This is a genomic window from Tenacibaculum sp. FZY0031 (genome assembly GCF_036350695.1).
Classification (GTDB): domain Bacteria; phylum Bacteroidota; class Bacteroidia; order Flavobacteriales; family Flavobacteriaceae; genus Polaribacter.
Window position 1 is genome coordinate 132,094 of the sequence record NZ_JAZDVY010000006.1, and the last position, 49,760, is coordinate 181,853.

Annotated in this window: 37 protein-coding genes (1 of these 37 running past the window's edge); 19 read left to right on the top strand and 18 right to left on the bottom strand. The window is 34.0% G+C overall.

Features of this window, described 5'->3' with window-relative positions:
* The 7 genes from murD to mraZ all read right to left on the bottom strand — a co-directional run.
* A protein-coding gene (gene murD, locus V1T75_RS10130; protein ID WP_443082047.1) for a UDP-N-acetylmuramoyl-L-alanine--D-glutamate ligase crosses the window boundary here: on the bottom strand, window positions 1–117 show its 5' end (the start). Its footprint begins 1,269 nt before the window's first position; 117 of the gene's 1,386 nt are visible here — the first part of the coding sequence; it begins with the start codon at window positions 115–117; its stop codon lies beyond the left edge, outside the window.
* 70 nt (window positions 118–187) lie between these two features.
* Window positions 188–1,414, bottom strand: coding sequence for a phospho-N-acetylmuramoyl-pentapeptide-transferase (gene mraY / locus V1T75_RS10135; protein WP_330488429.1), 1,227 nt, complete (start codon window positions 1,412–1,414; stop codon window positions 188–190).
* 3 nt (window positions 1,415–1,417) lie between these two features.
* Window positions 1,418–2,884 (bottom strand): UDP-N-acetylmuramoyl-L-alanyl-D-glutamate--2,6-diaminopimelate ligase, encoded by a 1,467-nt coding sequence (locus V1T75_RS10140; protein ID WP_330488430.1) that lies wholly within the window; start codon window positions 2,882–2,884, stop codon window positions 1,418–1,420.
* Entirely contained in the window at window positions 2,885–4,897 is a 2,013-nt protein-coding gene (locus V1T75_RS10145; RefSeq protein ID WP_330488431.1) for a penicillin-binding protein, read from the bottom strand.
* Between the two features lie 6 nt (window positions 4,898–4,903).
* A complete protein-coding gene (locus V1T75_RS10150; RefSeq protein ID WP_330488432.1) occupies window positions 4,904–5,233 on the bottom strand; it encodes an FtsL-like putative cell division protein in 330 nt (109 codons plus the stop codon).
* The gene (rsmH, locus tag V1T75_RS10155; protein WP_330488433.1) at window positions 5,233–6,129 is read right to left on the bottom strand and encodes a 16S rRNA (cytosine(1402)-N(4))-methyltransferase RsmH; all 897 of its coding nucleotides are present in this window, start codon (window positions 6,127–6,129) and stop codon (window positions 5,233–5,235) included. The genes V1T75_RS10150 and rsmH overlap by 1 nt, the downstream gene beginning before the upstream one ends.
* Entirely contained in the window at window positions 6,116–6,583 is a 468-nt protein-coding gene (gene mraZ, locus V1T75_RS10160) for a division/cell wall cluster transcriptional repressor MraZ (RefSeq protein WP_330488434.1), read from the bottom strand. Before mraZ ends, rsmH begins: the two co-directional genes overlap by 14 nt.
* 202 nt (window positions 6,584–6,785) lie before the next feature.
* Here mraZ and V1T75_RS10165 point away from each other — a divergent pair, with 202 nt between their 5' ends.
* From V1T75_RS10165 to V1T75_RS10195, 7 genes are read left to right on the top strand one after another with little or no spacing between them, the layout of a single operon-like run.
* The gene (locus V1T75_RS10165) at window positions 6,786–7,550 is read left to right on the top strand and encodes an alpha/beta fold hydrolase (protein WP_330488435.1); all 765 of its coding nucleotides are present in this window, start codon (window positions 6,786–6,788) and stop codon (window positions 7,548–7,550) included.
* A gap of 24 nt (window positions 7,551–7,574) precedes the next feature.
* Entirely contained in the window at window positions 7,575–8,186 is a 612-nt protein-coding gene (gene yihA / locus V1T75_RS10170; protein WP_330488436.1) for a ribosome biogenesis GTP-binding protein YihA/YsxC, read from the top strand.
* A 31-nt stretch (window positions 8,187–8,217) separates the two neighbouring features.
* Window positions 8,218–8,904 (top strand): RluA family pseudouridine synthase, encoded by a 687-nt coding sequence (locus tag V1T75_RS10175; RefSeq protein ID WP_330488437.1) that lies wholly within the window; start codon window positions 8,218–8,220, stop codon window positions 8,902–8,904.
* Between the two features lie 29 nt (window positions 8,905–8,933).
* Window positions 8,934–9,965: an alkane 1-monooxygenase gene (locus V1T75_RS10180; protein WP_330488438.1), complete on the top strand. Its 1,032-nt coding sequence runs from the start codon at window positions 8,934–8,936 to the stop codon at window positions 9,963–9,965.
* A 3-nt stretch (window positions 9,966–9,968) separates the two neighbouring features.
* On the top strand, window positions 9,969–11,342 hold the full coding sequence (locus V1T75_RS10185) for an aldehyde dehydrogenase (protein WP_330488439.1): 1,374 nt from the start codon (window positions 9,969–9,971) through the stop codon (window positions 11,340–11,342).
* A gap of 48 nt (window positions 11,343–11,390) precedes the next feature.
* Window positions 11,391–12,125: a nitroreductase family protein gene (locus V1T75_RS10190; RefSeq protein ID WP_330488440.1), complete on the top strand. Its 735-nt coding sequence runs from the start codon at window positions 11,391–11,393 to the stop codon at window positions 12,123–12,125.
* Window positions 12,126–12,128: 3 nt separating this feature from the next.
* Entirely contained in the window at window positions 12,129–12,455 is a 327-nt protein-coding gene (locus V1T75_RS10195; protein WP_330488441.1) for a hypothetical protein, read from the top strand.
* A gap of 64 nt (window positions 12,456–12,519) precedes the next feature.
* Here V1T75_RS10195 and V1T75_RS10200 read toward each other — a convergent pair whose 3' ends face one another.
* A complete protein-coding gene (locus V1T75_RS10200) occupies window positions 12,520–14,907 on the bottom strand; it encodes a penicillin acylase family protein (RefSeq protein ID WP_330488442.1) in 2,388 nt (795 codons plus the stop codon).
* A 259-nt stretch (window positions 14,908–15,166) separates the two neighbouring features.
* On the opposite strand from V1T75_RS10200, the gene V1T75_RS10205 reads away from it, so the two are divergent.
* The 3 genes from V1T75_RS10205 (at window position 15,167) to V1T75_RS10215 (ending at window position 17,310) form a co-directional block, all read left to right on the top strand.
* Window positions 15,167–15,475 (top strand): hypothetical protein, encoded by a 309-nt coding sequence (locus V1T75_RS10205; protein ID WP_330488443.1) that lies wholly within the window; start codon window positions 15,167–15,169, stop codon window positions 15,473–15,475.
* A 63-nt stretch (window positions 15,476–15,538) separates the two neighbouring features.
* Window positions 15,539–15,859, top strand: a complete 321-nt coding sequence (locus tag V1T75_RS10210; protein WP_330488444.1) for a hypothetical protein — start codon at window positions 15,539–15,541, stop codon at window positions 15,857–15,859.
* A gap of 113 nt (window positions 15,860–15,972) precedes the next feature.
* Window positions 15,973–17,310, top strand: a complete 1,338-nt coding sequence (locus V1T75_RS10215) for a sigma-54-dependent transcriptional regulator (RefSeq protein ID WP_330488445.1) — start codon at window positions 15,973–15,975, stop codon at window positions 17,308–17,310.
* Here the strand turns inward: V1T75_RS10215 and V1T75_RS10220 are convergent.
* Window positions 17,303–19,726: a hybrid sensor histidine kinase/response regulator gene (locus V1T75_RS10220; protein WP_330488446.1), complete on the bottom strand. Its 2,424-nt coding sequence runs from the start codon at window positions 19,724–19,726 to the stop codon at window positions 17,303–17,305. The two genes, V1T75_RS10215 and V1T75_RS10220, sit on opposite strands and share 8 nt — an antisense overlap.
* Before the next feature lie 195 nt (window positions 19,727–19,921).
* On the opposite strand from V1T75_RS10220, the gene V1T75_RS10225 reads away from it, so the two are divergent.
* From V1T75_RS10225 to V1T75_RS10235, 3 genes are all read left to right on the top strand, one after another.
* On the top strand, window positions 19,922–21,049 hold the full coding sequence (locus V1T75_RS10225) for a DegT/DnrJ/EryC1/StrS family aminotransferase (RefSeq protein WP_330488447.1): 1,128 nt from the start codon (window positions 19,922–19,924) through the stop codon (window positions 21,047–21,049).
* A 16-nt stretch (window positions 21,050–21,065) separates the two neighbouring features.
* A complete protein-coding gene (locus tag V1T75_RS10230; RefSeq protein WP_330488448.1) occupies window positions 21,066–21,467 on the top strand; it encodes an MFS transporter in 402 nt (133 codons plus the stop codon).
* Window positions 21,468–21,738: 271 nt separating this feature from the next.
* Window positions 21,739–21,933 (top strand): hypothetical protein, encoded by a 195-nt coding sequence (locus V1T75_RS10235; RefSeq protein WP_330488449.1) that lies wholly within the window; start codon window positions 21,739–21,741, stop codon window positions 21,931–21,933.
* 76 nt (window positions 21,934–22,009) lie between these two features.
* Here the strand turns inward: V1T75_RS10235 and fabD are convergent, their stop codons facing one another.
* A complete protein-coding gene (gene fabD / locus V1T75_RS10240; protein ID WP_330488450.1) occupies window positions 22,010–22,894 on the bottom strand; it encodes an ACP S-malonyltransferase in 885 nt (294 codons plus the stop codon).
* Between the two features lie 65 nt (window positions 22,895–22,959).
* Here fabD and V1T75_RS10245 point away from each other — a divergent pair, with 65 nt between their 5' ends.
* The 5 genes from V1T75_RS10245 to V1T75_RS10265 are packed head-to-tail and all read left to right on the top strand — an operon-like array spanning window position 22,960 to window position 27,275.
* Window positions 22,960–23,649: a queuosine precursor transporter gene (locus V1T75_RS10245; protein WP_330488451.1), complete on the top strand. Its 690-nt coding sequence runs from the start codon at window positions 22,960–22,962 to the stop codon at window positions 23,647–23,649.
* A gap of 12 nt (window positions 23,650–23,661) precedes the next feature.
* Window positions 23,662–24,927, top strand: a complete 1,266-nt coding sequence (locus V1T75_RS10250; protein WP_330488452.1) for a mechanosensitive ion channel family protein — start codon at window positions 23,662–23,664, stop codon at window positions 24,925–24,927.
* Entirely contained in the window at window positions 24,920–25,987 is a 1,068-nt protein-coding gene (locus V1T75_RS10255) for an ABC transporter permease (protein ID WP_330488453.1), read from the top strand. Before V1T75_RS10250 ends, V1T75_RS10255 begins: the two co-directional genes overlap by 8 nt.
* Before the next feature lie 34 nt (window positions 25,988–26,021).
* The gene (locus V1T75_RS10260) at window positions 26,022–26,465 is read left to right on the top strand and encodes an acyl-CoA thioesterase (protein ID WP_330488454.1); all 444 of its coding nucleotides are present in this window, start codon (window positions 26,022–26,024) and stop codon (window positions 26,463–26,465) included.
* Window positions 26,466–27,275: a DNA/RNA non-specific endonuclease gene (locus tag V1T75_RS10265; RefSeq protein WP_330488455.1), complete on the top strand. Its 810-nt coding sequence runs from the start codon at window positions 26,466–26,468 to the stop codon at window positions 27,273–27,275.
* A 17-nt stretch (window positions 27,276–27,292) separates the two neighbouring features.
* On the opposite strand, the gene V1T75_RS10270 is transcribed toward V1T75_RS10265, so the two are convergent.
* From V1T75_RS10270 to V1T75_RS10305, 8 genes are all read right to left on the bottom strand, one after another.
* Complete coding sequence (locus V1T75_RS10270) at window positions 27,293–28,210, bottom strand: PorP/SprF family type IX secretion system membrane protein (protein ID WP_330488456.1); 918 nt, start codon at window positions 28,208–28,210, stop codon at window positions 27,293–27,295.
* Between the two features lies 1 nt (window position 28,211).
* A complete protein-coding gene (locus V1T75_RS10275; protein WP_330488457.1) occupies window positions 28,212–35,315 on the bottom strand; it encodes a BspA family leucine-rich repeat surface protein in 7,104 nt (2,367 codons plus the stop codon).
* Window positions 35,316–35,508: 193 nt separating this feature from the next.
* Window positions 35,509–37,059 carry an AraC family transcriptional regulator gene (locus V1T75_RS10280; protein WP_330488458.1) on the bottom strand — a complete coding sequence of 517 codons (1,551 nt, stop codon included), beginning with the start codon at window positions 37,057–37,059 and terminating at the stop codon, window positions 35,509–35,511.
* 149 nt (window positions 37,060–37,208) lie between these two features.
* Window positions 37,209–37,778, bottom strand: a complete 570-nt coding sequence (locus V1T75_RS10285; protein ID WP_330488459.1) for a TetR/AcrR family transcriptional regulator — start codon at window positions 37,776–37,778, stop codon at window positions 37,209–37,211.
* A gap of 10 nt (window positions 37,779–37,788) precedes the next feature.
* Window positions 37,789–39,189 (bottom strand): efflux transporter outer membrane subunit, encoded by a 1,401-nt coding sequence (locus V1T75_RS10290; protein WP_330488460.1) that lies wholly within the window; start codon window positions 39,187–39,189, stop codon window positions 37,789–37,791.
* Between the two features lie 2 nt (window positions 39,190–39,191).
* Window positions 39,192–42,329, bottom strand: a complete 3,138-nt coding sequence (locus V1T75_RS10295; RefSeq protein WP_330488461.1) for an efflux RND transporter permease subunit — start codon at window positions 42,327–42,329, stop codon at window positions 39,192–39,194.
* 11 nt (window positions 42,330–42,340) lie between these two features.
* Window positions 42,341–43,465, bottom strand: coding sequence for an efflux RND transporter periplasmic adaptor subunit (locus V1T75_RS10300; protein ID WP_330488462.1), 1,125 nt, complete (start codon window positions 43,463–43,465; stop codon window positions 42,341–42,343).
* 23 nt (window positions 43,466–43,488) lie between these two features.
* Window positions 43,489–43,971: a GbsR/MarR family transcriptional regulator gene (locus V1T75_RS10305; protein ID WP_330488463.1), complete on the bottom strand. Its 483-nt coding sequence runs from the start codon at window positions 43,969–43,971 to the stop codon at window positions 43,489–43,491.
* A gap of 809 nt (window positions 43,972–44,780) precedes the next feature.
* On the opposite strand from V1T75_RS10305, the gene V1T75_RS10310 reads away from it, so the two are divergent.
* The coding region (locus V1T75_RS10310; protein WP_443082046.1) for a beta strand repeat-containing protein at window positions 44,781–49,760 on the top strand (4,980 nt) is incomplete at its 3' end.

Here is a 49,760-nt window from a genome sequence, read left to right on the forward strand (position 1 = left end):
TTGTTTTCCTAAAAGCGCTGTTCCTACACCACTTTCTCCTCCACCAAGCACAACCAAAAGCCCCTTAGTCCCCAAAGGGAAAACATCCTCATCACCTCTTTTTTCTTGCTTACTCACTTTCTGTTCTCTTTTAATCTCTTTATCTTTATTTTTCACTCCCTCCCTTTGGGAGGGTTAGGGTGGGCTTTTATCTTAACTTCAATGTTACTATGGTAAATACCGCTAATAAAATTCCTACAATCCAAAAGCGTACTACAATTTTACTTTCGTGATAATTTAATTTTTGATAATGATGATGTAGCGGAGACATTTTAAAAATTCGCCGTCCCTCTCCAAACTTCTTCTTTGTATACTTAAACCAAGAAACTTGTAGTATTACCGACAAATTCTCAATCACAAATATTCCTGCTAAAACTGGCAGCAACAATTCTTTTCTTATAGTAATTGCTATTACCGCTATAATTCCACCAATAGTTAAACTTCCTGTATCTCCCATAAACACTTGAGCCGGATAGGTATTGTACCACAAAAACCCTATCAATGCTCCTGCAAACGCTAAGATGAATACGGTCATTTCTCCAGATTTTGGGATGTACATTACATCTAAATAATCCGCAAAAATGATGTTACCAGATACCCACGCAAAAATTGCCAGCGTTATCACCATAATTGCTGATGATCCTGCTGCTAACCCATCAATACCATCTGTTAAATTCGCACCATTAGAAACTCCAGTAACGATAAAAACGGTAACAAAAATGAAAACTATCCATCCGTATTTTTCATAACCATCTCCCAAGAAGCTTAATGCTTTTGCATAATCTAACTCGTTATTTTTTAAAAAAGGAACTGTTGTTTTTGTCGATTTATGTGCATCTCCAAACACCTTCTTTTTACCATCTGCCTGTACAACTTGCTCTGAGACTGGCAACTGTTCTTTAATAGTTACATCTTGATGAAAATACAGCATAGAACCTACGATTATCCCTAATCCTACTTGCCCTAAAACTTTGAATTTTCCTTTTAACCCCGCTTTATCTTTTTTAAATACTTTAATGTAATCATCGGTAAAACCAATAAATCCCATCCAAACAGTGGTTATTAATAAAATGATAATGTATATATTTTCTAGCTTCGCTAAGAGCAACACTGGAATTAGTGTTGCGAGGATTATAATTACCCCTCCCATTGTAGGGGTTCCTGCTTTTTGAACCTGTCCATCTAAACCTAAATCTCTTACGGTTTCTCCTACTTGTTGTCTTCTTAAGTAATTGATGATTTTTTTACCAAAAATGGTTGAAATCAACAGAGACAGTATGAACGCCATTGCAGATCGAAATGTAATGAATTGAAACACACTTGCACCTGTTAAGCTAAATTCACTTTCTAAATATTGAAATAAATAATACAGCATTCGTTAGTCTTTTTTTAGTTGATTAAAATAGTTGGTTACTTCTTCTAAATCATCAAAATGATGCCTAACACCATTTATTTCCTGGTAGCTTTCATGTCCTTTTCCTGCAATGAGTACAATATCTCCTGAAACTGCTAACTTACAGGCTGTTTTTATGGCCTGTCTTCTATCTACTATTGATAGTGTTTTTTTATAATTTTCTGCCGCAACTCCTGTTTCCATTTCATCAATTATCGATTGCGGATCTTCTGTTCTAGGATTATCGGAAGTAAAAATAACTTGGTTACTCAACTGAGAAGCAATGAATGCCATTTTTGGACGCTTTGTTGTATCTCTATCTCCACCGCAACCTACAACTGTAATCACTGTTTCATTTCCTGTTCGGATGTCATTAATAGTTTGTAATACATTTTTTAGTGCATCTGGTGTATGTGCGTAATCTACGATTGCAGTAACTCCCTCGTCAGAAACTGTGTATTGAAATCTTCCACTCACACTTTCTAACTCACTTACGATACGTAAAATTTCTATTTTTTCAAGTCCTAACAACTCTGCTACTCCATAAATAGCCAACAAATTATACGCATTAAACTCCCCTATTAACTTCGTCCAAACCTCCACTCCATTGATTATCAATAAGGTTCCCGAAAGGCGTTTTTCTAACACTTTTGCCTTAAAGTCTCCAATTGTTTTAAGCGCATAGGTTTGTTTATTCGCCTTGGTGTTTTGCAACATTATTTGTCCGTTCTTATCATCAATATTTACTAAAGCAAATGCTGACTTTGGCAGTGCATCAAAAAACGATTTTTTAACATCACGATACTCTGCAAATGTTTCATGATAATCTAAATGATCATGCGATAAGTTTGTAAACACTCCTCCTGCAAACTCCAATCCTTCCGTACGTTTTTGATGAATTCCATGAGAGCTCACCTCCATAAAACAATAATCAACTCCAGCCTCTACCATTTTTGATAAATAGCTATTTATCGCTACTGAGTTTGGCGTTGTATGTGTTGCATTATATTCTTCTTCATCAACCATTATTCGCACAGTTGACAACAACCCTACTTTATATCCTGCTTTTTTAAACAGTTGATACAATAAGCTTGCAATTGTAGTCTTACCATTTGTTCCTGTTACTCCTACTAACTGCAAGCTTTTTGATGGGTTGTTATAATAATTTGCTGCTATTATTGCTAATGCAGCATTAGAATCTTCTACTTTAATATAGGTAACCTCTTCATTTTTACCTTCTGGTAAAGACTCACAAATAACGGTCTTTGCACCTAATGATATAGCTTTCGCTATAAACTGATGCCCATCTACTGTCACTCCTTTTTGAGCAACAAAAACATCACCTTTCTGCACCTGTCTACTATCAAACTGAATACTGTTTATATCAATATCTGTATTTCCGTAAACTTCTTTTACAGCTACCTTATATAATATGTCTTTTAATTTCTTCAACTATGATAATTTTAAATATATCGTTGTACTTTTTGAGACTTTCTCTCCTCTTTCTACAGATTGTTCTGTTACTTTTCCTACTCCTGAAAATTTAACTTTCAATCCCATATTCTCTAACAACGCAACTGCATCCATTCCACTCATACCAATCACTTTGGGCATAATCGTTTTATACTTCCTTAATTTTTGATAGTACTCTTGATATTCATTATCTAGAGCTTCCTCTGAAATTTCATCAGAAACAAATTGATTATTAATTGCTGTTGAAGTATATATTTTTTGAGCTATTTCTTTAAATATGGGTGCTGCAACCGTAGCTCCGTAATATCCTTTTTCTTTATTAGGGCTATGAACCACCACAATACAAGAATACTTAGGTTCATCAGCAGGAAAAAATCCTGCAAAAGAAGCTACATATTTTTGGTTTGAGTAATACCCTCCTTCATACTCTCCTTTAGCATTCTTAGTTCTTGGAATGTATTTTTTTGCCGTCCCTGTTTTTCCTGCCATAGAAAAGTTTGGTGAATAAATCCCTTTACCTGTTCCGTATTTGATAGTATTCTCCATCACTTTTCGAACCTTATTTAAAGTTTCTTGTGATGCTATTTTTTCTTTCACCACCTCTGTTCCAAAACTTTGCTCCACCTTTCCTCCAACTCTCAACTCTTTAACAAAGTAGGGTTTTACCAACTTTCCATTATTTGCTACTGCATTATAAAATGCCAATGTTTGCAATGGCGTAAGAGAAACTCCATACCCCCAAGCCATCCATTCTAATGAAATTGGACTCCAACTTTTCTCAGACGGTTGTGGTATGTATGGCTTTCCTTCTCCTTTTATCTTTACCCCTGTTAATTGATCTAATCCAAAAGATTTGATTCTATCTGTGAATTTTTTAGGATTCTTATCGTAATGTTTTTGTATGGTCTTTACTATTCCAACGTTTGAAGAAACTTCAAACACTCTTCCCAAAGAAATTTTACCGTACCCTCCTCTTTTACTATCTTCTACTTTACGGTTATTTATGTAAATTCTTCCTTTTTCACAATCTACCACAGTTGAAGTATCTGCAACCTTATCTTCTAAAGCCACCATTAAGCTGGCCAACTTAAAAGTAGACCCTGGCTCGTGACTTTCCCAAACCGCATAATTTCTTTTTTCGTAATACCTTCCCTTAGAGGTTCTTCCTAAATTAGAAATCGCTTTAATTTCTCCTGTTTCCACCTCCATCACTACAGCACAACCATGATCTGCTTCAAAATATTCCATCTGTCTCAACAGGGCATGGTGTGTAATATCCTGAATATTTACATCTATTGTAGTAATTATATCACTACCATCTATCGGCTCTTTTTCATTTACATCATTAATGGGCTTCCATTGTCCTTTCGCTATTTTTTGCTTTAAACGCCACCCATTTTCTCCATCCATATAATCTGCAAAAGCTCCTTCAATTCCTGCTCCCCCTCTATAATCATCATATCCAATAGTACGTTCTGCTATTTTCCCTATAGGATGCACTCGCACTGTTTTTTGTTCCGCTATAAAACCACCTCTATACACCCCTCTATTAAAAATAGGAAAGCCCTTCATTTTCACATAATCATTATACCCCACATTACGCGCAATTAACAAATAACGGTTTTTACGTTTTTTAGCATCCCGCAATTTCTTTTGATAGTACCCCGCTGGTTTTCCTAACAATCCAGAAAGTGCTTCTGAAAGTCCACGAATATTCTTTTCAAAAACTTCTGAATCTACCGCTACCACATCCATACGGATGGTAAATTTTGACATTGATGTTGCCAACAAATTCCCATCTGCAGCATACACATTACCCCTATTTGCAAAAATAGTATCGTTTTTAACTGTTTTTTCTTCGGAAAGCTTTCTATACCTGTCTCCTTCTGCATACTGAAGTTTAAAAAGTCTAAAAATGATAACTACAAAGAAAAGCGTCATTAAAACAACAACCACGTAGAGCTTGTTTAATATGCCTTTTTTTACTACCATTTTATATTACTCTTTATTATATGTTACTTTTATTTTTTGGGGTGGTTTTTTTGCAGGGTACAACCCTTTATTTTTTACTTTATCTCGAATACTGCTTTCTAATTTCATTCGCATGAGTTCAGTACTCGTGTCCACATCTTCAGCCCGCAACTCTCTTTTCTTCTTATTAAGCGCTGCTATTTGCACCACCTTAGCATCTGCACTGTGCGAACTATAAATCATGATTAATAACAACACCACCACAAAAATTAAAATCCGCCAGTTTTTAAATGAACTTTCATCGGTAAGAAAACTCCCTCTCAAAAGATCGTATATATTCTTTCTTACTTTAGACATTACTTTAATGTTGCTATTCTTAGTTTTGCACTACGCGCCCTGTTATTCTCTTTTATTTCTTCTTTTGTTGGCACAATCATTTTACCAACCTTTTTAAGTGGCTCACTAGTGTTTCCATAAAAATCCTTTTCAGGCTCACCACTAAACAACCCCGTTCTTATAAACCGCTTCACCAATCTATCCTCTAACGAGTGATATGAAATCACACTCAACCTTCCCTCTTCTCTCAACAACTCTGGAATCTGCTCCAAAAATTCTTTCAACACTTCCAACTCCTGATTTACCTCTATTCGTATTGCTTGAAAAATTTGCGCTAATATTTTATGCTCTTTCGCCTTTGGAAGAAATCGCTGCAACACTTCTTTCAACTCAAAGCTTGTTTTAACCTCCCTATCAACTCTCGCCTCCACAATAGTTTTCGCCAAGGCTCTTGCATTTCGCAGCTCCCCATACAAAAACAACACATCTGCCAACTGCTCTTCACTGTAGGTATTGATTATTTTTCTACCAGACAATTCAGACTTTTGATCCATTCGCATATCTAAATCTGCATCAAAACGAGTAGAAAACCCTCTTTCCGCCTCATCAAACTGATGTGAAGACACACCCAGATCAGCTAATATCCCGTCTACTTTCCTCACTCCATAAAAACGTAAAAACCTCGATATAAATCGAAAATTTTCGCCAATCAACACAAAACGCGGGTCGTCAATTTTATTTTGTTGCGCATCTGGATCTTGATCAAAAGCAAACAACCTTCCTCTCTCTCCCAATCGACTCAATATTTCTCTAGAATGCCCTCCCCCTCCAAAGGTGACATCCACATACACTCCGTCTTCCTTTATATTAAGTGCATCTACACTTTCTTTCAACAAAACTGGATTATGATAACTCATCTGCTTCCGTATTACCCATTACCTCTTCTGCTAAATCCGCAAAACCAACAACAGCATCATCAATTACTTTTTCGTACTTATCCTTATCCCAAATCTCAATAATATTCACCGCAGAAGAAAGCACCACCTGCTTTTCAATCCCTGCAAACTGACATAAATCTTTCGGAATCAATATCCTCCCTGAAGCATCTACATCCACCATTTTCACACCAGCTGTAAACCTCCTGATAAAATCATTGTTTTTCTTTACAAATCGATTTAGTTTATTGATTTTTGCCATCATCAAATTCCACTCTTGTATTGGATACAACTCCAAACAAGACTGAAACACAGAGCGTTTAATCACAAAACCATCTTGCAACACAGAAGACAACTGCTTCTTGAACGCTGACGACATCATCAACCTTCCTTTAGCATCCACCTTACACTCGTATGTTCCAATTAAATTTACCACGTAAAGAAACTATAGTTTGCATCAAAAATAAAAAATATTTACCACTTTTTACCACTTTTTACCACATTGTTAATAAGTTTTAGTTTTTAAGCTAAAAAACTGATACTAAAGAACTTCCAAACTAGCGCTATACACGAAATAATAAAAATGAAAAAGTGATAAAAAAGAACTACATTTGTGGTTAAGTCAAATCAGAAACATAATGACTGAATTTTTAAAGAAAGAAGACAAATTTACATACGCAGAAGCAGGAGAAGGAAGCCCGATTATCATCCTTCATGGACTCATGGGCGCTTTAAGTAATTTTGACTCCACTTTTAATCATCTTTCACAAAAAGGATATCAAGTTTTTATTCCAGAATTACCTTTATACACCTTACCTCTCCTTAAAACCAACGTAAAAAATTTGGCCAAATTTTTACATGATTTCATAGAGTACAAAGGACTTAAAAACGTTACTTTACTAGGGAATTCTTTAGGCGGACACATCGCTTTATACTATACAAAACATTATTCTGAAGATGTTAAAGCATTGGTTTTAACAGGTAGTTCAGGACTGTACGAAAATTCTATGGGAGACAGCTACCCAAAGAGAGGTGACAAAGAGTTTGTTAGAAAAAAAGCACAAGATGTTTTTTACGACAAGGCCATTGCTACAGATGAACTTGTTAATCAGGTATACGACGTTATTAACGACCGAAACACCTTGATTAGAACTTTAGCCATTGCTAAAAGTGCCATTCGTCATAATATGGCTAAAGACTTACCCAACATGAAACAGCCTACTTGTTTAATTTGGGGAAAACAAGACAGCGTTACGCCTCCAGAAGTTGCCGAAGATTTCAAAAAACTTTTACCTGATGCTGATTTGTTCTGGATTGACAAATGCGGACATGCAGCCATGATGGAAACACCAGATGAGTTTAATGAAATTTTAGAAGGCTGGCTTTCTAAACGCGAAATATAACAGCTAAACTAGCTTATTTATAGTATGAAAATAAAATCTGCTGAATTTGTAATGAGTAACAGTAATGTTACCAAAGCTCCTAAAGACAGCATACCTGAGTATGCTTTTATTGGACGCTCTAACGTTGGTAAATCTTCGTTAATCAACATGCTAATGGAGCGCAAAGATTTAGCAAAAACCTCTGGTAAACCAGGAAAAACACAACTTATTAATCATTTTAAAATTAACGATGAATGGTTCTTAGTAGATCTTCCTGGATATGGTTACGCGAAGGTTTCTAAAAAGAAACGTCAAATTTTTCAATTTTTTATTGAGAACTATTTCAAAGAACGTGAACAGCTAGTTTGCACCTTTGTTTTAATTGATTCTCGTCACGATCCACAGAAAATAGATTTGGAATTCATGCAGTTTTTAGGTGAAAACCGCATTCCTTTTTGTATTGTTTTTACCAAAGCTGATAAACTAGGAAGTTCTAAACTCAACAAGCAAATTACCGCTTACAAAAAGAAGTTATTAAATTATTGGGAGGAGTTACCAATTTCTTTTGTTACTTCGTCTTCTACAGGAATGGGACGCGATGAATTTTTAAATTTTATCGATCAAGTTAACGAAGATGTAGCGGAGAATTTCAAATAACCTTTCAGCTACGTTCAGGGCACTTTAAAACATGCACTCTACTAAAGAAAACTTACAAGTTTTACACGAAGACAACCACATCATTGTGGTTAACAAACGTGCTGGCGACATCGTACAAGGAGACAAAACAGGCGACAAACCACTTTTAGATGTTGTTAAAGAATACATTAAAGATAAATACAACAAACCCGGAAACGTATTTTTAGGAACCGTTCACCGATTAGACCGCCCTACTACGGGGATTGTCATCTACGCGCGTACTTCAAAAGCTTTAGAACGACTAAACAAAATGTTACGTGACAAAACCATAAAAAAAACCTACTGGGCAGTAGTTCAACAACAACCTAAAAAAGCTGCTGACACTTTAACCAATTATTTAAAAAAGAATCCAAAAAACAACAAATCGACTGCTTATACTAAAGAAGTTAACGGAAGTAAAAAAGCCATACTTCACTACAAAACACTTAAAAAATTAGATAACTATTCGTTACTTGAAGTTGACTTAGAAACAGGCCGTCATCATCAAATTCGTGTACAACTCTCTAATATTGGCGCTATTATCAAAGGCGATTTAAAGTATGGCGCTAAAAGAAGTAATAAAGATGGAAGCATTCATTTACATGCTCGAAAAATAAAATTTACGCATCCAGTTAGTAAAGAACTTATTAAAATCACTGCCCCAACTCCTTCTGATCCCGTTTGGGATGCTTGTTTGTAATTTGTATATTTAGACAAATTACAAACAAGATGAAAGCTCTTAAATTTTTAGCAATTTTAACACTTCCAATCACTGTGTACATTTCGTTTACAAATTTGGGTTGGCTAACACTCTTACCTCTACTTGTTTTCTTCGGATTAGTTCCTCTTCTTGAACTACTTTTTAAACCAGATAAAAATAATTTTAACAAAGAACAAGAAGAGCAAGAAAAACAAAACAAGCTTTACACTTATATTTTATACGCAACAGTACCTGTCCAATTAGTTTTCCTAGGGTGGTTTTTATGGATGATGAAAGATGCACAATTAACTACCTTAGAATATATAGGAAGAATCTCAGCTATGGGCTTGCTATGTGGCGTTATTGGTATTAATGTTGGACATGAATTAGGGCATCGTAACAATCGTTTTGATGAACTTTTAGGAGAAGTCCTATTATTAACTTCGTTAGACACTCACTTTTTACCCTACCATAATGCAGGGCATCATTTGAATGTGGCTACTCCAAAAGATGCCGCAACTGCCAGAAAAAATGAAGTAGTATATCTTTTCTGGATTCGTTCTCATTTTCAAAGTTATTACCAAGCTTGGGAGACAGAAAACACACGTTTAAAAAACGCTAAAAGAAGTTGGTTTCACCTACAAAATAGAATGCTTATCTATACATTTTGCAACATACTGTTGTTGGTAGGGATTTTCTTTTTATTTGGATTAAAAGCTTTTTTGGCTTTTATTGCTGCTGCTGTTTTTGGAATTTTATTACTAGAAACTGTAAACTATATAGAACATTACGGACTACTACGTAAACAAAACGAAAAAGGTCGTTACGAACGTGTAAAAAGAACACATTCATGGAATTCTGATCACAGAATTGGCATGTTAATGTTGTTTAATTTATCTCGTCACTCGGACCATCACTATAACGGAAGTAAACATTACCAGCTCTTAAAATCCCTGCCTGAAAGTCCGCAAATGCCAACAGGATACCCAGGTATGATGCTAGTAGCCTTGGTTCCTCCATTATGGTTTTCGATAATGAATAAAAAAATACAAGACCTATAGCTTATGAATATTCCCGAATTGGTTCAGTCTCAAAAAAACTATTTTGCTACGCAACAAACCAAAGATACTTCCTTTAGGAAAAGTGCCTTAAAAAGATTACAAAAAGAGCTTATTACAAGAGAAAAAGACATCGTAAAAGCACTACATGATGACTTTAAAAAACCGGAATACGAAGCAGTAATGACCGAAACTTCTATTGTGCTAGCCGAATTAAAAATGGCGATAAAAAACATTCATTCATGGAGCAAACCTCAACGTGTGTTACCATCGTTACTAAATTTTCCTTCTTCTGCAAAAATGTACAAAGAACCTTATGGAACTGTACTTATCATTGCCCCTTGGAACTACCCATATCAACTAGCTTTTGCTCCTTTATTAGGCGCTGTTGCCGCAGGAAATACAGTTGTTTTAAAACCTTCGGAGTTGACACCTCATACGAGTAAAATTACCCAAGAAATTATTGAAACTGTTTTTGATAAAAATCATGTTGCTGTAGTTGAAGGTGGTGTCGATGTCTCGACAGAGTTGCTGGCACAACGTTGGGATTATATTTTCTTTACAGGTAGTGTTCCTGTAGGTAAAATAGTAGCCAAAGCTGCAGCTAATTATTTAACCCCAGTTACCTTAGAGCTAGGAGGAAAAAGTCCGTGTATTGTTGATGAAACAGCCAATATTAAATTGACCGCAAAACGTTTGGTTTGGGGGAAGTTTATCAACGGAGGTCAAACTTGTATTGCTCCTGATTATTTACTAATTCACATTTCGGTTAAAGAACAATTTATACAACAGTTTAAAGAAGAAATTTTTAGAGCTTACGGGGAAAATCCTCAAAACTCTCCTGATCTCTCACGCATAGTAAATACTAAAAACTTTGACCGCTTAGCTTTGATGCTAGAAAATGAAAACTGTGTAATTGGCGGACAAACCGATAGAGATAATTGCTATATTGCTCCTACCTTAATTGATGAACCGAGTTTGGATAGTGAAGTCATGAAAGGGGAAATTTTCGGACCAATTTTCCCGCTAATTTCTTACGAAAACGAAGTAGATATTGAAAAAATCACTGCTAAATACGACAAACCTCTAGCTTTATATGTTTTCACCAATAGAAATTCATTTGCTAAGAAAATGATTGAGCGTTTTTCGTTTGGTGGAGGTACGGTAAATGATACTACAGTACATTTTGCTAATCACAGATTGCCTTTTGGTGGCGTGGGAGAAAGTGGTATCGGTGCTTATCACGGAAAGAAAACTTTTGATACGTTTTCTCATCATAAAGGAGTGGTTTCTCGCGGAACTTGGCTAGATGTTCCTACTCGATATGCTCCATACAAAGGAAAACTACAACAATTAAAAACCTTAATGAAACTAGGGTAATTTATTAGATAATAAGATAAGTAGACACAAGAATCAAGACGCCCACAAATGAGTGAAAAAACAGTATCAGAAGCAGTTAATTATCGTCGTTCGGTAAGAGTTTATGACCCTGAAAAACCAATTGACGCTGCTATTGTAAAAAAGTGTTTGAAACAAGCCAGTTTAGCACCTACCAGTAGCAACATGCAGCTATGGGAGTTTTATCATATCACTGATAAAGAAATTATAAAAAAAATGGCTCCATTATGCTTTAATCAAAATGCCGCTAAAACTGCTCAGCAGCTAGTGGTTTTTGTGACTCGTAAAGATTTGTGGCGTAAAAGAGCCAAAGCTAACTTAACTTTTATGGATGAAGTTTTTGGAAAAAACAATCCGAAATCGGAACAACGAAGTCGAGAAAAAGTAGCGCGTAACTACTACGGAAAATTAATTCCTTTCACGTATTTTGATTTCTTAGGAATTTTTGGTTGGTTGAAGTATATACTATTTTTAATTGTTGGGGTATTTCGACCTATTTATAGAGAAGTTCGCAATAGTGATATGCGCATTGTAGCTCACAAAACTTGTGGGTTAGCAGCACAAACATTCATGCTCTCAATGGCTGCTGAAGGATACGACACCTGCCCTATGGAAGGTTCTGATACTTGGCGTGTAAAGCGCATGTTGGGACTCCCTTTTGGTGCAGAAATTAATATGATTGTTTCTTGTGGTATTCGCAAACCCGAAGGAGTGTATGGAGAACGCTTTAGAATTCCTTTTGAGGAGGTTTATAAAGAAGTATAGTAGATGACAGATAAATCATTAATAGAAAGTGCTAAACATGCTTTAGACAATCATATTCCAAAATCTTTAATCTCTACTTCTATTGAATTAAGAACACTTAAAAGGAAATGGTTTCAAGTGTTTGATAAAAAAACAAAAAAAGAAATCCAATGGCTTTGTATTTTTGACCAAACGGCAACAGAAGATGATATTGAATTTGGTAGAGTTGCAGGTACTGAAATTATTTCTGACTTCAACTCTGAATATGGAATTAATGAAATGTTTAAAAAAATTGATTTAGAAGAAAAACCAAGAGTTCTAAAAAACATTATTTATTCAAAACCAGAGTAAAAAAGTAAAAAAACATAATATCCGAATACAAAGATTACTTCACTAAGTTCGCAATGACATTAGATTATTCCTTCTTCGGTAAAAACACCAACTTATTTGAGCTCTTCTTTATAGCTGCTTCATTGAGAATCATTTTTACAAACTCACCATTTACATATTTTTGTGCTTGGTCTTTGTAATACGGACTGAATACATTCCCCGATTGCCCTGTGGGTAAAATAGCAATGCTATTTTCTACATCAGAAAAATCAATAACTCTACGTGTTGAAGGTCCTGCGTGAATTTTATATACTCCTGTACTATCCAACTTAAAAATCTGATTGTTAATCACCTCATTCCCTCCAATAGTTTCAAATGGACCTACATTAAAAAATTTACGCAACAAACCTCCCGCTTTACCAATAGCGTGTTCGTATTCCACTGAAATTACGCGATTCCAGGTCCAATTATCTACATTCTCTCCTAATTGATTTTGTAAAAATGTGATGGCTTTTTGAAACGCTGTTGTTATTATTTCATTTCTAGTTTCAACTTTATCGGTAGTTGAAACATCATCCCACCAAACTGATTGTTCCCTTTTAGCCTGCTCTGCTAACACTTGATCTTGTAATTGCGTATCAATAAACAACTGAAAACTATCTCCTAACTCATCTTTATACGTGGCGGTTAAAAATTCATACAAAAATCGATTGTAAATCGTCGGTGCTATTTCTGTTTTTAAGTATTCTCCATTCCACTTTTCCAACACCCAATATGCTTTTTTAGCCGAAGGAGATAGCGAGGACTCATCTACACTTGTTAACAATTCTCTTCCTATTTCTGGAACTACAGGCGAAGTAACATCGTAAATCATTTCTGCTACATCTTCTTTGGTAAAGTCATTTTTAGCTTCTAATAACTCAACAATTCTTTTTGCTCTGTCTTCTGGTTGATAATATCCCGGATACAATTTACCTCTCACGGAATCTGGTTGATTATTGGCAGAATACACATAATTCCAACTCGGATTCTCTGCCTGAGGGTTTTCTTTAAAATCTAGATACGCTACAATCTCATCGTTACCAGAAGCTCCGTTTAAATACATTTTAGAAGACAGGCTATCTCTTAGTTCATATAATTTTGCTGAAGCAAACCAACCTACATTTCCTTTCGAATCTCCATACATCACATTCAATCCTGGCGCATGAATTTTGGCAGTTCCTGCTTTAAAATCTTGCAACGAACTAGCATGTGACATTTGATACGATGCTTCCAACAGTTTATTGGGCAATTGTGTATAAATCCAATTCATCGCCACAGGTCTTTCATCTGTGATATGCTCTATCAATCCGTTCATAATCGGACCGTGTTTACTCACTTTTACTTGATATGTTGTGTCTTTTGCTCCCTTAACCTTTATACGCTTTTCCCACAACTCATATTTCTGGTATCCTTGAGGTGTTTTATACTCCATTGAATTTCCAGCATTGTTTTGTTCTACATAAAAATTTAAGTCATCGTTTGCCAACATGGTCAATCCGTAAGCATAATTTGTATTATGTCCTAACAACGGGAAAGGCATCAATGCCAAATTGAATCCATAGATTTCAAAATCGGGAGTTTTTATATGATTTTGGTACCAAACCGAAGGCTGAGAGTATGCAATATGCGGATCATTAGCAAAAATTACTTTTCCGTTTTTTGTTTTGGGTGGTGCAATTACCCAAGAATTACTTCCTATAAAAGGTGCAACTGGTAATTGCTCTATAATCTCATTAACCGAAACAGACATTTCTGCTTTAATAGCTTCTTTATTCGTTGTCTTATTCAGTGTTAAATTTTCATTGAACGAGTTTAGCAATTCATTTACATACGGTTCTCCTAATTTCTCTTTTACTTCTGTTAGTAGCGGATCTGTTTTATGCGCAATCGCAAAGCTAAACGCCATGTAACCAAACACATTATACACATCTTTAATTGTATAGTTTTCTTTGTTCAAGCCTACTAAATAAAATTCTAAAGGTGTCGCCCCTTCTTCTATAAACTGATTAACCCCATTTAAATAGGCTTCTGTTAATTTATAGGCTTCTGAATTTTTATCTAATTCTTCAATTGTTTTTTCAGCAGCTTCTTCAATTCCTAATCCAGAGAAAAACTTATCTACTCTAACCAGGTCTTTTCCAAAAACTTCAGCTAATCTTCCGGCAGCAATTCTTCTGATGAGTTCCATTTGCCACAATCGGTCTTGAGCATGTACATACCCCAAAGCAGTATAGGCATCTTGTTGGTTTTGAGCATTGATGTGTGGCACTCCAACTTCATCATAGTACACTGTAACTTCAGCTGATATCTCAGCCAACACGAACTCTCCTTTATATGTTGGGTGTAATGTTTTTGTAAATAGCCAAACACCTACACTTACCAATACTAGAAGTAATAAAACAATTTTTAACGATTTTTTTAATAATTTCATTAGGGATGATTTTCTTCAAAGATAACAGAATTATTTATTGCCCTCCTCTAGGCAAATCGTGTATTTTTTACACAGTATTCTCAAACATTTACACACTTTTTACACATATAAAAATTAGCATCAGCTCCCCGTAAAAACAATAAACAACTAACAAACAACAACTTAGAGACCACAGACTTCTCAATTAAAATTGATGGCATATTTATTTCAATATATCAAGCAAACAATAAATAATTGTAACTTAAAAAAACTTAATATCATGAAAAATTTAATTTTAGCAGCAGCAATTTTAGCAGGAGCTTCAACTTACGCTACAACAAACAACACTATTTCTACAATTACTCCAGTTCACTCGGTTATAGAAAATGGCTTTAAAGAAATTTCTTTAGATAAATTACCAGCAGCAGTAGTACAATCTGTAAAGGAAAGTTTTCCTAAAGGAAAATTAAGCAAGGCTTTTATAAATGAAAAAGAGCAATACAAATTAGAAATTAGCGTAGAAAACGAAAGTAAAACTCTTTTTGCTGACAAAGACGGAAACTGGTTAGACGAAAAAGAAGTAAAATAATTCGCACGAATTTCCCTTGTCGTATTACAATCAAAAAAATTATAACTTAAAAACTTACATGTCATGAAAAAATTAATCTTAGCAGTAGCAATCTTAGCAGGTGTTTCAACTTATGCAACAGTAAACAACACTATTTTTCCTAGTACTCCTGTTCATATGGTGGTAGCAGATGGATTCCAAGAAATCTCTTTAGACAAATTGCCAGCAACATTAGTAAACTCTATTAAGGAAAGTTTCCCTAAAGCTACCTTAAATAAGGCTTTTGTAAACGAAAAAGAGCAGTACAAATTAGAAATTAGCGTTGAGAATGCTAGCAAAACTATTTATACTGATAAAGAAGGTAACTTATTAGACGAAAAAGAAGTTAACAATTCGAAAAAGTAATTTTTTTATTTCCCTCCTCAATTTTATTGACGAAAGAGCGTTTTCATGTAAAACGCTCTTTTTATTTTTACAAAGAGTTTAATTATACAAACAATTTAGAATAAACATTTTTTATGAAAAAGATTTTATTGGTAGAGGATGATGTTACTTTTTCTAATATGTTAAAACATTTTTTAGAGCGACATCAATACACTGTGGAGGTTAGTTATACTATTAAAAATGCTTTCACTCTGATAAAAGAACATTCTTATAATTTAATTTTTACCGACTTACGTCTTCCAGATGGTAACGGTATTGATTTATTGAAACAGAGTAAAAATACCGACAGTGATATTCCTGTTGTTTTAATGACAAGTTATGCTGAAGTTTCCACGGCAGTACAGGCAATGAAACAAGGGGCTTTTGATTATATTTCCAAGCCTTTTAATCCTGATGAAGTTTTGGAAGTGATTAGCAATGCTCTTGATGTTAAACCTGAAGAAGCTACTCATACAAAAAAGGATAATAAAAGAACCTTTAATACGAACTCTAATATTGTTTCTGGTATAAGTGCTGCTTCTAAAAGTTTGTACGAACATATTCATTTAGTAGCCCCTACCGATATGTCTGTTCTGATTACAGGAGAAAGCGGTACTGGTAAAGAAGTTGTTGCAAACACTATTCATACCCAAAGTTTACGCAAAGACAAACCTTTTATTGCAGTAGACTGTGGAGCTATTCCTAAAGAAATTGCTTCAAGTGAGTTTTTCGGACACCAAAAAGGATCGTTTACTGGGGCTATTAATGATAAAATAGGGCATTTTGAAGCTGCAAATGGGGGAACTCTTTTTTTAGATGAAGTTGGAAACTTAAACTATGAAAGTCAGGTACAATTGTTACGCGCTTTACAAGAACGAAAGATTAAACCTGTTGGAAGTAGTAAAGAAATTATGGTAGACATTCGTTTGATTACCGCTACCAATGAAGATTTATTATTAGCTGTTGAAAAAGGGAATTTTAGAGAAGATTTGTATCATCGTTTAAATGAGTTCTCGATAAAAGTTCCTAGTTTAAAAGATAGAAAAGATGATTTAATTCTTTATGCAGACTTCTTTTTAGAAAAAGCGAACAAACAGCTCAACAAATCCATTGCTGGATTTTCTCAGGAAGTTCTAGCTTTATTTCAACAATATAATTGGCCAGGAAACTTACGAGAACTATCCAATGTTATCAAAAGAGCCACTCTTTTATCTCAAACTGAAATCATAGAAAAAAATGCTTTACCCGAAGAGCTGAAAAATAGCGAAAACCAACATCACCTATTCAATGATTTTTCTACCAAAGAAAATGAAAAGAAACTTATTATTAGAGCTTTGCATGAAGCTGGAAACAACAAAACCAAAGCTGCAAAACTTTTAAATATCACTAGAAAAACCCTATACAACAAACTAAAAGAACATCAAATTAATTAAGGTAAGCTTTTAGTTCAGTTAAAAATGTTGCTACTTCTTTCTCAAAATTGCTCCATAAAGTTGTACTTACCTTATTACCAACCTCAAACTCTTCTAAAAAAGCGATTAATTTAGTCGCTTTTAACTGCTTGGACATCCCCAACATTTTGTGGCTAACATTACTAACCCCCTGTAAATCGTCCTTGTTAATAAACTCCTCTAACAACACCACATTCTCTTCTGTATCTTTTAAAAAAGATTGTAGTACTTTTTTTATCTCTACTTCATCGTTATTCAAAAATATTTTCAAGGAAGTAATGTCAAAACTATTTGTTCTTTTATTATCGATCCGACAATCAGCCTTAGCATTATCTTGTATTGTTACATTAAAAAATCGATGTAAAATTTCTTTCAACCTCTTAGAGTGGAAAGGTTTAATCAATGCATCTGAAAATCCATTTTTAATATATTCGCTTTCCGGTAAATTTGTCCTTCCAGTCATTGCTATGATTGGCTGCCCTTTATACGAATTATGTTTTTTTAAAGTCTCCATAAAATGAATACCGTTCATTTTAGGGAGTTGTATATCGGTCAAAACCAAATCATACGTACTATTATCTATTTCTTTTAATGCTTCTTGAGCATTCCCAAAAGATACTACTGTTACTCCAAGTCCTTCTAAAACATTTTTCAAAAGTGCCCTCAAAGAAGCATCATCTTCTACTATCACAGCATGAATGTTAAGTGTTTCTTTTTGGGGGGCTACTTCATTTTTATTTAATTTTCCTTCAGCTAAAGTAACAGGCACAAACAACGAAAACCTACTTCCTTTTCCTAGACTACTTTGTAGAGATAAGGAACCTCCCAAAAGTTCTGCTAGTCTTTTAGAAATAGTCAACCCTAACCCAAATCCACGTTGTCCGTTTTCTTTTTCATGTACTTGTGTAAATTCCTTAAATACTTTCCCTTGCTTATCCTTATCTATTCCAACTCCTGTATCAATTACTCTAATTTCTATATAGTTTTGTTCTTTTACCTTTCTTAATTTACTCTGTATTGTTATAGAACCTTGCTTTGTAAACTTACAAGCATTGGTTACTAAATTATATAGTATTTGTTTTATTCTAAAAGGATCACTTACAATTAATGAGTTTATTTTTTCATCGTGTTTAACATATACAGAAATTGGTTTGTTCTGAACTAGGTTTTTAGCACTATTGGCCACTTCTTCTATATTTCTCCTCAAGTCAAAAGGAACTGCTTCGATTGTTATTTTACTATTTTCCAATTTAGAAAACTCTAAAAGATCTCCTACAAGCTGCCCCATGTACACTGATGCATTTTGAATATGTACTATGTAATTTTTCTCTTTTACACTGGTGGTTGATTTTTGCAATAATTCGCTAAAACCAGAAATAGTACTTAAAGGAGTTCTTAAATCATGGCTTACCATAGATATTAACTGTTCTCTACTTTTTAAAAGTGACGAGGTTACAGCATTGGCATTTTCTAACTCTTGTCTGTAATGCTGACTCCTCCAAAAATCGTTTAATATGATTATTGAAAAAAGTACAATGATAATAAATCCAACCCCCGTAGCAAGTAGAATAATGTTCTTGCTACGTCCAAGTGTTTCTTCGTGCTTTTTATGAGCTTGGTTTGCATTAAAAATAACATCTCTTTCTAACACACTTAAGACCTCCCGCAATTTTCTTGATATTGTAATGTCGTTTTCAATTAACTCCCTTTCTTTTATCCGCAAAAATTTTCGTTTAATAGTCGTTTCTCTTTGAGCTTTTTGAAGTATTTCTTTAGAAGCAGAAACTAAAGAGTCTATTTGCTTTTGTTCTTCAGCATTAACAGGTTTTTCTTCATCTTCACGATCAAATAACTTAAGATATCTTTCCAAGCTTAATCCTGTTTTTTTATTAAACACCTCTGGGTCATCCACAAGATCCTTTACTGAACCCTTTCCCAGTAATGAATCTATAGACCCTAATTTATCTATAGCTTCATTTATTGATTTTTCTGAAGCATTTCTTTGGTTTAACCGTCTTAAACTCGTTATGTTTTTTCGCTTTTTATTTAAAACTAGTTTAACACTATCTAGAATTGATTTTTTAGATATATCTTTTGCAAGAAAACTAAGTGAATCAATTTTTTTTAGTAGTGTCTTATTCTCCGTTACATACTCACTGTATCGCTTATAGGAATTTAACTGAATAGCGGCTCTTCCTAAATTTTCATTTTCATATATATCGGCAATTAAACCTCCTGTTTGTATAATATTATTTCTATCGGAAACCCCTTGCTTTTGTATTTCTATGTATGTTTTTATTTCTGAAAACAACAAGATCCCTGAAATAACAGCTAAGACCGCCAAAGTGGCATAACCAATTAAAACTTTAAAAGCTATTTTACGTTTAGATGTTTTCATTCAAATAGTAATTATCTTTAGTTTCTCTTTTGTACAAAACGCCAATATGCAACCTTTGTTGCTTTGTTTTTTATTTATTAAACATATTGTGTAGTCTTATACAAAACATATGGTTTTCCTTTTATTATTTTCAGTAAAGACCTCCTAACAATGAAAGATAGTTTGTATTTTTGATGTTTATAAAATCATGTCAAAATGAGAAAAATTCAAATGGTTGACTTACAAAGTCAATATCAAAAAATAAAAGATACAGTTGATACTTCAATTCAAGAGATTCTAAATTCTTCAGCATATATTAACGGACCGTACGTTCATGGATTCCAAGCAGATTTAGAGAATTATTTAGGCGTTAAACACGTAATTCCATGTGCCAATGGTACCGACGCTTTGCAAATAGCTATGATGGGCTTAGGTTTAGAACCAGGTGATGAAGTAATTACTGCTGACTTTACATTTGCTGCAACAGTTGAAGTAATTGGTTTATTAAATTTAACACCTGTTTTAGTTGATGTTGAACCAGATACTTTTAATATTGACATTGAAGCTTTAAAAAAGGCAATTACCCCTAAAACAAAAGCTATTGTTCCTGTTCATTTATTTGGACAATGTGCTAACATGGAAGCTATTTTAGAGATTGCTAAAGAACACAATTTATTTGTAATAGAAGATAATGCCCAAGCCATTGGAGCAGATTATACTTTTTCTAACGGAACGAAGAAGAAAGCAGGAACTATGGGTGATGTTGGTACTACCTCTTTCTTCCCTTCTAAAAACTTAGGTTGCTATGGTGACGGTGGTGCGATTTTTACCAATAATGATGAATTAGCGCATACACTTCGAGGAATGGTTAACCACGGAATGTACAAGCGTTACTACCACGATGTTGTTGGAGTGAATTCTCGTTTAGATTCTATTCAGGCTGCTGTATTAAAAGCAAAATTACCTTTATTAGATGGTTATTGTGATGCACGTAGAAAAGCTGCTAACTATTATTCAAATGCGTTTGCCAATAACCCAAACATCGTTACACCTACTATAAGTAATTTTACAACACATGTTTTTCATCAGTATACATTGAGAATTACCAATGGAAAACGCAATGAGTTGCATCAGTACTTATTAGACAACGGAGTTCCAAATGCTATTTATTATCCTGTTCCACTACATGCACAAAAAGCATATCAAGATGATCGATACAATGAAGAAGATTTCACGGTAACCAACCAATTAATAAATGAAGTTATTTCATTACCAATGCATACCGAATTAGATGAAGAACAATTAGCGTTTATTACTAAAACTGTGAATGATTTCATTCAATAATTCAGGCTGAAACCTTATGGATCAAAAAATTAAAACCTTAAAAATTATCCATCTTGCTTTAGTTGCTGGAGTTACTCTTGCATTTACAATTCTGGGGAATTTTAAAACCATCTTTGATATGGTGATTGATAATTCGTCTTTATTCTATGCCTTTATTCCTGCAATAGCTTACGTTACTAGCAACTTCATGTTTAAAAACATATTGAGAAAAATTCAAAATGATGCTAGCAATGATGAAAAGCTTGCAATTTATCAAACCGCTTCTATAGCTAGATGGGCTATTATTGAAGCTGCCTGCTTTTTGATGTTAATTTTAAAACCTGATTTTTTACTGTTAGGAGTAATCTTGTTAATTTATTTAATTCTCTTAGCACCCAAAAAAACACAAATATTCCAAACCTTAGACATCAGAAGCTAAGGTTTCTTATATAAAAAGACAAAAAATCACTCATTTTTGATTATTTTTAATCAGTTTTGAGTGATTTTTTATTCATTTTAGTAAAAAACAGCTTTTTTACACTTCTAATTTGTGAATTGTTTCTGCTTCTTGTTATCATATTCTTAAAATAGCACACTTCTAATTTAAGAACGTGTATTTATGAACTGATTTTTAATATTTTAACCATTATTAATTGACATTACACTTTAAGCTTTTTAACTTTGTACCCTAATTAAATGATACTAGAATAATGAAATTGATTAAAATTAAAAGAGAGACACGTTTAGAAAAACGATTTTCAAGAAAAATGGGTAAGTTACACACCAATGTTACTTACATAAAAAAAATGTTTTTAAATATTATACCAATAGAAACGGTACACAAATACAGAGAAACCTACTATGGGGAAATTAAAGATTGTGAAGATTGTGTTTTAGCTAGGTAACAACTTTCCTTCTCACAAAACAAAAATCCCGTTCTTTTCGAACGGGATTTTTATATTAAAATATTATAATTACGATTTACGCTAAAGAAGCACCACTAGCAGCTACACTTCTATCTATTTTACGCATTAATCCTTGTAAAACTTTTCCTGGACCAACTTCAACAAATTCAGTACCTCCGTCGGCAATCATAGCTTGTACGCATTGTGTCCATTTTACCGGAGCTGTTAATTGTGCTATTAAATTTTCTTTAATTTCAGTAGGATTTGTTACTGCTTTTGCAACCACATTTTGGTATACTGGACACATAGGTTCATTAAATGTAGTTTCTTCAATCGCTGCTGCTAACTCCTCACGAGCTGGTTCCATCATTGGTGAATGAAATGCTCCTCCTACAGGTAAAAGCAATGCTCTTTTAGCACCCTTTTCTTTTAATACTTCACATGCTTTTTCAACGGCTTCAATTTCTCCAGAAATCACTAATTGTCCAGGACAGTTATAATTTGCTGCTACTACTACTCCTTCAATCGAATCACAAACTTCCTCAACTACGACATCTTCTAAGCCTAACACTGCTGCCATAGTAGACGGTTGAACTTCACATGCTTTTTGCATTGCCAAAGCACGTTTAGAAACCAATCTTAACCCGTCTTCAAAAGACAATACACCATTGGCAACCAATGCTGACAACTCTCCTAAAGAATGACCTGCTACCATTTCTGGTTTAAAATCGTTCCCTAAAACCTTCGCTAAAATTACTGAATGTAAAAAGATAGCTGGCTGTGTAACCTTGGTTTCTTTCAATTCTTCAGCAGTACCTTCAAACATTACGTCGGTAATACTAAATCCTAATATATTATTGGCTTTTTCAAAAAGTTCTTGAGCTAAGGGAGAATTTTCATATAAATCTAACCCCATTCCTGTAAATTGAGCTCCTTGACCTGGAAAAATATACGCTTTCATTTGTTTGTTTTGTTGTTTATTTACCCCTGCAAACATACAACTTTTAAAATTACTATCTTCGTTTTATGACTGTACAACAAAAATCCCAAGCACAACTTATCTACCTAATTTTAGCTTCGTTATTTATAGCCTCCCTAGTAACTTCAAACCTTATATTTCAGAAGTTTTTTTATTGGGAGCCTTTTAATTTATTTCGTTTTGAAGTATCTGTTGGAATACTTCCTTACCCTATTACTTTTTTAATTACAGATATTCTTTCTGAAATTTATGGTAAAAAAAAAGCCAATCAAGTTGTTGTAGCAGGTATTTTTGCTTCCTTTTTTTCTATGATAATCATTTTAGTAGCTGATTATGCTCCTGCGATTGATAGCTCGCCTATTGGTAATGAAACCTTTACCAAAGTTTTTGGGCTTTCACCGTTGGCAGTATTAGCATCTATGCTAGCTTACTTAGCTGCTCAGTTTATAGACATTCGTATTTTTCATTTTTGGAAAAGATTGACGAAAGGCAAACATTTATGGCTTCGCAATAATTTTTCTACCTTTTTATCACAATTTATAGATACTTTTACCGTATTATTTTTATTGAGTTCTTTTAAAATACTTCCTTGGTCTATTTTTGGCAGCCTTTTACTTAGCGGTTTTTTATTCAAAATCATTATAGCAGCGCTTGACACTCCTATTTTGTATGTTATTGTATATTGGTTTAGAAAAAAGTTCGGCTTGCAAATGGGAGAAGAAATCACAGAATTTTAATCTAACACTACTATGTTAAATAAGTCTTTTTATAGAATTTTTAAAGAGCATTTTTCACTCTCAGAAACACTTGCCATTCATCTAAACTTAGTTGCAAACCTTGTTGTATTTGGAGTTTTAGGTTATATCCTATTCAAAATTTTTAGATATGTTGGTAGGAGAACAGTTAATAAAATGGCTGCAAAAACATCAACTAGTTTTGATGATATGCTTATTAAAAACAAAACCTTTTTAAACCTTTCTAGAATTGTTATTCTTACTATTGTTTTTAATTTTTTAAAAGATATTCTAGTCGATTTCCCTAACTTGTTTACCTATGCTGAACGTATTGCTACCATTGCTATTATTTTTGCAATTGTTTGGTTTATACGTAGTGTTTTATTAAGTGTTAAAGACTTTCTTCGCACCACCAATGCTTTTAAAGACAAACCTTTAGAAAGTTATGTGCAAATTTTTATGGTAATCATGTGGCTCATTGCTGCTATATCATCTTTTTCTGTATTAACAGGAAAACCTTTAATCCGATTTTTAACTGCATTAGGAGCTTTTTCAGCAGTATTGTTATTAATTTTTAAAGATACCATTCTTGGCTTTGTATCTAGTATTCAGGTGGCGGTAAACGATACTGTTAGAATTGGAGATTGGATTACCATGGAAAAATATGGTGCCGATGGTGATGTGGTTGAGATTAATCTTACTTCGGTGATTATTAGAAATTTTGACAACACAATATCTAGTATCCCTACTTATTATCTAACGTCCGATTCTTTTAAGAACTGGAGAACGATGAATACTTCAGGCGGTAGACGCATAAAACGGTCAATTTTAATTAAAATAAATAGTATTCACTTTCTTAGTGATGAAGATATAGAGCGCTTTAAAAAGATTGAATTAATTTCTGACTACATTGAAAAAAGCAGCAACGAAGTTAAAAAATATAACGAAGAAAACAATGTTGACAAATCTCTGATATTAAACGGTAGAAATCTTACTAATTTTGGATCTTTTAGAATCTATTTAGATAAATACATTGAAAATCACCCAAAAATTAACCAAGATATGCTGCTAATGTCTCGTCAGTTAGAACCCACCCCTAATGGGATTCCGCTAGAAATCTATGCCTTTAGCAGGGAAAAAAACTGGGTAGATTATGAGCGAGTTATGGCTAATATTTTTGATCATATTTTAGCTTCAGTAAAATATTTTGATTTGGAAGTTTTTCAAAACCCCTCAAGTATTGATATTGCTAACTTGAAAGAAGCTAAAGAAAGTGAATAACACCATAGGTACCTCTTTATGGCACATAGCCATCCAAAAATTTAAACGCAGCAAAACGGGGGTGCTTAGTTTTTGGTATGTTGTATTATGCGGATTTATGGCTGTTTTTTGTTATGCTTTAGCTCCAGACAACAGCAACTCTGCTAATCAAATGCATTTAGAAATTCATTCTAAACCTCCTGGTTTTTCTGTTCAACTACTAAGCATTCCTTCAAAAGTAAAAAACCAACAATCGTGGTTTTCTGTTTTGATGGAAGGAAAACAAAATTTATCAACAGAAATCCCTATACAATCGTTTTCTGTTAGCAACAATGAGTTAGAAGTTATTAAATACTCCGATGGTTTACCAAAAGAGTTTCCCGCTTCCTATAAACAATACATCCAGCAAAAAACATTTTATTTAGGAACAGATAAATATGGTCGTGACTTGTTAAGCAGGTTACTAATTGGTGCTAGAATTTCATTTTTTATTGGGTTTATAGCTGTGTTTATTTCACTCTTAATAGGAATTCCTATTGGAGCCATTGCTGGTTATTTTGGAGGGAAAGTTGATGATTTCATTATGTGGCTTATTAATATAACCTGGTCTATTCCAACACTTTTATTAGTAATCGCTATTACATTAGCTTTAGGAAAAGGTTTTTGGCAGGTTTTTATTGCGGTGGGACTAACTATGTGGGTAGAAGTTGCACGTGTAGTTAGGGGCCAAGTAATTACTACCCAACAACAACAATATGTAGAAGCTGCTAAAGCTCTAGGCTTTTCTGACTTTAGAATTATTTTTAACCATATTTTACCGAATATTTTAGCTCCTATCATTGTTATTTCTGCTGCTAATTTTGCCGCTGCTATTTTAATTGAAAGTGGCTTGAGTTTCTTGGGTATCGGAGCGCAACCCCCTACTCCTTCTTGGGGTGCCATGATTAAAAATCACTACAATTACATTATTCTTGGAAAACCCTATTTGGCTGTCATTCCTGGAATTGCCATTATGAGTTTGGTTATGGCATTTATGTTAATTGGAAATACACTTCGCGATGCTTTGGATGTAAAAGCTTAAAATTTGTAAATTCGCTTTCTTAAATTTTTTTGATATGAGTTTTAGTGTTGAATTTAAAACACGATGGGCAGATTTTGATGCCAACATACACATGCGTCATACCGCATACAATGATTACGCTGCTGAATTACGTTTGCGTTTTTTTAAGGAGCATAATGTAACCATCCAAGATTTTACAAAGGAAAACGTAGGGCCTATTTTATTTGAAGAGAACACCAAATTTTTGCGTGAGATACACATGGGTGAAGACATAACCGTAAACCTAAAAGTTACCGGATTGTCTAGCAAAGGAGAACGATGGAAAATTCAACATGAGGTTTTTAACGAAGCTGGGAAGCTCTCTGCTATTATCACAGTTTATGGTGCTTGGTTAGATTTAGTTAAACGTAAACTAACGATACCTCCTGTTAAGTTTCAAGAAATTTTTAACGAGGTTGAAAAAACAGAGAACTTTAAAGAAATTGTTTTAGGTAATTAAATGAGTACTTCAAGGAAAATAAAAGTCGTTATTACCATTGTTGCTTTGCTTGTAGGTTATTGGTTACAGCAAAAAGAAGAAGCTAAAAACTCTTCTCAACCAACAACAGAAACAGCCAACAATACAACTGATAACTTCAACTACTTTCCTACCTCAACAACTGGAGTCATTATAAAACATAATGGCTACCAGTTATCGTATAGTGAAAAGCATGAGCAAGCTGAGTGGGTTGCGTATTCTTTAAATAAAAGTGATATTGTTTATACCAATCACAAACGTCCTTTTTTTATTGTTGATCCTAAAGTGAAGACAAAATCAGCAGATTGGAGAAATTATAAAAGATCTGGTTATGACAAGGGGCACTTATGTCCTGCTGGTGATAGACGTGCTTCTAAAAGTGCTCATGATGAAACTTTTTACACCTCAAACATCTCTCCTCAAAACCACGAGTTCAATGCTGGAATTTGGAACAAGTTAGAACAAAAAACTCGTTATTGGGCTAAAAAATATAATCGTTTGTATGTTGTTACTGGCGGTGTTTTAGAATCTAATTTGAAAACTATAGGGAAGGAAAAAGTAAGTGTTCCTAATTATTTTTATAAAGTTTTATTAGATTATACTCAACCTGAAATTAAAGTCATTGCTTTTTTACTTCCACATAAGGAAAGCAACAAACCGCTATCTGATTTTGTAGTTTCTATTGATAAATTGGAACAAAAAACAGGTATTGATTTCTTCCCTGAATTACCTGATACTATTGAACATCCACTAGAGGCTTCTGCTAATTATAAAAATTGGAGTTTTAGGTAAAAAAACTCCTTTCCTTTTTAATATCTGTGTTTTTTCTTAAAAACATACGAAAGAATAACTCCATGACTATTTCCCAATACAGAATCACTGAACCCTGCATTGTAGAAGTATACAAATTTTAAGTTTTTTAGAGCATAAATACCTGCTAAAAAATTAATTGAGGAACTACTTCGATAACCTGTACCTATTTCAAATTTATTTTTATAGTTAACAGCTACATTAACATCAACTTGCATTGGTGCACCTCCTTCGTATTTTAAAAAAACACTAGGTTTAATCATTACTTCCTCAAATCGATTGGTAAAAAAACGATATCCGAAATAACCATAAATAGGGTTTGATATATTTAAATCGTCTCTAGATGCTAATTTATCGCCTAAAAGATTTGGCAGCGAAACCCCTGCATAAAAATCTGCATGGTTATACAAAAACCCAACACCTACGGTTGGTACCGTTACATTCATATTTTCTGAAAACTCTATGTCGTCAGTAATTCCTAACTCTAACAGATTCTCATGAAACTGTTGAACTCCCGCTGTTAGACCAAACGATATGACATGTTCGTTATAATGCTGCCAATAAGGCCTATCAACCGCCGTATCAAAAAATATTTTATACGAATATGCAACATATGCATTTGTATAAGTGCTTACCCCTATTTTGTCTCTTACAATAGCTCCACCTATTCCCATTTTCTTCCTAGCTATAGGAGAATGAAAACTTATTGATAATGTTCTGGGACTTCCTTCAATACTATTTATATAACCGTAATTGCTAAGTGTAATTTCTGCCCCATCAGACATTCCTGTGTAAGCTGAGTTTATAATGAACGGATTGTAATTATACTCTGGATACAAAGCTGTCTGTTGTCCCCAATTATTCTGAAATACCATCATAAAAATAAATGGTAAAATATAGTTCCTTATCTCTTTCATCCTATCTTTTTAAAACTAAAAATCCTTCTGTTTCTGTTGATTTCCCTTCTGTTGAAATTTTTATATTAAAAAAGTATGTACCTACTGGCAACTTATCACCTCCCATACCTGTTAGCTTATTGGCAACACCTCTAAAAACATTGAATTGGTTATCATATCCTTTTATCTGAAACACCATATCTCCCCACCTATTAAAAACAGTTACTGAATTGTTAGGATATTCTTCAATTCCTTTTATTTCCCAAAAGTCATTTACTCCATCATCATTTGGAGAAAAACCATATTTGGTTTCCCCTATCAAACCTGCTTCAGTTCTAAAACTAACCTCAGAACATCCTGTAGCACTTCCTACTGAATTGTACGAAATTACCGATACATAAATTGTTGTTCCTTCAGGTAAATCACTCGCTAGTGTGTAACTCGTTCCTGTTACCATTTCATTATTTACGATATCGGTTCCACCTGAAGTAGTTCCGATTGATAGGTAATACCCATCGGCATCTGCTACCGCATCCCAGCTAATTCCGGTACTAACACCTACATTGGTCGCTCCATTGGTTGGAACTGTGATGGTCGTACAATTCGGTGCTGTTGATACTGTTTCTGTAGTGAAACTAATTTCTGAACATCCTGTAGCACTTCCTACTGAATTGTATGGAGTTACCGATACATAAATTGTTGTTTCTTCTGGTAAATCACTCGCTAACACATAACGTGTTCCAAATACCACTTCATTATTTACGATATCGGCTCCACCTGAAGTAGTTCCGATTAACAGATAATACCCATCGGCATCTGCTACCGCATCCCAGCTAATTTCGGTACTAACACTTACATTCGTTGCTCCATTGGTTGGAACAGTGATTGTTGTACAATTCGGTGCTGTTGATACTGTTTCTGTAGTGAAACTAATTTCTGAACATCCTGTAGCACTTCCTACTGAATTGTATGGAGTTACCGATACATAAATTGTTGTTTCTTCTGGTAAATCACTCGCTAACACATAACGTGTTCCAAATACCACTTCATTATTTACGATATCAGTTCCGCCTGAAGTAGTTCCGATTGACAGGTAATACCCATCGACATCTGCTACCGCATCCCAGCTAATTCCGGTACTAACACTTACATTCGTTGCTCCATTGGTTGGAACAGTGATTGTCGTACAATTCGGTGCTGTTGGTATTGTTTCTGTAGTGAAACTAATTTCTGAACAACCTGTAGCACTTCCTACTGAATTGTATGGAATTACCGATACATAAATTGTTGTTCCTTCAGGTAAATCACTCGCTAACACATAACGTGTTCCAAATACCACTTCACTATTTACGATATCGGTTCCACCTGAAGTAGTTCCGATTGACAGGTAATACCCATCGACATCTGCTACCGCATCCCAGCTAATTCCGGTACTAACACTTACATTCGTTGCTCCATTGGTTGGAACAGTGATTGTCGTACAATTCGGTGCTGTTGGTATTGTTTCTGTAGTGAAACTAATTTCTGAACAACCTGTAGCACTTCCTACTGAATTGTATGGAATTACCGATACATAAATTGTTGTTCCTTCAGGTAAATTACTCGCTAGTGTGTAACTCGTTCCTGTTACCACTTCATTATTTACAATATCAGTTCCGCCTGAACTTGTTCCTATTGATAGATAATATCCATCGGCATCTGCTACCGCATCCCAGCTAATTCCGGTACTAACACTTACATTGGTCGCTCCATTGGTCGGAACTGTGATGGTCGTACAATTCGGTGCTGTTGGTATTGTTTCTGTAGTGAAACTAATTTCTGAACAACCTGTAGCATTTCCTACCGAATTGTATGGAGTTACCGATACATAAATTGTTGTTCCTTCTGGTAAATCACTAGCTAAAGTATAACTCGTTCCTGTTACTGATTCATTATTTACAATATCAGTTCCGCCTGAAGTAGTTCCGATTGACAGGTAATATCCATCGGCATCTGCTACCGCATCCCAGCTAATTCCAGTACTAACACTTACATTGATCGCTCCATTGGTTGGAACAGTGATGGTGGTACAATTGGGTACATTAACAACTGTACCTCCCGTAGTAAAACTTTCTTCTATACAGCCTGTAGCATCACCCACCTCATTGTATGGGATTATACGAACATAATGTATTCTATTTGCTTGTAGGTCTTGAGAAAAACTATACGAAGTAGTATTTCCTACATCAATACTATTCACAAGCTCTATCCCACCTTGAGTAATTCCTACACTTATTAAATACCCCGTTGCTTCTGCAATTTGATCCCAAGAAATATCAGTCTGTATTGGAACATTAATTGCACCATTTATAGGATTCACTAAGCTTGTACAACTAGGTGGCACTGGAATAAACTCTGTATTGAAAGATACTTCTCTACAGCTTATTGCTTCTCCTTCACCGTTATAAGGAGTTATCATTACAAAAATATCGGTGTCTTCTGGTAAATCTACAGGTAAATCGTATGTTGTACTGTTACCTACATCAATACTATTAAGAATATCCATTCCTCCAGAAGTAGTTCCTACTGTAAGTCTGTATCCATCTGCATTACTTATAACATTCCATTCTAAATTTGTACTTACAGGTACATCTATATCACCAGCAAGTGGTAAAGTTAAATTGGTACAATTGGGTACTGTTGATGGAGTTGTAGACAGGGTAAAACTTTCTTCTGCACAAGGTCCTACCGCATCTCCATTTTCGTTGGAAGGTACAATAGTAACATAAACTGTTTCTCCTCCTGAAAAATCTGTAGCAAATTCATAAGTGGTGGCATTCACAACAGTTTCATTTATTATGGTTCCAGATGGTTCTATTCTAATTGTTAAAGCATACTCACGTGCATACAAAACAGGCTCCCAAGTTAAATTGGTGTTTACAGGAACATCTGTTGCTCCATGTAAAGGCGCTATTAACTGTGTACATTCGGGAATAGGACAATCTAAGACATCACCTGTAAAAGACCATCCAAAATTATCCATCATTGATTGTCTTTCTTCTACAGCATCACAATAAGGAAGTGTGTTAGCTCCTAGATTTATTCTAGGTGTTAGTGTTTGTTCAGACCATGCAATAAGCGTATTGTCGTAATTCACTCTAGTAAGAGCTGTATTATCTAACATATTTTGCATGTTGGTTACACCACTAATATTCCAATCACCTACATCTTGATTAAAAGCTGTAGCGTTATTAAACATAGCGTTCATCGATACCGTATTTAACAACCATTGGTTTAAAGGTTGATTAAACAAACTTGCACCTTGAAACATTCTATCCATGTTCGTTACTGCTGTTGGCCTCCAATTATTAATAGGTTGATTAAAGTTTGTTGCACCATTAAACATATCTTGCACGGTGGTTACTTTCCTAATATTCCAGCTTCCAATAGCACCATCAAAGGCTACTGCTGATTGAAACATCCCTTGCATATTTGTTACTGATGCTACATTCCAGGAATCTAACGGCCTATTAAAAGATATTGCTCCTCGAAACATTTCTTGCATGGTGGTTACAAAAGATACATTCCAATTATTAATATCTTGATTAAATTTAGACGCTCCATAAAACATTTCAGCCATCGTTTGTGCTTCTCCTGTATTCCAATTCCCTATAGATTGGTTGAATATTTCTGCATCTTTAAACATTGCTTCAAAGTTTGTTACCACAGAAACATTCCAACTTTCTAATGGATTGTCAAAAGCAATAGCTTCTTCAAACATCGAAGGCATTAAGGTTACTGAACTTACATTCCAAGAATTTAATGGTTGATTAAAAACTGTGGCTTCTTGAAACATTTGACTCATGTTAGCAACAGCACTTACATCCCAAGAGTTTAACGGCTGATTAAATGCTTCTGCTCTTCGGAACATCCCTGACATATTAACTACTGAGTTTACATCCCAAGAATTTAACGGTTGGTTAAACATTTGAGCATTGTAAAACATTAAACTCATGTTGGTTACATTGGTTACATTCCAACTATTTATATCTTGATTAAAGTCACTAGCGCTCTGAAACATGCTCTCCATGCTAGTAACCCTAGATACATTCCAATTACCTAATGGTTGATCGAATACATATGCGCTTTCAAACATCGAAGTCATATTGGTAACAGCACCTACATTCCATGAGTTTAAAGGTTGGTTAAAGTCAACACATCTCTGGAACATTTCAGACATATCTGTAACACTGCTTACATCCCAATTATCTATATTTTGGTTAAACGCCATGTTTGAAATAAAACCATTAAACATTTCAGACATATTGGTAACATTACTTACATCCCAATTATTAAGTGGCTGGTTAAATGCTTCTGCTCTTTCAAACATACTACTCATATCTGTAACACTGCTTACATTCCAGTTATTAAGATTATGATCAAATACTTCTGCATTCTGAAACATACCTCCCATATTAGTAACGCTTCTTGTATTCCAATTCCCTATGTCTTGATTAAACTCTACAGCACTACCAAACATGTAATTCATATTAGTAACATTACTTACATCCCAGTTATCAAGTGGCTGGTTATAAATTGAAGTTCCGCTAAACATACTACGCATGTTGGTTACCTTACTAACCTCCCAATCATTAATATTTCCATTAAACTTTCTGCACGAACTAAACATTCTTTCCATATCCGTTACATTGCTTAGATTAGGAGTATCTGTGGCATTGTACTCCATATTTGCACAACTTTCAAAAGCTTCGTACATACTTTCCCAGACTTGAGTTCCCCATTGATCTATAGATAATAATTTATCAGAGTCTCCAATAGTTTCATGCTTTGGAGAAGGAAAAGCACCAATAATACTTACTGTATAGATTCCTGGTGTAAGGTATGTGTGTGTAATATCACCTGTAACATTATGATTGTATTGTCCATCTCCCCAATCTATTGAATAGTTATACGTAAGGTATTTTGGATACCCTGAATTTGTTTCTATTCTTAACTGATTTGTTGGTGTAGTGAATGAAGATTGTATGCTTGTATCATAGGTAAGTTTAAATGCATCAGAGCTATTTGCCCAACTTTCTATTACAGTAAAACTAATTTCTTGGCAACCTGTAGCTGGCCCTTCATCGTTATATGGAACAACTGTTACATATACAGTATCTCCTGATATAAACTCATTGGTAAAGTCTACTCCTACAACATTTCCTACATCTTCATTATTGTATATAACCTGAGAAGTGGCTCCATTTTCTCTTCTTACACTAATTCTGTATCCTGTGGCATTAGGTGCTGGATTCCAACGAATATCACTATTTGCAGGTACTTGTGTGTCACCTGCTTGCGGCATTGTTATTTGAGTACATAATACATAAGAACAGTTTACAATATCTCCTGATATAGTCCAACCATTATTATCAATTAGACTTTGTCTTTGGTTTAATGCATCACAATAATGAAGGTTCGTCGCTCCTAAGTTAATGTTGTTTTGAACTGTTTGAGTACTCCAAGCTATCAGAATATTATCGTAATTCTCTTGAGAAATACCACTACTTGACAACATATTTGTCATGTTTGTAACACTAGATATGTCCCAGCCTCCAATGTTTTGATTAAATAAAGTAGCCTGATTAAACATATGAGACATGTTTCTAGCATTTCCCGTTTCCCAACCGCTTATATCTTGATTAAAAGATCTGGCTCTATCAAACATATATTGAAAATCAGTGATCCTACTAACATCCCAACTATTCAAAGGTTGATTGAAAGCTTCTGCTTGTTGGAATATATTACGCATATTCGTAATATTGGTTACATCCCATGTATTTAAGGGTTGATTGAAAGCTTCTGTTCTTTCAAACATACTTTCTATATTGGTAAGCTTACTAAGGTTCCATGAACTAATATCTTGATTAAAAATAACAGCACCTTCAAACATTCCTCTCATACTAGTAACATTAGCTACATTCCAACTGCTGATATTTTGATTAAACCCCGAGTTATCTCGAAACATATAGTTCATGTTTGTTACCTCACTTACGTCCCAAGTGTTTATATCTTGGTTAAAAACAGCTCCCCAAATCCATCCATCAAACATACTCGACATGTTGGTTACTTTACTTACATTCCAATTATTAAGAGGCTGATTGAATGTTCTATTTCTTTGAAACATCTGCGACATATTAGTAACATTACTTACATCCCAGTTATTAAGAGGTTGATTAAATTTCGACTCTCTAAACATTCCTGCCATAGTAGTTACATTAACTACATTCCAATTATCAATTAAATTATTGAATGCAGCTCCTTGAAATGTACTAACCATTGTGGTTACATTACTTACATTCCAATTGTTCATTGGTTGATTATACCTGTTTGTATACCTAAATGCTCCATTCATGTTTACCACACTTGTAACATTCCAATTATTAATATTTTGGTTAAAGTTAGAAGCTCCTGATAAGAAGCTCTCTAATGTATTTACCCTCGATGTGTTCCAATTATCTATAGGTTCATTAAAATTTCTTGCATTATTAAAAGTATAGGACATATCTATTATATTAGAGGTATCCCACTGATCTAAGGGCCTGTTAAAGGTTTCACAGTCTCTAAATAATCCTGAAATACTCGTAATACTGTTTATATTCCAATGATTCATTATACCATTAAAAAGAGTACATCCTCTAAAGGTATTTTTTAGGCTAGTTGTTTGGCTCAAATCAGGTGGAGCAATAGCGTCAAAATTTAGATTTGAACATCCATAGAATGCATTTTCCATACTTTGCCATTGAAGGGTACCCCAAGACAAAATTTCAATAATTTTATCAACATCCCCCGTATTATTAAAGTAAATCGCAGGAAATGTACCGTCTATTTTAATCGTATATATTCCTTGTGTAGTATAGGTATGCGTGATATCTCCTGTTATATTTGAATCTATGTTTCCATCTCCCCAATCAACAGTATAAGAATACGTATAAGCTGAGCTGGTTGGGATTCTTATTTCATTAGCAGCAGAAGAACCCGAACTAACATTTGCTGTATTCCATAAAGAAATAAACGACTGCGAAAACAACGGGCTACTTACAATAAAAAAAAGTGTTGTAAAACTATTTCTTAAAAATTTACACATAAATTCCCTCATTCTTTTAACCTATTTTTTTTAAACTTTTTCTTAATCAATCATTATTATTTTACAACATAACAAGTGGCGTAAAACCACCTGAGTTGTTATAATGCTTTTGTTGATTATGTTATTTATTAAGTAATAGGGTGCAAGATATAACCGTTGGTTATTATAGAAGTCTCATTCTATAGAGTGGAACCTATTTTATTAGTTTTTTTCGGTATTCAGTAGGTGTGTAACCTGTTTGCTCTTTAAAAACACGGTTAAATGTAGTTTTACTTTTAAAACCAGCATCGTAAGCTACTGCAATTATTTTGTAATCTTTATTTGCTGGTAATTCTAATATCTCTTTAGCTTCTTTTATTCGATATGAATTGATAAGCTGATAGAAATTTTTATCAAATTCAAACGAAAATACTTCGGATAAATGATGACTACTTAACGATAATCTTTTTGCAAAGTTTGCTTGCGTTAAATCGTGATTTAAGTATATTTTTTCTTCTTCTATTGCTTTTAATATTTTTTGCTGGTAAGAAACTCTATCTTCTTTTGACAATGAGGAATTTTTATATTTTTCAGGAACTTCTTTTATCTTTTCCGTTATTTTATTTGTTTCTTTTATGACACTTTGATCTTCATTCTTTTTTATGTAAATCCAAAATAAACCTCCTAAACCAATTACACAAAATACACTAAACCATAAGGTCGTTTTTTGTTGTTCAGAAAAAAGAGCTTCTGTATCTTCTTTGGCTAAAACAGTTTCCTCTTTTGCTTCAATTTCTGCTTTTAACTCTTCTGTAATAGCTTTCTTTTGATTCTTTAAAAAACGTATTCGACTTTCGTTATATTTCTTTTCTGTACTTAAGTGAACTGCTGTATTGTTTAACTTTAAATATATTATGGCCAGATTTTTATAACATATCATTTCTATTTCTTCTATTCCCTTTTCAGAAGCTATATTTAATGCTTGTTGTAAGTATTCTTCCGCTTTATTATACTGTGCTAGTTTTAAATTTGCGACTCCTAAGTTGACCAAAAGCCACGCCTTAACTTTAGTCTTTTTTTCAAAAACCTTATAGTTTGTTGCTGTAGTAGCTATTTCAATAGATTTTTGATATTGCCCTAACTTATAATAGGAACTGCTAATATGATTTAATGATGTTAAAATAATACTTTCATTCCCAGTTTCTTCTCCTATATTTTTGACCTGCTCTGCATAGAACAATGATTTTTTCTCATCATTTAAAGCTGAATAACTTATTGATAAACCATTTAAAGCAGCTGTTTTTATTAAGTTAGGTTTCTTTATAGAAGCAGCCTGCTCTAAAACCTTTTTCATGGTTTCTATACTTTTTTCATAAAGTTCTACATTATTATATGTATTTCCTAAATTAACCAACACTACAGTTTCTGCTTGTTTGCTTTCTGGTATTGTTTTAGCAATTGCTAATGCTTCTTTATATAGTGTTATACCTTCTACATATTTTGTTTGCATATTTAAGCTTATAGCCTGATTAACCATTGCTTTTACTTGCAGTGCTTTTAGGTTGTTCTTTTTAGAAATACTGTATAAAGAATCGCTGTAAATTTTATGAAGTTTGTAATTTCCTTCTTTATAATTTTCTTGTACCTTTTCTAAGTAATTTTCTGCCTTTTTTTGAGTATCAACTAACTGTAAACTTACTTTGTTTTGACTACACAACTGGGTTACAAGACTAAATAATAAATATGTAATAATTTTTTTTAGCAAATTTTGTTTGTTTCTCACAAAAATACATCAAAATATTTTTCTCCATCTTATTGTAATTAACCGATTTTCCATGTAAGCAAAAAAGTGCCTTGTAAATATGATACATACTACATGACACTTTTTATCAAAAACCACAAAAATTTGTGTATTTATTTAATCGGTTTTAAGGAGTTTAAATTATTAACAATCATATACTCTAATAAAATTTCTTTGGAGTAATCGTCAAACAAATTATCAGCATCAAACAAACGACTTTCTAGTCCGCTTAAATATAATTTACTAAACAATTCAAGGTCTACATCTGGTCTAATCTCTCCTTGTTCTTTTGCTTCTTCTAATAAATTCATTATATCTGTAGAAACGACATCTGTAGTAATTTCTTTATAAGCATCGTAAGCATTAGGGTAGTATTTTTTTAACCCAAAAATAAACGAAGGTTTAAACTTTTCTACATACCTAAAAATTACTTTATATATCTCTATTACTTTATTTAACGCTGTTTTATCAGATTTTAAAATAGGTGCTGTATCAATTTTGAATTCATTTATTAATTCTTTGATACTTTCAATTATCAACTCTTCTTTTGAAGAAAAGCAAGCATATATGGTTTTTTTTGAAATTCCGAGTAACTCAGCTATTTCATCCATTGTAGTATGCTTACTGCCAAATGCTATAAATTTTTCTTTGGCTACCTTAATAAGTTTTGACCTATTACTCATGAGTTTCTATTTACTTCCAACCACCACCTAATGCTTCATATAAATTTACGATGCTTACTAACTGATTTAATTTGTTATTGATAACATTTAACTCAGCATTTAATGCGCGCTCTCTTGCTGTTAATAAATCTAAATAATTAGCATATCCATTTTTTAACAACTCTTCTGAATTTACTTCTGCTCTTCGTAAGGCTTCTACTTCATTTTTTCTATAGTCAAATTTTTCAGTTGCTGCTTTGTAATCAAAAAGCGCATTTGAAACCTCATTTCCAGCAGTTAACAAAGTCTTTTTAAAACTCAACAATGCTTGTTCTTGTTGTGCTTTTGCTACCTCATGTTGTGTTTTAATCTTTCTTTGATTGAAAATAGGCTGTGTTAAGCCTCCAATAATATTTGCAAATAAGGAGTTGGTACTTAACAACTCATCTAACTCTAAACTTTGAAATCCTCCACTCGCCGTTACTGTTAACGATGGGTAAAAATTACTTTTGGCTACATTTGTCATTTCAAAAGCATTGATTAATCCATACTCCGCAGCCATAACATCTGGTCTGTTTCTTAATAATGTTGCTGGAACACCTACTTTAATAGCCACATCTATTTGTTGTTGTGAAAGTTTACTTCTTTCAATAACTACTGATGTTCTTCCTAGTAATAGATTTAAAGTATTCTCAATTTTAAAGATGGATGCTTCTAAATCTACTTTCAATGCTTTTGCATTATGATACTGTGCTATATTTTGATCTACTGCTACCTGATTTACTTGTCCTGCATCCTTTAGTGCTTTAATCGTGTTTACACTATTTTCTCTAGTTTCAATAGTTTGCTCAGTAATTTCCAGTTGAGCATCTAAAGCTACTAATTGATAATAGGTGGTTGCTATTGCTGAAACTAACTGGGTTTTTACTGCTTGATGTGCTGCTACACTTTGTAAATATCCGGCTTTTCCTGCTCGTTTGTTACTGCGTATTTTACCCCAAATATCAGCTTCCCAAGAAAGGTTTCCAGTTATATCATACTGGTCGATACTCCCATTAAAAAAAGATCCAAACTGGCTGTTTTTTGCTAATTCTTGGTGCGTAGCTTTTGCCCCTACACTTAAAGTAGGAAAATACCCTGCTTTCCCTTGTTTCATATATGCTTCAGCAGCAGCCATTTGCTGTATGGCTACACGGATATCTAAGTTATTTTGAAGCCCTTCATCAATGTATTGTTTCAAGTGAGCATCAGTAAACATATCTTTCCAAGACACAGCTGCCATTGAGATACTATCTTGTGGTAAATTATCTGTTCTATACAAATGTTCTGTTTCTTTTAACTCAGGACGTGCATAATCCTTAGCAACAAAACAACTTTGTAAGGTTGTAGCCATTACGGCTACAACCAAGGTTTTATTTAGTATGCGTTTCATAATTAATCTTCTTTAGTTTCAACAACAACTGGTTTGCTTGATACTTTTTCTTGCAACCATTGGAATACCACAAATAGTACAGGAATTACAAATACCCCTATTAAAGTACCAATTAGTAATCCTCCAGCAGCTCCTGTTCCGATAGAGTTATTTCCTTCAGCTCCTACTCCTTTTGCTAATACTAATGGCATTAATCCAAGAATAAAGGCAAACGAGGTCATTAAAATAGGTCTTAAACGTACTTTTGCTCCTTCTATAGCTGCATCGTATAAGCTTTTTCCTTGTTTACGACGTTGTATTGCAAATTCTACAATAAGAATCGCATTCTTTGCTAACAGACCTAATAACATAATTAAGGCTATTTGGAAATAGATGTTATTTTCTAATCCTGCTAAATACGTTGTGTAATATGCTCCTGCTACCCCAATTGGTAATGAGAAAATTACTGATAATGGCAATAGGTAACTCTCGTATTGTGCTGCTAATAAGAAATAAACAAACAAAATACTAATCATAAAAATAATGGTAGATTGTCCTGATGAGGCTATTTCTTCTCTGGTAATCCCTGAGTAGGCAACACTATATCCTTCTGGTAAATTATTCTCTGCTAACTTATCTATTTTAGTAATAGCATCTCCTGTACTAAATCCTGGAGTTACCCCTCCATTTACTGTTACCGAATTAAATAGGTTGAAACGATTTACCGTTTGTGGGCCGTATACACGTTTTAGACTTACAAATTGAGAAATTGGTGTCATTTCTCCACTTGGTGTTTTTATAAACATGCTATTTAAACTTGCTTCATTTACCCTATCTTCTGGTAACGATTGTACAAAAACTCTAAATTGTTTTCCAAATCTACTAAAGTCAGCTGCATAATTACCTCCAATATATCCTTGTAAAGCTGAAAGGATTGCACTTGTTGACACTCCTGCTTCTTTAGCTCTTTCTACATTGATATCTAATTCTAACTGAGGAAATCCTGTATCAAAAGAATTAGACGCAAAGGCTATTTCTGGTTGTTGATTTAAAAGACCTACAAATTCTTTTGCTGTTGCATCCATTTCTGTTAATGGTTTCGCACTACGGTCTAATAGTCTCATTTCAAAACCATCTGCACTACCAAAACCAGGTACACTTGGTGGTGTAAAGAAAATAATTTTTGCATCTGGTATCATTGCTGCTTTTCCGAACAACTGCCCTACAATGCTTTGAACTGATTCTGCATCACTTTCTCTTTCACTCCAATCTTCTAAAATAATAAAGCCCATTGCATACGAACTTCCTTCTCCAGAGAAGAAGTTTCTTCCGCTAATAAATGACGCTCCTTTTATTCCTTCAATTCCTTTGATGCTTTCGTATAATTTTTCTGTTACTTCGTACGATCTATCTAGTGAAGAACCTGCTGGTAATTCAGCATTCATAAACACTACACCTCTATCTTCTGAGGGTACAAAACCTGTAGGTATCGTATTACTTGCCCATACAATGGCTAAAACACTTACTCCTAAAATACCTGCTGTTACCCATTTATGCTTTACTAAAAATCCTAAAGATTGGGTATATTTATTAGTTACTGCGTTAAACCCAGCATTGAAAGCATCATAAAATCGTTGTAACAATCCTTTTTTCTTATGATTATCGTTGTGTGGTTTTAATAACAATGCACTTAAAGCCGGTGTTAATGTTAAAGCGTTTACTGCAGAAATTAAGATCGCAACCATTAATGTTACTCCAAATTGCTCATAAAATACTCCTGATGGCCCTTGTATAAAAGTAATTGGCACAAATACCGCCATCATTACCAAAGTAATCGACACAATAGCTCCACTAATTTCACTCATCGCAGAAATGGATGCTTTTTTTGCACTTTCTGCTCCGTCTTCCAATTTAGCGTGTACTGCTTCTACTACCACAATGGCATCATCTACCACAATTCCAATTGCCAAGATTAAAGCGAATAAGGTTAGCAAGTTGATTGAATACCCAAATAGATTTAGGAAAAAGAAGGTACCAATAATAGATACTGGAACTGCTATGGCCGGTATTAAAGTAGATTTAAAATCTTGTAAGAAAATAAACACTACAATAAATACTAATAAAAAAGCTTCTATTAAGGTACTTTTTACTTTGTCTACAGACGCTGTTAAGAATTTGTTTGTGTCGTAGTTAATGATGTAATCTAATCCTTCTGGGAAATCTTTCTTTAAATCTTCTAGTTTTACATAAATATTTTCAATGATTTCCTGTGCATTAGATCCTGGTGTTTGAAAAACTCCAAAGTTAAGTGCTGGATTTCCGTTTGTACGTGAAAGTGATGAATAAGAAAATGCATCTAACTCTACTTTTGCTACGTCTTTAACACGTAAAAACTGTCCATTCCCTAAAGCTTTTACAACAACATTTTCGTATTCTTTTGCCGTTTTATATCGTCCTTTATACTTGATTACATATTCAAACGACTCTCCAGAATTTTGCCCTAAAGATCCTGCGGCTGCTTCTAAACTTTGTTCGTTAATTGCTGCTATTACTTCTCTAGGTTCTAACTTATACGATGCCATTTTTGCTGGATCTAACCATACGCGCATCGAATAATCTTTTGCTCCAAATACATTTACAGCCCCTACTCCAGAAACACGTTGTAATTCTGGTTTCACATTTATATTCAGGTAATTTTGAATAAAAACATCATCGTATTCAGGATTTGTTGAAAAGATAGCAGCATACAACAGTGCTGAGTTTTGTTGTTTTGCTGTAATAACCCCTGCTCTTGTTACTTCGGAAGGTAATAAAGCATTTGCTCTAGCAACTCTGTTCTGTACGTTTACCGCAGCAATATCTGGGTTGTAACCTTGTTCAAAAAATACTTGAATACTTGCTGTACCTGTATTACTCGCAGTAGAAGTCATATAAGTCATTCCTTCTACCCCATTAATTTGCTCTTCTATAGGAACAATAACACTTTCTAAAATTGTTTCGGCACTCGCTCCTGGATAAGAAGCTGTAACCTGCACCGTTGGTGGTGCTATATCAGGATATTGCGTTACCGGTAATTGTGTTAATGACAGCACCCCTAATATTACTATGATAATAGAAATTACTGTAGAGAGTACCGGACGCTCTATAAATTTTTGTAACATGATTTTCTTTATTATTTAAATACCGTATCGAATGAGTTAACTATACTATCTAAAGGTGTTGGAACAGGTTTAATTTTTGCTCCTGAACGCACTTTGTTTAAGCCTTTAGCTAAAATGGTTTCTTCTTTTTCTAATCCTGATTTTACCACGTAAAGCTTTCCTACTTGTGCTTCAACTTCAATAGTTTTTTCAGCCAAAGAGTCATTGCTTACGGTATAAACATACACCTTACCTTGACGTTCAAATGTAGATTCAGAAGGTATAATTAATGCATTATTGTGTACTCTAGGTATTAAAATAGTACCACTACTTCCGTTACGTAACAAACCTGCTTTATTATCAAACTTTGCTCTAAAGCTAATCGTTCCCGTTTGCTGATTTATATCTCCTGCAATAGTTTCGATAGCTCCAGTTTGCTCGTATTTTTTTCCGTTTGCCAATACAAGCTTTACTGGTGGTAATTTTTTAATTTTTTCATCCATTGTCTCACCTTCTGCTGAATCAATGAAGTTTAAAAATTCTTTTTCATTCATAGAGAAATAGGCATATACATTCTTTATAGAGGCTACTTTTGTCAGAGGCATTGTACTTTGTGCGCTTACTAAAGCTCCTTTTCTATAATTAATCGAACCTACAAATCCGTTTACAGGGCTTTTTATGTTTGCATAGTTGATGTTTGCAACAATACTGTTATAAGTACTTTTAGCTTGTGCTAAACTTGCCTTAGCTGTTTCTAGTTGAACTGGACTAATAATGTTCTTTTCTACTAGTGGTTTCAGTTTATTAACTTCAACTTGTGCCGTGTTTACCGCTGCTTTAGCTGCCTCAGCATCTTGGCTTAACGACTGTGTTTCTAACTTAAACAATAGCTGCCCTTGTTTAACTTTCTGTCCTTCCTTTACCAAAACATTCTTTACGTATCCAGAAACTTTTGGTCTTATTTCACTATTTACTTCACCTTCAATAGTTACTGGATAACTTTGGTAATTTGTTATTGATTTCTCTGCTACCTTTACTACTGGAAAAGGTAGTGCTGGTGTTTGTTGTTGGTTTTGTTGTTGCTGTTTTCCACAACTCGTAAAAAATAAGGCAACAATGCTAAGAATAGCAATACCGTATATATATTGATATTTCATTTTATGTATATAATAAATTAGTGTTAGTGGTTTATAATTTTTTCTTTCAGTTTGGTAATAGACACTACAGCTCCATCTAAAAACTCAATAAAACTATCGTGAAAGCCAAGATCAAACTTATCTTCTTCTTTCAAGGTTTTATTAATATCTTCTTTATATTCTTTAACCTCTAGGTGCAACTCTTTTTCTCCTTCCCATTCTTCTACCATATTGCTAATTCCTTGTAACATAGTGTCGCTATTAAGGATAAAGTATTTTTTTCTATCACCTGTTTTGGTAAAATAACTTACCTTCTTCAGTCCTTGTAAATGATTGAGGTGTGTTGAAATTGTGCTTTTACTAGCACAAAGACCAGACACCAAATCTTCAAAGGTAGTTCCTTGTTTTCCTGTTAAAATAATATGTGAAAATATCCTCGCCGCCACTGGAGCCAACTGTTCTTTTTTCTCTAAAAAAATACCAAGTTTCTCAACTAATTCACATTTTCTTTTTTCTACTTGATTCATCTCCAATAAAATTTACTTTGCAAAAATAAGTTTAGTTCGGAACATTCCGAACTAAACGAAGTTAAAAAAATGTTAAGACATTCTTAACAAAGATGCTACAAACCCTTTTCAACTCATTTAGCTATTAAATTCTTACTTTAATTGTTCTTACTAAAAAAGCCCCTTTTACTAAAGCGACAACTCTTTTTAGAACATAAAACACTTGTATACAGACAAAAACACCACAAAAAAAAGCAGCATACATCTCTTCATTTCTTTTGTTTTAATTAATTTTTTATTATATTCACAATAGATTTAAAATAAATATGAGTCATTTAATTATTGTTTTATTTCTTTTGGTCACCCCTTAAAGTTAAAATACTATTTACTGTCAATGATAAACTATTGACTGTTGGAAGCTACGTAATTTCTATTTTTAGATATTACTGGAACACATTTAAGTTTTTTTAATTTAAGTCCCTCGTATTGTGATTACTTACCTCTTACCTCGCGAAAAAGGTTAGCTATAATAAACACCATTATTTCTAACCAAATTTTTTTAATCGACCTACTGCTATTTCAACAACTAAGCTGTTGCATTTTAAACAACCATTCATTTGGAAGTTTTACTACTATACCTATTACTTATAACCAACTATGCCCCCGAAAAATGAACTACAACTCGTTACTTTGTTAAAAAATTAGCTATCCATCCTAGTTTTTAGAAGCTAATCGCCAAACATTTTAATTTAATGTAATAACTGTCTCTATCCACAAACTACTATTTAATGGTTTGACGGTTATTTACTGTGTCTAACCAATCAACTATTATGAAAAGAATTACTCAAGCGTACTTAACGTTACAAAAAACGTGCATACAATTCAAATTCACTTTCTTATTTTTTTTGTTTTTAACCCTCTCCTCATTTTCTGAAAAAAATAATTTAAGTAGCAATACTCGTTACTACCCACCTATACCGGTTCCTTGTAATACTGACTCTCCCGTTGCTATAACTTCTTCAAGTTTTACTGATTTAACTATAAATGAAGATACCAATGGTCTTTGCTTATTAGGATGTGGAATTTCTAATCTTAATAATTTAACAGATTCTAACCTTACAAACTATACTACAGTCTCCACTTTACTTGGACTAGGAGTAACTCATACTATAGGCATAACAGATAATACTATCGATGAGTTTTTTGAAGCCGGAAGTTATGCGGGGTTTTTAATAGAAAACGGTTCTGTTGCTCAAATAGACCTGCTCGGTGCTATTACCATCACTACATATTTAAACGGTACAGAACAAGAAACAAATTCTGGTACTTCATTAGTAACGCTAAACAGTTCTCTTCTAAATAACAATCAGTTTTACGTAGGTTTTTACACTACATTAGATTACGACCGTATTGAAATTTCATTGACTAGTTTAGCTGGCATAGCCTCTAACACCTTTGTTTATTATCCTGTAACCAATAGCTTTTGTGTTGGCCCCGATTTAGAACCCAATACTCCTACCCTATTCAACAAGCCAAATTTTCCTGCTCGAATTGTTGAGGAACACACAGGAATGGGCGGTCTTTTAAATGTTGGTGCCGTTACAAACACTAATTCAGCAATAGACTCCAATAGTAATACCTATGCTAGTATTGATTTTACTTTAGGTGTTATAGCCACTGGAAGTATTGCTATAAAAGATGAATTGACAAACTACCCTGCACAGACCTATGTAGGTTTTGATATTGAAAATGCCTCTGTTTTAAATCTTGAACTACTTGATGGAATGACTATAACAACTTATTTAGATGGCGTTCAACAAGAAATAAAAACAGGAAGTTCTGAATTATTATCGGTAGACAGCGGGTTGTTATTTACAGGAACCGAACGTTCTCAAGTCGGCTTTCTAACTTCATTGCCTTTTGATGAAGTTCAATTATCCATCCAACAAACCCTCTCTTTAAACCTAGGTAGCACGCGAGTTTATGGTCTTATTTTAGAAGCCTTTAGCGAAGGCAGTTTAAATTGTGATACTGCTACAGTATTAAACAACCCTTCTCATCCTGTAATAATCAACAATACAAATACAGGTGTAAACGGAGTAGCTTGTGTTGCTTGTGAAGTAGACAATGCCACAAATGTTATTAGTGAAAGTGAATCTGACTTTGCCATGATCAATGTAACGGCAGGCCTTGCTAGCACAGCCTCTATTTCAGTGGAAAACGTTGTAAACAATTTTCCTTCAGGAAGCACTGCTGGATTTATTATTAGAGATACAAACGACTTATTAGAATTAGACCTTTTAAATTCTCTGACCATAACCACCTATTTAGAGGGTTCGGTACAAGAAACACAATCTGGAAATAATTTACTAGCTCTCGAAGCATTAGGTTTAATAAACATAACTCCTTCTACAACTAATGGTTTTTATTTGGTAGGGTTTTCTACTCACCTTCAATACGATGAAATTCAGCTTACTGTTAGTGCACTCGCTGCTACTATTAATAGTATTGAAGTCTACGGAAGCTATGTAGACAACTCCATAAAAATATCAGGTAACACAATAAAAGAAACCTCAATCGGAGCTTCAGATGGAAGCATTTCTTTATCAGTCTCTGGAGGAACTCCTCCGTACACCTATTTATGGAATCCTGGAGGAGAAACTTCTTCTTCTATTTCTGGATTAACTCAAGGAAGTTATACTGTAACAGTAACAGATGCAAACGGATGTCAATCTACAGCAGAGTATATTATTTATACAAATGGGGTCCAATATCCAATTCCTTGTAATACCGAAAGTCCTGTTGCAATAACAAATGATAATTTCACAGATTTAACAGTAAACCAAAATACTTCTGGACTTTGTGTGGTAGGTTGTGGTATTTCGGATGCTGGCAACATTATAGATACAGATTCATCTAGCTTTGCTTCTGTATCAACACTTATTGGTTTGGGAGTAACGCATACATTAACTATAACTGATAATACAGCTGGTGAATTTCTTGAGTCTGGTGGCTATGCAGGTTTTTTGATAGAAAATACTTCCCTGCTTCAAGCAGACCTTTTAAATGCCATTACTGTAACAACTTATCTTGATGGAGTACAACAGGAAACCAATACAAGCACCTCGTTATTAACTTTAGACAGCCCTATTTTAGGAACTGATCAGTTTTATGTCGGGTTTTATACCTCAGCAAATTATGATGCTATTGAAATCTCAATTTCAAGTTTAGCTGGAATTGCATCGACAACAAATATTTATGCTGCTGTAACTAATCGGTTTTGTGAAGGCCCTGAGTTAACTTGTAATTCTGCTACCCAACTTACCAAACCAAATTATCCTATAAGAGCTGTAGAAGAGCATACAGGAAATGGAGGTTTTTTAACACTAGGAAGTGTTAACAACATTAACAACGCTATCGATTCAGACACTTCAAATTATGCTTCTATAAACTTATTAGCCGGGGTAGCAGGCACAGCTTCTATAGCCTACAAAAATGAAATTACCGATTATATCGCTAATACTTTTGCTGGTTTTAACATTGAAAACACCACGCTTCTAAACACTCAACTGCTTGATGCCATAACTATCTCAACCTATTTAGACGGAGTACTTGTTGAATCTAAAACAGGTACAACTGAATTACTTCCTGTATATTCTGGTTTATTATTAACAGGAAGTGAATCGGTAAGAGTAGGTTTTGTTACTACTGCTCCTTTTGACGAAGTACAACTTTCTATTACACAAACCCTTTCTTTAAACCTAGGTAGTACCAGAGTTTACGGAATGGTATTTCAATCTTTCTGTCCAGGAATAATTAATTGTGATGAGCCTTACGTACTATCAAATCCTAGTAATTCTGTAATCATAAACAATGATAATACAGGAACTGATGGTGTCGCCTGTATTGCTTGCGAGGTTGATAATGCAGTAAATACTATCTCTGAAGACAATTCAGACTACGCTCTTATAAACATTGTAGCTGGCGTAGCAGGAAGTGCTTCTATTTCAGTTCAAGATGTACTTGTTGATTATCCTGCTGGTACACAAACTGGATTTGTAATAAGAGACACAAACGATTTACTTCAAGCAGACTTAGTAAATACACTTACAATTACAACTTATCTTGATGGTGTTCAACAAGAGCAACAAACAGCTAATAATCTGTTAGCCCTTGAAGCTCTTGGGTTAGTTAATATTACTCCAACAAGTACAAATAGTTTTTACGTTGTAGCTTTTGATACTAGCACTAGTTTTGATGAAATTCAATTAACAGTAAACTCATTAGTTGCCGTTGTAAATTCAATCGAAGTTTACGGTGGATATATTGATGTAACTAACACAACTTTTTGTCAACAAGCTAGTATTGCTTTATTGAAAGAAGGTGTTTTTAATGACCTTGATAGTGATGGATGTGCCAATGAAGGAGAAACAATTACATATACGTACACCGTGACCAATACAGGTAATGTTAGTATTACAAATGTTGAATTAACCGACCCTATTTCTCCAGCTCCTTTAACACTCAATTCTGGAGATACTGATGGTGATAATGAATTAGATGTTGATGAGACATGGATATACTCACTAGACTATATGATTACTCAAGACGATATTGACAATGGTTCCGTTACAGGTCAAGCTACGGTAACAGGAGTAAGCACAGGAGGAACTAACGTAAGTGACTTGTCTGATGACAATAGCATATTAGAGGACGACCCAACTGTGATTGATTTATGTCAAACTGAAGATATAGCCCTTATCAAACAAGGAACCATAAACGATGAAAACGGTAATGGTTGTAGCGATAATGGAGAAACCATCACATTCGTAATTTCAGTAATCAATACAGGAAATACAACACTAAGTTCAATAGTTGTAACTGATCCTTTATTGACAGTCACATATAGCTCTGGCGATACTGATACCGACAATGAATTAGACGTTGATGAAATATGGACATATACAGGCTCATACAACATTACTCCCTTAGATATTACAAATACCTTCGTTCAAAACCAAGCTACCGCACAGGCTAGCACTGTTTCAGGGGGTACTGTTACTGATTTATCTGACGATAATAATGTTGTAGAAGATGATATAACTACTATCAACCTATGTCAAGATCCAGGTATTGCAATTGTTAAAACTGCTACTTTTAACGATGAAAACTCAGATACTTGTAGCAATACTACAGAAACAATAACCTATACGATGACGGTTACGAATCAAGGTAATACTGGCTTGATAAATGTAACAGTTAATGACCCTTTATTAGGGGGTGTAATAGCATTAGATTCTGGTGACCTAAACTCTAACAACACGCTTGATGTGGGAGAAGTATGGTTATACATAGCTCCTTATTCCTTAACTCAAAACAATATTGACTCGGGATTCGTTACCAATCAAGCTACAGTAAATGCTGCATCATCTCAAGGCGTAATTGTCACAGACATATCTGACGACAATAGCATTCTTGAAAACGATCCAACACAAACTAATTTGTGTCAGTCTGATGGAATTGCTCTTATTAAAACAGCTCTTTTTAATGATGAAAACTCGGATGGCTGTAGCAATGTGGGGGAAACCATAACCTATAGCTTTACTCTTACAAATACTGGAAATACGACCATTACGAATGTGGTACTTACCGATCCTATGTTAGGAGGTACAATTGCTCTTGCTTCTGGTGATACCGATAACGACAACCTGCTTGATGTAGGTGAAACTTGGGCATACTCCGCCAACTACACCATTACTCAAACCAACATCGATACTGGTTCGGTAAGCAACCAAGCAACAGTTACTGGA

Bases quoted from the DNA above. Each gene is read 5' to 3' on its own strand.
- mraY (WP_330488429.1), bottom strand. From the start codon at position 1,414: ATGCTGTATTATTTATTTCAATATTTAGAAAGTGAATTTAGCTTAACA.
- V1T75_RS10145 (WP_330488431.1), bottom strand. From the start codon at position 4,897: ATGGTAGTAAAAAAAGGCATATTAAACAAGCTCTACGTGGTTGTTGTT.
- V1T75_RS10150 (WP_330488432.1), bottom strand. From the start codon at position 5,233: ATGTCTAAAGTAAGAAAGAATATATACGATCTTTTGAGAGGGAGTTTT.
- rsmH (WP_330488433.1), bottom strand. From the start codon at position 6,129: ATGAGTTATCATAATCCAGTTTTGTTGAAAGAAAGTGTAGATGCACTT.
- V1T75_RS10165 (WP_330488435.1), top strand. From the start codon at position 6,786: ATGACTGAATTTTTAAAGAAAGAAGACAAATTTACATACGCAGAAGCA.
- yihA (WP_330488436.1), top strand. From the start codon at position 7,575: ATGAAAATAAAATCTGCTGAATTTGTAATGAGTAACAGTAATGTTACC.
- V1T75_RS10175 (WP_330488437.1), top strand. From the start codon at position 8,218: ATGCACTCTACTAAAGAAAACTTACAAGTTTTACACGAAGACAACCAC.
- V1T75_RS10180 (WP_330488438.1), top strand. From the start codon at position 8,934: ATGAAAGCTCTTAAATTTTTAGCAATTTTAACACTTCCAATCACTGTG.
- V1T75_RS10185 (WP_330488439.1), top strand. From the start codon at position 9,969: ATGAATATTCCCGAATTGGTTCAGTCTCAAAAAAACTATTTTGCTACG.
- V1T75_RS10190 (WP_330488440.1), top strand. From the start codon at position 11,391: ATGAGTGAAAAAACAGTATCAGAAGCAGTTAATTATCGTCGTTCGGTA.
- V1T75_RS10195 (WP_330488441.1), top strand. From the start codon at position 12,129: ATGACAGATAAATCATTAATAGAAAGTGCTAAACATGCTTTAGACAAT.
- V1T75_RS10200 (WP_330488442.1), bottom strand. From the start codon at position 14,907: ATGAAATTATTAAAAAAATCGTTAAAAATTGTTTTATTACTTCTAGTA.
- V1T75_RS10205 (WP_330488443.1), top strand. From the start codon at position 15,167: ATGAAAAATTTAATTTTAGCAGCAGCAATTTTAGCAGGAGCTTCAACT.
- V1T75_RS10210 (WP_330488444.1), top strand. From the start codon at position 15,539: ATGAAAAAATTAATCTTAGCAGTAGCAATCTTAGCAGGTGTTTCAACT.
- V1T75_RS10215 (WP_330488445.1), top strand. From the start codon at position 15,973: ATGAAAAAGATTTTATTGGTAGAGGATGATGTTACTTTTTCTAATATG.
- V1T75_RS10220 (WP_330488446.1), bottom strand. From the start codon at position 19,726: ATGAAAACATCTAAACGTAAAATAGCTTTTAAAGTTTTAATTGGTTAT.
- V1T75_RS10225 (WP_330488447.1), top strand. From the start codon at position 19,922: ATGAGAAAAATTCAAATGGTTGACTTACAAAGTCAATATCAAAAAATA.
- V1T75_RS10230 (WP_330488448.1), top strand. From the start codon at position 21,066: ATGGATCAAAAAATTAAAACCTTAAAAATTATCCATCTTGCTTTAGTT.
- V1T75_RS10235 (WP_330488449.1), top strand. From the start codon at position 21,739: ATGAAATTGATTAAAATTAAAAGAGAGACACGTTTAGAAAAACGATTT.
- fabD (WP_330488450.1), bottom strand. From the start codon at position 22,894: ATGAAAGCGTATATTTTTCCAGGTCAAGGAGCTCAATTTACAGGAATG.
- V1T75_RS10245 (WP_330488451.1), top strand. From the start codon at position 22,960: ATGACTGTACAACAAAAATCCCAAGCACAACTTATCTACCTAATTTTA.
- V1T75_RS10250 (WP_330488452.1), top strand. From the start codon at position 23,662: ATGTTAAATAAGTCTTTTTATAGAATTTTTAAAGAGCATTTTTCACTC.
- V1T75_RS10260 (WP_330488454.1), top strand. From the start codon at position 26,022: ATGAGTTTTAGTGTTGAATTTAAAACACGATGGGCAGATTTTGATGCC.
- V1T75_RS10265 (WP_330488455.1), top strand. From the start codon at position 26,466: ATGAGTACTTCAAGGAAAATAAAAGTCGTTATTACCATTGTTGCTTTG.
- V1T75_RS10270 (WP_330488456.1), bottom strand. From the start codon at position 28,210: ATGAAAGAGATAAGGAACTATATTTTACCATTTATTTTTATGATGGTA.
- V1T75_RS10275 (WP_330488457.1), bottom strand. From the start codon at position 35,315: ATGTGTAAATTTTTAAGAAATAGTTTTACAACACTTTTTTTTATTGTA.
- V1T75_RS10285 (WP_330488459.1), bottom strand. From the start codon at position 37,778: ATGAGTAATAGGTCAAAACTTATTAAGGTAGCCAAAGAAAAATTTATA.
- V1T75_RS10290 (WP_330488460.1), bottom strand. From the start codon at position 39,189: ATGAAACGCATACTAAATAAAACCTTGGTTGTAGCCGTAATGGCTACA.
- V1T75_RS10295 (WP_330488461.1), bottom strand. From the start codon at position 42,329: ATGTTACAAAAATTTATAGAGCGTCCGGTACTCTCTACAGTAATTTCT.
- V1T75_RS10300 (WP_330488462.1), bottom strand. From the start codon at position 43,465: ATGAAATATCAATATATATACGGTATTGCTATTCTTAGCATTGTTGCC.
- V1T75_RS10305 (WP_330488463.1), bottom strand. From the start codon at position 43,971: ATGAATCAAGTAGAAAAAAGAAAATGTGAATTAGTTGAGAAACTTGGT.